Below are 55,474 nucleotides of genomic sequence, written 5' to 3'. Positions count from 1 at the left end.
ACTTTGTTGTAGGGCTTCTCCGCCTTGAAGCCAGGGGTATCGGTGGGCACCAAAATGGTGGAAATTTCCTTCTGCACTGAGCCGTCTCCCCGTTCCTTCCGGCCGGTGACGGCGGTGACGGTGACCAGGCGCGTGATGTCCGTTCCGGAGTTGGTGATGAACTCCTTGTTGCCGTTGATCACCCACTCTGTCCTTCCGCCGTCAGCCTCGCGCCGGGCGTGGGTCTTGGTGCCCCCCGCGTCCGATCCTGCCTCCGGCTCAGTCAGGCCGAAACCTGCCAGCGCCTGGCCGGATGCCAGCATGGGCAGCCACTCCTGCTTCTGCGCGTCCGTCCCGAAACGGTAGATGGGCATGGCGCCCAGCGACACCCCTGCCTCGAGGGTGATTGCCACGGACTGGTCCACCCGGCCCAACTGTTCCAGGGCCAGGGCAAGGGCGAAGTAGTCGCCGCCCATTCCGCCGAACTCCTCGGGGAAAGGCAGGCCGAACAGCCCCATCTCGCCCATCTGCTTCACCACTTCGTAGGGGAAGCTGTGCTCCTCGTCGTGCTTCGCGGAAACGGGTGCCACCACGGTGTCCGCGAAGTCCCGGACGGTGTCGCTGAGGTCCTGGTATTCCTCGCTGAGTTCAAAACCTGCCATGTCTAGGCTCCTTCGCCATTAAGTAAGGCTGCATCTGTGGCTGTATCTGCGGTGCGGGGGTGGACGGTCGCCAGGACCTGGTCCGCCTTCACCAGGTCCCCGGGCCGGACGCTGAGGTGCACTGTCCCGTCGAGCGGAGCCAGCAGCTGGTGCTCCATCTTCATCGCCTCCACCGAGACCAGCACCTGCCCGGCCGTGACGTCCGCACCGTCGGTGACCGGAACGGACACCACGGTTCCCGGCATGGGTGAGCGCACCGCAGGGTCGGCAGCACCCTCCTCCCGCTGAATCGCTGCAAGTACTCGCTCCAGCCGCGACTCACGCGTCAGGACTTCCAGCCGGCAGGACCAGCCCTCGCTGCCAAGGAAGAGCGCTGAAGGTCCCGGCACCACGGCGTACGTGGTGGTACGCCCGTTGAACGTCAGCGCAACGCGTCGGCGGGAAATCATTTCCAGCCGTGCCGGACGGGGCGGCCCGCCGTCCACGGCCACCAGTGCAGTGCCTTCGGGGACAGCCCCGTCCCCGACCGGGCCGGCCGCGTTCCTGCCGCTGATACGCACGGTGGCCACGCCGCCGTCGGACGTTCCCAGGCTGACGCGGCGCGGCGCCGGTGTGCCAAGGCGCCATCCGTTGCGGGCCTGCCAGGGGCCCGGCGGCAGGGGTGTGCTGTCCTGTTCCTCCGCCTGGATGGTGAAGAGCGCCGCCGCCACCAGTTCGGCCTCGCCAACGCGGCGGAAGGCGAGGTGCGGCAGTTTGCGTTCAATCAGCCCCGTGTCCAGATGTCCCGCGCGGACATCGGCATCGTTGATCAGCAGCCTCAGGTATTCGACGTTGGTGTCCAGCCCAAGCGCCGTATACCCCGCGAGCGCCGCGTCCAGGGTGTCCAGGGCAGCTGTACGGTCCTCCCCCCACGCGATCACCTTGGAGATCATGGGGTCGTAGCTGGACGAGACCTCCAGTCCTTCCGCCAGGGACGAATCCACCCGCACCCTGCCGGCCGCCTGCCCGGGCAGTTCATCCAGGAGGAGCACTGTCCCGGTGGAGGGCAGGAAGTTTTTCTCGGGAACCTCCGCGTAGACGCGTGCTTCCACCGCGTGCCCGTTAAGTTCGACGTCGGCCTGCCGGATGGTGAGTTCCCTGCCGGCGGCGATCCGCACCTGCCATTCGACGAGGTCGATGCCGGTGACCATTTCGGTGACGGGATGCTCCACCTGCAGCCTGGTGTTCATCTCCATGAAGTAGAACTGGTCCGGCGCGTCGTCCGAGACGAGGAATTCGACGGTCCCGGCACCGCTGTAGTTAACGCTGCGGGCGGCATTGCAGGCTGCCTCGCCGATGCGGGCGCGAAGGGCGGCGCCGTCCGGGTGCGCTTCGAGCAAGGGCGACGGCGCCTCCTCGATGACCTTTTGGTGGCGCCGCTGCAGCGAGCATTCGCGCTCGCCCAGGTGGATGACGTTGCCGTGGTTGTCCGCGAGCACCTGCACCTCGATGTGCCGCGGGGTGGATACCAGCCGTTCCAGGAAAAGGGTGTCGTCGCCGAAGGCGCCGGCAGCCACCCGCCGGGCGGTGGCCAGCGTCGCGGGGAGGTCTGCCGGGCGTTCCACCACGTGCATGCCCTTGCCGCCCCCGCCTGCGGAAGGCTTGATCAGCAGCGGAAACCCGACGCCGCCGGCCGCCTGCACCAGCTGCTCATCCGTCATGCCGGGCTCCGCTACTCCGGGAACCACGGGGACGCCGTAACCGGCCACGTGGTTCTTGGAGCGGATCTTGTCCCCCATCATTCTCAGCGCATCAATGCCGGGGCCGATGAAGGTGATGCCGGCCCGGTCCAGGGCGCGGGCGAAGTCGGCGTTCTCACTCAGGAAGCCGTAGCCCGGATGCACGGCTTCCGCCCCGGCCTTGCGGCACGCATCGATGATGGCCTCGATCTTCAGGTAGCTCTCCATGGCCGCGGCGGGGCCGATCCGAACGGCCGTGTCAGCCTCGCGCACATGGCGCGCGCCGGCGTCGGCATCGCTGTAAACGGCAACTGACCGGATGCCCATGGCCCGGAGGGTGCGGATCACGCGGCAGGCGATCTCGCCACGGTTGGCCACCAGGACTGTGCTGAACATGGGCCTGCTTGCCGTGGCGGTGCCGGTGAAGGAAGGGGTGGTCATATGCTGGCTCACATCCTGAAGAGGCCGAAGGAGGTTTCCGGCAGCGGCGTGCGGGACACGACGTCCAATGCCAGGCCCAGCACGGTGCGGGTGTCGGCTGGATCAATCACGCCGTCGTCCCAGAGGCGGGCGGTGGAGTAATACGGGCTGCCCTGGTCCTCGTACTGCTGGCGGATGGGCGCCTTGAAGGCCTCTTCGTCCTCGGCGGACCACTCCTGACCGGCAGCCTCGTACTGGTCACGCTTTACGGTGGCCAGCACGCTTGAGGCCTGGTTGCCGCCCATCACCGAGATCCGGGCTGCCGGCCACATCCACAGGAACCTCGGCGAATAGGCGCGGCCGCACATGGAGTAGTTGCCGGCGCCGAAGGAACCGCCGATGACCACCGTCAGTTTGGGCACCCGGGCAGTAGCCACGGCCGTCACCATCTTGGCCCCGTTCTTGGCGATGCCGCCCTGTTCAGAGTCCTTGCCCACCATGAAGCCGGAGATGTTCTGCAGGAAAACGAGCGGGATGCCGCGCTGGTCGCAGAGCTCGATGAAGTGTGCGCCCTTGAGGGACGACTCGCTGAAGAGCACGCCGTTGTTCGCCACGATGCCCACCGGGTGCCCGTTCAGCCGGGCGAAGCCGGTCACCAGGGTGGTGCCGTATTCCCTCTTGAATTCATGGAACCGGCTGCCGTCCACCAGCCGGGCGATCACCTCGTGGACGTCGTACGGGGCGTTGACGTCCGTGGGCACGGCACCGTACAGCCCGTCAGGGTCTGCTGATGGTTCGACGGCGGCCTCCACCTCCCAGGCGGGCGGGGCCGGCGGCGGGAGGGTGGACACGATGTCCCGGATGATCTGCAGTGCGTGTTCGTCGTTTTCGGCCAGGTGGTCAGTCACGCCCGAGATCCTTGAGTGGACCTCTCCGCCGCCAAGCTCCTCCGGAGTGACGATCTCGCCGATCGCGGCCTTCACGAGCGGCGGTCCGCCAAGGAAGATGGTGCCCTGGTTCCGGACGATCACCGTTTCATCGCTCATGGCCGGCACGTAGGCGCCGCCGGCGGTGCAGGAGCCCATGACCGAGGCGATCTGGGGAACCTTGGCCGCGGACAGCCTCGCCTGGTTGTAGAAGATGCGGCCGAAGTGCTCCTTGTCCGGAAAGACCTCGTCCTGCTTCGGCAGGAACGCTCCGCCGGAATCCACCAGGTAGATACAGGGCAGCCGGTTTTCGAGGGCGATCTCCTGGGCCCTCAGGTGCTTCTTGACGGTCAGCGGATAGTACGTTCCGCCCTTGACCGTTGCGTCGTTCGAAATCACCAGCACGTGGCGGCCGTGGACCAGCCCGATGCCGGCGATGACGCCGGCGCCGGGGGCCTCGTCGTTGTACATTCCGTTGGCGGCCAGCGGGGCAATCTCAAGGAACGGGCTGCCCTCATCCAGCAGCTGGTCGATCCGCTCGCGCGGCAGCAGCTTCCCCCGGGCCACGTGGCGCTGCCGGGACTTCTCCGGCCCGCCCAGCGCAGCGTCCGCCAGCCTTTTCCGCAGGTCCTCCGCCAGCTCCAGCTGTGCTTCGCGGTTTGCCGCGAAGGCCCCGCCGGAAGGATCGAGCCGGGTGGCAAGGGTCTCCATTGACGCATCCTGTTCATCTTTGGACCGGCCGGCGAAAAGCCAACTCGGTTAGTACTGAGTAACTGAAATTCAGGTTAGTCTCGATTAACTGTGATGTCCAACACAGGGACTGCCTTGCTAGACTCTCCGGGTCCGAGGAGGAATCGTGCGAAGCACCGACGCGGCGCCGGCCGGCGAGCGCAGCAGTTCAACCCAGCGCGGCAATACTGCGCTGCCCGGCAACACCCAGCAGCGCAGCGCCACCACCCAGCGCGGCAGTACAACGCAGCGGAGCAGGGCGAAGGAGAACCGCCGCCAGGCGCTGCTGTCCGCTGCCGCGTCACTCTTTGCCCTGCACGGCTTCAACCGGGTGTCCCTGGAGGATCTCGGTGCTGCCGCCGGCGTCAGTGGCCCGGCCGTGTACCGCCACTTTCCGGGCAAGCAGGCGGTGCTGGCCGACCTGCTGGTCACTGTCAGCCAGGAACTGCTCGACGGCGGGCGCCGGGTGGTGGCGGACAATGCCGATCCCCTGGCCGCCCTGCGGGGACTGGTGGAGTTCCAGGTGGATTTTGCCCTCGGCAAGCCGGACGTCATCCGCGTCCAGGACAGGGACTTCAGCAGCCTGTCCGAACAGGACCAGGAGGCGGTGCGGATCCTCCAGCGCAGCTACGTGGAGGTCTGGGTGGACGTCCTCGCCAGGCTCCATCCCGCGACGGAGGGTTCAGAGCTCCGGATGAGGGCCCATGCCACGTTTGGCCTGATCAACTCCACCCCGCACTCGGTCCGCAGCCACGGCCGGAAGGTGGCCGCCGGAACCGCCCGTCCGCTGCTCGAGAGCATGGCGCTGGCTGCGCTGCTGGTGGACGCCACGTCCCACGAACGGCCCCGGACCGCATAAGCGGTGCCGGGCAGCAACGCTCAAGCGGGCCAGGGCCGTCCGTGACCTAGACCATCGTGAGGACCATGCCGGGGTCGGCCAGGATGGCACCCACATCGGCGAGGAAACGCGAACCCTGCTCACCATCCACCAGCCGGTGGTCGAAGGACAGGCTCAGGGTCATCACCTGGCGCAGTGCAACTTCCCCGCGATGCTCCCAGGGCATCTTCCGCACGGCTCCGAGTGCCAGGATCGCCGCTTCCCCCGGGTTCAGGATGGGGGTGCCGGCGTCTATACCGAAGACGCCGATATTGGTGATGGAGATGGTGCCTCCGGACAGGTCCGCCGGCGAGGTCTTGCCGGCGCGGGCGGTTTCTGCGAGCGCTGTCAGTGCTTCTGCCAGCCGGGCCAGGGAGAGTGAGTCCGCGTCCTTGATGTTGGGCACCGTGAGGCCCCTCGGCGTGGCGGCCGCTATGCCGAGGTTGACGTAGTTGAAAGTGACGATCTCCTGGTTTTCCTCATCCCAGTGAGAGTTGAGCGACGGATTCCGCCGGAGCGCAATCAGCAGTGCCTTCGCCGCCAGGGTCAGCGGGGTCAGCTTGTATCCCGCGAATTCCCTGCCGTCCCGGAGCCTGGCCAACAGCTCCATGGCGGGAGTGACGTCGATGGTCAGGAATTCCGTGGCGTGCGGTGCAGTGAAAGCACTCTGCACCATGGCGGCGGCCGTGAGCTTCCGGACGCCCTTGATGGGGGTCCGGGATTCCCGTCCACCCGGATACGCCTGCCCTGCGGTCGGAGTGGCAGCCTCCTGGCCCGTGACAGCGCCTGCACCAACACCGGTGGACGTGCCCTCCACAAAGTGGTGCACGTCCTCGCGGGTAATCAGCCCCTGCGGACCGGTGCCGGCCACCGATGCCAGGTCCACCCCGAGGTCTTTCGCCAGCTTCCGGACCGGCGGCGTGGACCGGGGGCGCTCGGCCGCAGGTTCGCTTTGGACAGGGCTTGTTTCGACAGGTTTGGGTTCAACAGGTTTGGGTTCAACAGGTTTGGTTTGGACACGGGTTGCCACATTCCCTGCCACCGGGAAGTTCCGCGGCCGCCGCGCGGGCCGGCCGGTGCTTTCGGGGACGGCGCCGTAGCCCACCAGGTTCGGTTCCCGCTTCGGCGCTTCAGGCGCGGCCTCCCGCGCTCCGCCCGAAGGTGCCTGCCCGGCGTCGTCCGCCACCTCGAAGGAGACGATAGGCTTGCCCACCTCCACGACGGTGCCCGGCTGTTCGTGCAGTTCCTTGACGACCCCGGCAAACGGGGACGGGAGCTCCACCACTGCCTTGGCCGTTTCAACTTCCGCAATCACCTGGTTCAGGCTGACGGTATCGCCCACTCCCACTTTCCAGCTGAGGATCTCCGATTCGGTGAGTCCCTCGCCCAGGTCCGGCAGCCGGAATTCCTTGATCATGGTGGCGCTCATCCTTCCAGCCCGCTGAGGGAGTTCGGCCGGCCAAGGGCACGGTCCACGCCGTCGAGGATTCGGTCCAGGCCTGGCAAATGGTGCATTTCAAGTTTGGAGTAGGGGTAGGGGATGTCGAACCCGGTGACGCGGACCGGCGGGGCTTCCAGGTAGTAGAAGCACCGCTCGGTAATGCTCGCTGCCACTTCTGCGCCCAGGCCGCCCGACTGCCCGGCCTCGTGGGTAATGACCAGGTGCCCGGTCCGGCGCACGGAGGCAACAACCGTGTCATAGTCCACCGGCGCCAGCGAGCGAAGGTCGATGACCTCGATTGAGATCCCTTCGTCGGCGGCCGCGGAAGCTGCATCGAGGGCGGTCTTGACCAGCGGGCCGTAGGCCACCAGCGTGACGTCGGTGCCAGTGGCCAGGACGCTTGCCCGGCCCATGGGCTCCGCGGCGGCAGGGTCCAGGGCCTCGTCAACCTCGCCTTTGTCGTGGTAGCGGCGCTTGGGTTCAAAGTAGAGCACGGGGTCGTCGCAGGAGATCGCCTGCTGGATCACGGTGTAGGCGTCCTGGGGATTGGCAACGGTCACCACGCGGAGGCCTGACGTGTGGGTGAAGTAGGCCTCCGGAGATTCGGAGTGGTGCTCGGGTGAGCCGATGCCCCCGCCGAACGGAATCCTGATGGTGATGGGCATCTTCACGGCCCCGCGGGTGCGGTAGTGGATCTTGGCAACCTGGCTGACGATCTGGTCGAATGCGGGGTAGACGAAACCGTCGAACTGGATTTCCACCACCGGGCGGTAGCCGCGGTAGGCCAGTCCGACGGCGGTGCCCACAATGGCCGATTCAGCCAGTGGCGTGTCAACCACCCGGTGCGTCCCGAAGTCCTTCTGCAGCCCGTCGGTAACCCGGAACACGCCGCCGAGGGTGCCGATGTCCTCGCCCAGGAGAACCACTTTGGGGTCGTTTTCGAGGGACTTCCGCAGGCCGGCATTGATGGCACGGGCAAAGGTCATCTGGGTCATCAGCGTGCACCTTCTTCTGAGACGGCCCCTGCGGGATCACCGAAGGAGGCCAGGTAGCGGGCGTAGTGGTCCTGCTGCCGGTCCAGCCAGGAATTGGGTGTGCTGTAGACGTGCTTGAAGACGTCCAGCGGCTCCGGGTCCGGCATGGTGGTGCATCCCGTGCGCATCTCGTGCGCCACGGCGTCGGCCTTGTCCTTCACCTGCTGCTGCAGTTCTTCGGTGAGCAGGCCCTTCCGGTCCAAGAGGGCGGCAATCCGGCTGATCGGGTCCTTGGCAGCCCAGTCCTCGAGTTCGTTGGCGTCGCGGTAGCGCGTGGGGTCATCCGCCGTGGTGTGCGGGCCCATCCGGTAGCTGACCGCCTCGATGAAGGTTGGGCCGCCGCCGCGCCGTGCCCGGTCCAGGGCCACCCGGGTTGCCGCCATGACCGCCAGGACGTCGTTGCCGTCCACGCGCAGGCTGGGGATGCCGAACCCGGCAGCCCTGTCCGCGAGCTGGATGTGGGACTGGAGCCGGACAGGCTCGGAGATTGCCCAGTGGTTGTTGGTGCAGAAGAACACCACGGGCACCTGGAAGCTTGCGGCAAACACCATTGCCTCGTTGACGTCGCCTTCGCTGGTGGCGCCGTCGCCGAAATAGGTCACGGCCACCGAATCTGCGCCATCGTTCTGGATGCCCATGGCGTAGCCGGTGGCATGCAGGGTCTGGGCGCCGATGATGATCTGCGGGGTGGCCATGTTGACCGTGTAGGGATCCCAGCCCGAGGACGCGTTGCCGCGCCACACCCGCACGAGGTCCGTCAGGTCCACTCCGCGGCAGTATGCCACCCCGTTCTCCCGGTAGCTGGAGAAGACGAAGTCGTCGCTGCGCAGCGCGCGGCCCGAACCGATCTGCGCCGCCTCCTGTCCCAGCAGCGGCGGCCACAACCCTAGCTCGCCCTGCCTCTGCAGGGCCGTTGCCTCGACGTCGATGCGCCGGATGACGGTCATGTCCTCATAAAGGGAACACAATTGCTCGTCAGTGATGTCCCTGACCCAGTAGTCGAACTCCGGATGGCTGACCCGCTCGCCGGAAGGGGTGACCAACTGGACCAGGTCACGTCCCTGTCCATGGGGGTACCGGGCGCTGGTGGAGGCGGTGGAACCGCCCTGGCCCGTTTGGTCTGTAGACACGATAGCCCGCAATCTTCTCACGTGGTTGACCTGCGGTTTTGGGACTTGTGGTCCCGCTCGCCGCCGGCCGCCCGGGCGTCTTTGCCCCGGATATTGTGACCCTACTCACAATGCTCAGGAGGTACAACCACCGGCGCGATCATTGAGCAAAATGCTCTGCGGGGCGGCGCGGGACCGTGCTAACGTTGCGCATTATGCAAGCCCTGGATGGCACCGACACCCGCCTGCTCTCGGCCTTGGCCCAGGATCCCCGGAAGACGGTGGTGGCGCTGGCCCAGAAGCTTGGCCTGTCCCGCAATACCGTGCAGGCGCGCATGGCGCAGCTGGAAAAAAGGCACGTCTTCCTGTCCTTCGAGCGGCGGATAAACCCGGCCGCCCTGGGCTACCCGCTGATGGCTTTCATCTCCGTCCATGTCCAGCAGCAGCGGCTCGCCCAGCTGGCGAAGGAACTTGCAGCCATCCCCGAGATCCTTGAGGGCTACGGCCTGACGGGGTCGGCGGACCTGCTGCTCCGGGTCGTTGCACTGGACGCCGAGGACCTGTTCCGGATCAACGGGAAGATCCTGGCGTGCGCAGGCGTGGACAGGACTGACACGGCCCTGGCCATGGGCGAACTCATTCCCTTCCGCGTGCAGCCCCTGCTTGACCGTGGTTCAGAACGCGGCTAGCAGGCTGTCCCGAATCAACGGGAAGTACGACGGCGGGAGGCGGGCTGGAGTACGACGCCGGCGGCCCGCACTATAGGCTGGTGCCAGTTAATTGGCGGGGCCGGCACAGGATCCCCGCCACCGAGCGGTGCGCAGCACCACTTTTCCCGAAAGGCTCCATTTTGAGCACTCCTCAGGAACCGTACCAGCCGGGCGGCGCCGGCCTTGGGTCCCGGCAACTGCCGCAGCAGCCGCACTTCGGGCAGGACCCGGACGCCGCACCCTTCGGGCTCCCGGGACAGCCGCCGCCCAGGAACCGGCGGAAACTGTGGATCATTTTGGCCGGCGCCGGCGGCGTCCTGTTGCTGGTGGTCCTTGGGATCATCATCCTGGTCAACATAGCGGGCAGCGCCACCAACCAGGCTCGCGGCCTGGCGGACGGCTTCACAAAGCTGGTGATCGCCGGGGACAGCTCCAAAGCGTACGACGAGTACCTCGACCCGGCGCTGAAGGAGCAGCTGTCCAAGGAGGCGTTCATTTCCGGCATCAAAAGCCTGGAGATGGACGAATCCTGCAAACCGGCGTACAACGACCTTAAGGTCGGCACCGAGAACGGGACCAAGTCGGCAGACATCGTCGGACTCATCACCTGCGAGGGCAAAGAGGTGGACCTCGCCTACCGCTTTGAAGGAGCCGACGAGCTCAAGATGACCAACATCAAACTCAGGCCCGCAGGCTAGCGGCTTCGGCAGGAACGGAAGAGCCTCCGTACCGGGAATTAATGTTCCCGGTACGGAGGCTCTTCCGTTCGCTGCTTGTGCCCCACGCCGGCGGCTGATGAAGGCCGGCGGCTGGCGCAGGTCAGTGGCTGGTGGCCTTTTCGGCGCCCACCCCGGTGAGGGAGCGGACTTCCATTTCGGCCTGCTTCGCGGTGTCCTCGCGCTTTTTGTCGAGGACAGTGCCCAGCCAGCCCAGCAGGAACGCCAGCGGAATGGAGACGATGCCGGGGTTGCTCAGCGGGAAGAGCGCAAAGTTCGCGTCCTTGATCATCGACGTGGCCGCACCGGAGACCACCGGCGAGAAGATGATCAGGACGATCGCGGAGCCCAGGCCGCCGTACATGCTCCAGACCGCACCCTGGGTGGTGAACCTGCGCCAGAACAGGGAGTAGATGATCGTGGGCAGGTTGGCGGAGGCGGCGACGGCGAACGCGAGCGCCACGAGGAACGCCACGTTCTGTCCGTTGGCGAGGATGCCGCCCAGAATGGCAAGGACGCCGATGACCACGACGGTGCGCCGGGCCACCTTCACCTCAGTGTCGGCGTCGGCCTTGCCCTTGGAGATGACGCTGGCGTAGATGTCATGGGCAAAGGAAGCCGCAGCCGTGATGGTCAGGCCGGCAACGACGGCGAGGATGGTGGCGAACGCCACGGCCGAGATGAAGCCCAGCAGCAGCGGTCCGCCGAGATAGAAGGCCAGGAGCGGGGCGGCCGAGTTCACGCCGCCCGGTGCGGTCTTGATGGTATCGGCCCCCACCAGGGCGGCTGCACCGTAGCCCAGCACCAGGGTGAAGAGGTAGAAGAGGCCGATCAGCCAGATGGACCAGACCACGGACTTGCGGGCTTCCTTGGCCGTGGGGACCGTGTAGAAGCGCATGAGCACGTGCGGCAGGGCGGCCGTGCCCAGGACCAGGGCAAGTCCGAGTGACATGAAGTCGAGCTTCGAGGTTTCGGTCTTGCCGTACTGCAGGCCGGGGTTGAGGACGGCCGGGTTGTTGGCCGTCTCCACTGCGGCGCCCAGGAGGTTGGAGAGGTTGAAGCCGTAGATGGCCAGGACCCACAGTGTCATGACGGCGGCGCCCGCGATGAGCAGGATCGCCTTGATGATCTGCACCCAGGTGGTGCCCTTCATGCCGCCGATGAGGACGTACATGATCATGAGGGCGCCGACGACGATGATCACCAGGGACTGCCCGCCCCAGTCGCTGATGCCGAGCAGGAGCGAAATCAGGCTTCCGGCGCCTGCCATCTGGGCGAGGAGGTAGAAGAAGCAGACAGCGAGGGTGGAGATGGCGGCGGCGATGCGGACCGGCCGCTGCTTCAGCCGGAAGGACAGGACGTCGGCCATGGTGAACTTGCCGGTGTTGCGGAGGAGTTCGGCGACGAGCAGCAGGGCCACGAGCCAGGCCACGAGGAAGCCGATGGAGTACATGAAGCCGTCGTAGCCGTTGATGGCGATGGCGCCGGTAATACCCAGGAACGAGGCGGCCGAGAGGTAGTCTCCGGCGATGGCGGTTCCGTTTTGCGAGCCGGTGAAGGAACGTCCTGCCGCGTAGTAGTCCGCGGCGGTCTTGTTGTTCCGGCTGGCGCGGAAGACGATCACCATGGTCACGGCCACGAACAGCCCGAAAATCCCCATGTTCAGCAGCGTGGTGTCCTTGAGGGCGGCCACGTCCACCGCGGTGGCGATGCCGATCATTTGTTAACTCCGCTCACTCGGTTCCCGTGCTTGTCGAATTCGTGACCCTCAATCTCGTCCCGGATCTCCTTCGCGATGGGGTCCAGCCGCCGGTTGGAGTAGCTGACGTACCAGCCGGTGATGGCGAACGTTGACACGAACTGGAGCAGGCCAAGGATCAGGCCCACGTTGATGTTGCCCCAGACCTTGGTGGACATGAAGTCCACGGCGTAGTCGGCGAGCAGGACGTATGCGAAGTACCACAGCAGGAATGCGACTGCCATGGGAAAGACAAAGCTGCGGTGACGCTTGCGCAGTTCCTTGAACTGCTCCGTCGACTGGACCTGCTCGAAGTCCACGGACGCCGCTGCGTCCGGAGTGTGGGCATCGTTACCCATCGTTCCTCCTCGTTGAGACTTGCCTGGACACACCCAACGGCAGGCCCCGGAAACGGGGCACCGCAAATGTGACTGCAATCACTCTGCTGCGTGCGGGGTGCCACAATCCAGACTTAGCCCGCAGGCGGTCGCTCAACGGTTGGGATGCTGCGACAAACGGCACCCGCGGCTACGCTGGGCACCATGCCGGACTCCCCCCTCCTGACTGCCGCAGCCGTGGCCGTCATCGCCATGGCCATCGCCGTCGTCGTCGGCGTGGGACTCAAGGTGCTCCGGTCCTTCCGGGACCTGGGCACCGACGCCGAGCGCGCCACCTACCACACGCTGCACGCCGCCTCCCAGGCGGGCCAGCACCTCCGCCGCGGGCTCAACCCCGCGGGCGCAGCCAAGGCCGGCCGCCAGCTGCGTGCCCTGCTGGGTTGCGACGCACTGGCGATCATGGACACCTCCGGCGTGCTGGCATGGGACGGTGCCGGTGAAGACCTCAAACCGCGGCTGATGGACCTTGCCGCCGGTGTCCTGGCGAGCGGCCGGACGGCCGTGCTCCCGGCCGGGGACGCCGGCCCCGCCACGGACACCACCGGGGGCCCGCTCGCTGCCGTGATCGCGCCGGTGCGGGCCGGCTCCCGGGTGGTGGGCGCCGTCGCAGCGTTCGCCCCGACCGCCGGCGCGGGACTTGTCCGGGCCACCAGCGAAGTGGCGGACTGGGTGGCGGTACAGGTGGAGCTCGCGGAGCTGGACGCCTCACGCACCCAGCTGATGGAGGCCGAAGTGCGGGCGCTGCGGGCCCAGATCAGCCCCCACTTCATCTACAACTCGCTCAACGCCATCGCGTCCTTCATCAATACGGATCCCGCCCGGGCCCGGGAGCTCGTGGTGGAGTTCGCCGACTTCACCCGCTATTCCTTCCGGCGGCACGGGGACTTCACCACGCTCGCCGAGGAGCTGCGCTGCATCGACCGGTACCTGCTCCTGGAACGGGCGCGGTTCGGCGAGCGCGTCCAGGTGAGCCTTCGCGTGGCGCCGGAGGTACTCAGCACCGTCATCCCGTTCCTGAGCCTGCAGCCGCTGGTTGAGAACGCCGTCCGGCACGGGCTCGAAGCCAAGGAGGGGCCCGGGCACATCAGCATCACGGCCAACGACGCCGGTGCCTTCGCCGAGGTGACCATTGAGGACGACGGCGTGGGCATGGACCCTGCCCAGCTCCAGTCCATGCTGGCCGGCCACACCGACGGCGAGCATGTGGGCCTGCGGAACGTCGATGCCCGCCTCCGCCAGGTCTACGGCAACGACCACGGGCTGGTGATCGAGACCGCCCCCGGAGAAGGAACCCTGATCACCATGCGGGTACCCAAGTCGCAGCCGGGCCACGATGCGTGACCGGCCCCGGCCCGTGCCGGCCACCTCCGGCGCCAGCCGCAGGCTCCGGAAAGCTACCCTAGGAGCATGATTAACGTCCTCGTCGTTGATGATGAGCTGCCCGCCGTTGAGGAACTGGCGTTCCTGCTGGGCAGGGACGAACGCGTTGGAACGGTCCTCCGGGCCACCTCCGGCAGCGAAGCCCTCCACGCCCTCTCCTCCGCCTCAGTCGACGCCGTCTTCCTGGACATCCACATGCCTGCGATGTCCGGGCTGGATATTGCCCGCGCCATCGCAGGGAGCAGCCGGCCGCCCGCCGTCGTGTTCGTGACGGCGGACGAGGACCACGCGCTCGACGCTTTTGAACTCGCTGCGGTGGATTACCTGCTCAAGCCGGTGCGGGCCGAGCGCCTGGCCCGCTGCGTGGGGCGCATCAGTGAACTGCGCGACGGCGGCGCCGCCCCTGAGATGATCACGGTTGACCAGGGCGGGACCACGCGGATGATCAGGCGCGACGACGTCACCTACGTCCAGGCGCAGGGCGACTATGCGCGCCTCCACACCGCCGAGGCCAGCTACCTGATCAGGGTTCCGCTGGCCGACCTTGAGCAGCAGTGGGCGGACGCCGGATTCATCCGGACGCACCGCTCCTACCTGGTGGCCCTGAAGCACGTGACCTCGATGAAGCTCGCGGCCGACGGTCCCAGCGTCACGGTGGCGGGCGCGGGCCTGCCGATCAGCAGGCGCCACCTGCCCACGGTACGGGAGAAGCTCGAGGCCACCCGGATCAGGCCCAATACATGACCAGGGTGCGCGTAACGGCGCCGCGGACTGCGGTGCGGCCGGCCAAGGAGACGCGGGAAGCCGCCCAGGACTCCGAAGTCGGACAGGTTTTTGTCAGGTCCCTGATCCGGTCCCAGCTGCGGCTGGCCTTGGTGGTGGCCGGAGGCTTCCTGGTGATCCTTGCCGCCTTCCCCCTGCTGCTCACTGCCGTCCCCGGGCTGGCCGAAACCCCGGTGGCCGGCATTCCGTTCGCCTGGCTCCTGCTGGGGGCCGGGATCTACCCGGTGATCGGGCTCAGCGCCTGGCTGTACATCCGGACGGCGGCGCGCAACGAGGCACGGTACCGGGACCTGGCCGAGGACCAGTGAGGGAACCGTGAACCCCGGCATCGCAATAGCTGCCCTGGTGGGTGTCTCCCTGGCCACCGCCGTCATCGGCTTCTACGGCCTGCGCATATCGCGGACCACGGGTGATTTCTACGTCGCCTCCCGCACGGTCCGGCCATGGTGGAACGCGTCCGCGATCGGCGGCGAATATCTGTCCGCTGCCAGCTTCCTGGGTGTCGCCGGGCTCATCCTGCTGTCCGGAACGGACGCGCTGTGGTTCCCTGTCGGGTACACGGCAGGGTACCTGATGCTGCTGCTCTTCGTGGCGGCGCCGCTGAGGCGGTCCGGCGCCTACACCATCCCCGACTTTACCGAGGCCAGGCTTGACTCCAGGCCGGTGCGGCAAGTCACCAGCCTGGTGGTGGTGCTGGTGGGCTGGCTGTACATCGTGCCCCAGCTCCACGGCGCCGCCCTCACCATCCGCATCACCACCGGGCTGCCGTCCTGGGTGGGGTCCGTTGCGGTGGTGATCGTGGTATGCCTCACCGTGGTGGCAGGCGGCATGCGCTCCATTACGTTCGTCCAGGCGTTCCAGTACTGGCTGAAGCTCACCGCGCTGGCCGTTCCCATCCTGTTCATCATCTTCGTGCTCGCGGACACCGGGGCGCCTGCCCTGGCTGCGCCTGCGGTCAATCCCACCGGCGTGGCTCCTGCCGGGCTCTACCAGAACGTGTCGTTGCTGGTGGCCCTCCTCTTTGGAACCCTGGGCCTGCCGCATGTGCTGGTGCGCTTCTACACCAACCCCGACGGCCAGTCCGCCCGCCGCACCACGCTGATCGTCCTGGGCCTGCTGTCCGTGTTCTACCTGTTTCCCACCGCCTACGGGCTCGTGGGGCGGATGTTCGCTCCCGGCCTGGCGCGCGCCGGCCAGGCGGACGCCATGGTGCTGCTGCTGCCGGGAGAACTCGTGGGCGGGACGGCGGGCGACCTGCTGTCCGCGCTGGTGGTGGCGGGGGCCTTCGCGGCCTTCCTTTCCACCACCTCGGGGCTGGTGGTTTCCCTGGCCGGCGTCATCAGCCAGGACGTCCTGGGCGCAGGCGTCGGCAGCTTCCGGCTCGCAGCCGTCATTTCGGCCGTTGTTCCCCTGGGCTTTGCGTTCATGACCGACTCCTCCGCCCTGGCAGGGAGCGTGGGGCTGGTCTTCGCCTTTACCGCCTCAACGGTATGCCCGGTGCTGCTGCTGGGGATCTGGTGGCGGGGACTTACCGACGCCGGTGCCATCGCCGGCATGCTGACCGGCGGAGTCCTGTGCGGCGGGGCAATGGTCATCGGCGCCCTGGCCGGGGCAGCCAACACGCCCGGCTGGCTCGCCCAGCCGGCAGCGTGGACTGTTCCCGCGGCCTTCGCCGTGATGGTCATCGTGTCCCGCGCAACGGTGCAGCGGATCCCGGGAACCATGGCCCGGGTGATGACCCGGCTGCACACCCCGGAGCGCCCGCTCGCCACCGAGCGCTGAGCTCCCCTGCAGGCCGGCGGCTGGCCGGTGCGGCTCAGTCGATGGCAGCCATCAGCTCCACGACGCGGTCCAGGAACGCGTCCACCTGCGATTCCTCGTACCCGTCCCTGCCCACGGCCGGGCGGAATACTGCCCGGCGCACGCTGTCCACGCTGAGGGGCTTGTCCTGCTCAAGGTAGGCAATCAGCTCGCGGCACAGCCGGTCGACGTCGGCCGTGTTGTAGCTTCGTGCTTTCTTCTTGGCGGGGCGGCGGAAGCGGTCGCCGTCGGGGCGGTGCAGCCGGCCGCGGAGGATGCCGGAAAGGTTTCCGATCTCGCGCAGCCAGGCCTCTTCGCCGCGGGCTGCGATCAGCTCGTCCCGCTCCCGGCGGGCGAAGGCGTCCTCGAGCCGGTCCAGCGCGGCATCCACCACCGCGGCCGAATACCCGCCTTTGACGGGATCGAAGGAGACAGCCCTGACGTCTGAACTGTTGATGGGCTGGGCCGCTGATTCCGGGGTCTCCAATGATACCCGGGCACGCTGCAGGAACTGGTCCACCTGTTTGGCGTTGTAGCCATACTCACCGCGCTTCACGCGTTCAAAGGATGCAGGGATCTGCCGATGAATGTCCAATGCCACTTTTGCTTCCTTCAATGCTCTTCAGCCGTAGTACTTCCGCACCAGCTTATTTGTGCCGGGGGTGATCTGCCGTTCCGGCGGTGTTTGTGTCAGGCACCGGCCACCAGCCCGTAGAGGATGAACGCTGCCGGCGACGCAAAGACGATCGAGTCCAGCCTGTCCATGACTCCCCCGTGTCCGGGCAGGATGCTGCTCATGTCCTTGATGCCCAGTTCGCGCTTGACCATCGATTCAGCGAGGTCTCCGGCGGTGGAAGCGGCAACCAGGCCAACCGCCAGGACGATGCCCACCCACCAGGGTTTGTCGAGGACAAACAGGCAGGCAAGGGTGCCGATGAGCATGGCCCCGCCGATGGACCCGGCGAATCCTTCCCAGGACTTCTTGGGGCTGATTTTGGGCGCCATGGGGTGCTTGCCCAGCGACGCCCCCACCAGGTAGCCGAAGGTGTCGTTGGAAACCACCAGCAGGAGCATCACTGCCACCTGCCAGGCGCCCTGGGGGATCGTCCCGCCCGGCCACAGCCCCAGCGGGGTGGCACCGCCGGCGGCGTGCAGCGGCAGCACGGCGAAGCTGATGAAGAACGGCACCCAGCCCAGTGTGAAGACGCCCGCGAAGATGCTGTTGGCCGAGCCCGCGGCGCTTTCGACGGATCGCCAGAGCAGCACTGCCACAGAGCTCAGCAGCATGGCGAACAGGAGGCTTTCTATGCCCCCGAGGTAGGCGGCAAAAGGCATGGCCACCGTACCGGTCATGACCGGCACGATGGGCATCCTGGTCCCGTTTGCCTCCAGGGCGCGGTAGATTTCCCAGACGCCGAAGATAGCGAAGGTGGTGGTTACCGCAACGAAGCCGAGCGGGAGCAGCAACAGGCCACCCAGCACGGCAAACAACATGGCCAGACCCACCACGACGGCGGCCGGAAGGTTACGTCCGGCCTTTGGCGTCGGGTTGCTCCTAGGCTGCTTCCCCCGTATGCGCGCCCTGGCTGCCGGGGCCTGATCTGCCTGGCCCATCAGACTTCGAGCAGCTCTGCTTCCTTGCGCTTGAGCAGCTCATCGATGCCGTCGACGTGGGCTTTGGTGAGGCTGTCCAGCTCCCTCTCGGCGCGGGTGCCCTCGTCCTCCCCTGCCTCGCCGTCCTTGACCAGCCTGTCCAGGGTTTCCTTGGCCTTGCGGCGGATGTTGCGGATGGACACCTTGGCGTCCTCGCCCTTGGTCTTGACGATCTTGACGTATTCCTTGCGGCGTTCCTTGGTCAGCTCCGGGATGGTGATCCGGATGACGTTGCCGTCGTTGGAGGGGTTGGCGCCCACCTCGGAATCGCTGAGGGCACGCTCGATATCGCGCAGGGCCGTCTTGTCAAAGGGGGTGATGAGGATGGTGCGGGCGTCCGGGATGGCGAACGAGGCAAGCTGCTGCAGCGGCGTGGGCGAGCCGTAGTACTCCACCAGCACCTTGTTGTACAGGCCCGGGTTGGCGCGGCCGGTGCGGACGGAAGCGAAGTCTTCCTTGGCTACCTCTACTGCCTTGTCCATCTTCTCTTCGGCTTCGAGCAAGGTTTCTTCGATCACGGTCTCTCCTGAAGGTCCTGGTGCAGGCCGGGTGGCCGGGTCGCTGCACACAACGTGGTTCTCTGTTGCTGGTCCGTCCGTGCCCCTAAGGGCACGGACGGAACTGTCCTGAAAACATCCTAGCCGCAGCTAGGCGGTCACCAGGGTGCCCAGCTTTTCGCCGAGGATGGCGCGGGTGACGTTGCCTTCGCCTTCCATCCCAAAGACCACCATGGAAAGGTTGTTGTCCTTGCACATGGTCATGGCCGTTTGGTCCATGACCCGGATGTCCCGGCGGAGCGCATCGTCGTAGCTGAGGGTTTCCAGCCGCTCTGCCGTGGGGTCCTTCTTGGGGTCGGCGGTGTAGACGGCGTCCACACCGCTCTTGGCCATCAGGACGACGTCGGCGTGGACCTCGAGGGCCCGCTGCGCCGCGACGGTGTCGGTGGAGAAGTACGGCAGCCCGGCGCCGGCACCGAAAATGACCACGCGGCCCTTTTCCATGTGGCGGATGGCGCGGCGGGGAATGTAGGCCTCGGCGACCTGGCCCATGGTGATGGCGCTCTGGACGCGGGTTTCGACGCCGGCCTGTTCCAGGAAGTCCTGGAGGGCAAGGCAGTTCATCACGGTGCCGAGCATGCCCATGTAGTCGGCGCGGGAGCGGTCCATGCCGCTCTGGGAAAGTTCGGCGCCGCGGAAGAAGTTGCCGCCGCCCACGACGATGGCCACCTCCACCTGGGGCACGGCTGCGGCGATCTGCTTTGCGACGTCGCGGACGGTCTCCGGGTCAACGCCCAGCTTCCCGCCGCCAAAGACCTCGCCGGAGAGCTTCAGGAGGACCCGGCGTCGACTTTTCTCTGGCTGGATTACAGTGTTGACGGCTTCCATGATGCCTTCCCGTTGGTGAACTCTAAAAAGGTTATCCTGCTGCGCGGCCAAAGGTCCCATGCGGGCCTGTCCCGGACGGTGCCTTCCCCGCGCATGCAAAAGGGGCGGCCACCGAAGTGGCCACCCCCTTGCAGCTTCGGCTAGGAGCCGACGCGGAAACGCGTGAACGCGGTTCCCTTGACACCGGCCTCAGCGAGGACCTGTGCCACGGACTTCTTGGCGTCCTTGGCGAATGCCTGGTCAACCAGGACCTCACCCTTGTAGAAGCCGGTAACGCGGCCTTCCACGATCTTGGTGAGGGCGGCTTCGGGCTTGCCCTCGGCCTTGGCGGTTTCTTCGGCGATGCGGCGCTCGGACTCCACCAGGTCGGACGGAACGTCCTCGCGGGTCAGGTAGTTCGGGGCCATGGCAGCAATGTGGACTGCGACATCGTGGGCTGCGGTGGCAGCAGCTTCGCCTTCACCGTCAACAGCGAACAGCACGCCGACCTGGGCCGGCAGGTCCTTGGAGGTCTTGTGCAGGTAAGCGTCGACCGTTGCACCCTCGATGCGGGAGATGCGGCGGACAACAACCTTTTCGCCCAGGACGGCGCCTTCTTCGACGACGACCTCGGAGAGGGGCTTGCCGTCAACATCAGCGGCGAGCAGGGTCTCGAGGTCGGCAGCGCCGGACTCGACGGCAACAGCCAGGACCTTGTCCGCCAGCTGGATGAACTTGTCAGCCTTGGCAACGAAGTCGGTCTCGCAGTTGACCTCGATCATGACGCCGACGCCGTTGCTGACCTTTGCGGCCACCAGGCCTTCAGCGGTGGAGCGGCCTTCGCGCTTGGTGGCGCCCTTCAGGCCCTTGATGCGGATGATCTCGATGGCCTTCTCGGCGTCGCCGTTGGCCTCGTCAAGAGCCTTCTTGACGTCCATCATGCCGGCGCCGGTGCGCTCGCGCAGGGCCTTGATGTCCGCGGCAGTGTAGTTCGCCATGTGAACCCCTCTGTCTAGAAATTTGTTGTGGTGTACGGACCGACAGGACGGCAGCCCGTGGCGGGCCGCCATCCTGTCAGCAGCTCCGGCTGCCGCAGGACGGCGCCGGAAAATCCGGATCTACTTGTGTTACTTGGCTTCTTCGGAAGGAGCCGCAGCTTCCTCCGCCGGAGCAGCAGCTTCAGCGGCAGCGGGTGCGGCAGCTTCAGCGGCGGCGGGTGCGGCAGCTTCTTCTGCCGGAGCTGCAGCTTCGGCCTTGCTGCCTTCGAGGAGCTCGCGCTCCCACTCGGCCAGCGGCTCTTCCGGAGCTTCAGTAGCGCCCGTGCCACGGCTGTTGCGCGCGATGAGGCCTTCGGCAACGGCGTCTGCAACAACGCGGGTGAGGAGGTTGACGGAGCGGATGGCGTCGTCGTTGCCCGGGATCGGGAAGTCGACCTCGTCCGGATCGCAGTTGGTGTCCAGGATGGCAACAACCGGGATGTTCAGCTTCTTGGCCTCGTCGACGGCGAGGTGTTCCTTCTTGGTGTCCACGATCCAGAGCACGGACGGTGCCTTGGTCAGGTTGCGGATACCGCCGAGGTTGGACTCCAGCTTGGTGAGTTCGCGCTTCAGGAGCAGCAGCTCCTTCTTGGTGTACGCGGAACCGGCGACGTCGTCGAAGTCGATCTCTTCGAGTTCCTTCATGCGCTGGATGCGCTTGGCGACCGTCTGGAAGTTGGTCAGCATGCCGCCGAGCCAGCGCTGGTTGACGTAGGGCTGGCCAACGCGGGTTGCCTGCTCGGCAATCGCTTCCTGGGCCTGCTTCTTGGTGCCGACGAAGAGGACGGTGCCGCCGTGGGCAACGGTGGCCTTCACGAACTCGTAGGCGCGGTCGATGTAGGACAGCGACTGCTGAAGGTCGATGATGTAGATGCCGTTGCGCTCGGTGAAGATGAAGCGCTTCATCTTCGGGTTCCAACGGCGGGTCTGGTGTCCAAAGTGGACGCCGCTGTCAAGCAGCTGGCGCATGGTTACGACGGGCATTCCGACGCTCCTTATTTTCCGGCAGGTCATTCATGAGAAAACCCGGAGGCTTCTTACCCTGCCAATAGTTGACGGTTGATTAGCGTGGCCCGGACGGGCCGTGCTCCTGGCATCCATCAGGCTCCCCATCGGGACCGGAGTCCCGACCGCAAGAGGCCTGATCCTCCGCCAGCTTGGCCTGGGCGTTGCTGATGGAGGGCTGGATGCGCGTAGTCAGCTGCCGCTCCCCCACACTCCTGAATGAGATGTGCCGACGCCGCCCGGACAGGAACATATACCGTTGGAAGAACCACTGGATAGCCGCTGGACGGAAGGCGTTGAGGGCGCAGCAAACTGCTCCATCAAGTGTACTACAGGCACCCTCGGCCAGAGGACACTGACGAGGACAGGAACGGCGCCGGCCCGCGCCTTATCCACATAGCCGCACCCGCCACTCGCCGCACGATTCAGGGCCGGCGCACGCTGGTGGCATGAGACCACCATTGCTGCTCGCGGCGTTCCTCCTGGTGCCCGCCTCGCTGTCCCCGGCCGGGGAGCCACTCGCCGCGGCGCCGGCCTACGTTGAACCCCCGGTAGCCATGGTGAAGGCGGCTCCGGACCCCACCGCCGGCCTGGCCACACCCTCCTGGCAATGGCCCCTCAGCCCCCGCCCCCTGGTGTTGCGGGATTTTGACCCGCCCCCGAAGCCCTGGCTCAGCGGCCACCGGGGCGTGGACCTGGGAGCAGCGTCCGACGGCGCACACGTCACGTCGCCGGCCGCGGGCTCCGTCAGCTTCGTGGGAGTGGTGGTGGACCGCCCGGTAATCACCATCGACCATGGCAACGGGCTGCGGAGCAGCTTTGAGCCGGTTGCTAGCACCTTGGCGCCAGGCAGCGCGGTTGCAGCCGGGCAGCCTGTCGGCACGGTACTTCCGGGGCATTGCCCGGCAGCGCCCTGCCTGCACTGGGGTGTGCGGCGCGGGGACGACTACGTCAATCCGCTGCAGTTCGTCATGGATCTGCGGCCGTCCATCCTCCTGCCGCTCGAAGCGCCGCCCTGATGCCCGGCCCGGGGGCGCCGCGGCAGGCCGGCAAGGCTAGACGATCGCGGAGATGCCGGTGATGGCGCGGCCGGTGACCAGGGTGTTGATCTCGTGGGTGCCTTCATAGGAGTAAATGGCTTCAGCGTCGGCGAAGATCTTGGCCATCTCGAAGTCCGTCACAATGCCGTTGCCGCCCAGGATGCTCCGGCCGATCGCCACGCTCTCGCGCATCCTCGCCGTGGTGAAGGCCTTGGCGAGGGCGGACTGCTCGTCGCGCGCCTGACCTGCGTCCTCCAGCTGCGAGAGCCGGACCATCATGCCCATGGAGCTGACGGCATTGCCCAGGATCTGCACCAGCTGGCTTTGGACCAGCTGGAAGGATGCGAGCGGCCGGCCGAACTGGTGGCGTTCAACGGCGTAGCGCCGGGCCACATCGAAGGCGGCCAGCTGCTGGCCCACGGCCTGCCAGGCGACGCCCAGCCGGGTGACCTTCAGGACCTTGTTGACATCGCGGAAGCTGTTGGCGTGTGCCAGCTTGAAGAAGTCCGGGACCAGCACGTTGTCCAGGGTGATGTCGGCGTTTTGGACAGTCCGCAGTGCGATCTTGTTCTCGATCTTGGTGGCGCTGAAGCCCTCCAGCGTGGTGTCCACGAGAAAGCCCTTGACCTGGTTGTCGTCCACATCCCTGGCGTAGATGACCACCCAGTCGGAGAACGTTGCGTTGCCGATCCAGCGCTTTGCTCCGTTGAGGATCCAGCTGCCACCCTCCCGGCGGGCGGTGGTGCGGGTGCCGCCGGCAACGTCGCTGCCGCCCAGCGGTTCCGTCAGCCCGAAGGCGCCGATCTTCTTCAGGGCGTAAATGTCAGGAAGCCAGGCGTCCTTTTGTTCCTGGGATGCAAGGGCTTCGATGGAGCCGGTGAACAGGCCGTCGTGGACGCCCATGAAGGTGGAGATGGAGGCGTCGGCCCGGGTCACCTCTGCGTGGACCAGGCCCGCGAAGAGGTTGGAATAGCCCTGCCGGCGTACCGGGCTGACCAGGTCGATGTTGGCCAGCTTGGGGATGAGGTCCATCGGGAATTCGCCACGGTTCCAGAAGTCCACGGCGATGGGCTTGACCTCCCGCGCCAGGAACTCCCTGACCTCTGCCAGCCGGTCCTGTTCCTTTCCGTTGAGCAGCTGCTCGAAGGCGAAGAAGTCGCCGTCAGCGTAGGGAAGGTCATTGAGGCCTGCAGCGGCTGTTGACATGGTTACCTCACAAGTGATCAGCGGTGACCCGTGCTCCGTGGAAGAAGTCCGGTAAGTTACTGATGAGTAACATACCGCACATTGTGGCCTTAAAGGAAGAAAACCGCGGCCGACGATGGTCGTCGGCCGCGGTTTTCCGCAGATGTAGGGCTACTCGGACTTGAACCGAGGACCTTAGGATTATGAGTCCCGCGCTCTAACCAGCTGAGCTATAGCCCCGAATCCCCGCGGCGGCCCGCCTCAAACCGAGGCGTACCTGCAGGGCAAAAACACTCTAGCAAACCCGGGAAAGCGTTCAGACCACTTTGTCCTCGAAGGCCGCACCCCGGTAAAGGTCCTCAAAGGTTTGCAGCGTTCCCTGGATGCTGTGCGGCTCCACCATCTGCCGGCTGGCATGGCCCATGGCAGCGCGCTCAGCGGCCGGCAGCTCCAGGATCCGCGTGATCTTCTTGGCGAGGTCGTCGCTGTCGTTGGGGGTAAAGAGGTACCCGTTCTCGCCGTCACGCACCAGATGCGGCAGCGCCATGGCATCCGCCAACACCACCGGGGTGGAAGCAGACATCGCCTCCAGCGTCACCAGCGACTGCAGCTCGGCAGTTCCCGGCATGCAGAAGAGGTCCGCCTGGATATAGGCCTTCCGCAGCTCCTCGTCGGTGGCGAGCCCGAGGAACTTTACCCGGTCCCGCAGCCCGAGCCGATCGACGAGCTCCTCCAGGGCGGAGCGCACCTCGCCGCCGCCAACAACCTCCAGGTGCACGTTCAGTTCCGGCGGGGTCTTGCTGATGGCCTCGATCAGCACGTCCACGTGCTTCTCCTCGGCCAGCCGGCCGGCGAACATCACCGTTGGGTACGGGTGGGGATCGATCTGCTCCCCCGGCTGCAGTTCGTAGGCTGCGGAGTCGATGCCGTTGGACAGCGGCAACACCTTGCGCAGGAAGGCGTGCTGGTGCATGGCCTTTGCCGCCAGCGGGGTGGGCGTGGTGACTACGTCCGCCTTACCCATGACCTTCCCCATGTCCTTCCACGAGATACGGCCGATGATGTCCTTGAACCACTGCGGAAACGGCAGGAACGGGTTGAGGTTTTCCGGCATGAAGTGGTTGGTGGCAACGATCCGCACACCGCGCTTCACGGCCTCGTACAGGACATGCTCGCCGATCATGTAGTGGCTCTGGATGTGCACCACGTCCGGCTGCACGCGGTCGAAAAGAAGGCTGATTTCCTTCTTGATTTCCCAGGGGAGGCAGATCCGGAAGTATTCGTGTGTGGGAACCCCATGGGAACGGAGCCTGTGGACCGTTCCTTCCGGGCGGAACTCGGTGAAGCTCTTTCCGTTGTCCGCGCGGCAGGCCAGGACGTGCACGTCGTGTCCCCGGCCGGTCATTCCCTTGGCCAGGCGGTAGCCGAACTGGGCTGCTCCGTTGATATGGGGCGGATACGTGTCCGCGGCAATCAGTATGGTCAGGGGACGCTGGTCGGCGGGCGTGGTCACGTGGAGAGCTCCTGATGGTCACGGTGCGGACAGCATGAACTGGCAGCACGGCTGGCCGATGCACATGGTGCCTGGCCTCGTGGTGAATTTGGGTTGACGGGATCTGGATCTGGGGTGGAAATCTGCTGGACAGTATTTGCTGGACAAGATGTGTTGGACAGCCGGCTAACGCACCGCCCGGCCCACGGCTTTCCGCGCGTCCTTCTTGCGCTTCGTGACCTCGGGGTGGTGCCTGGAAAGGGCGATCACCCCAACGATAGCAAGGGAGGCCGCGGTTCCCATCGCAATGGCCATCACGGCGTGGACATCCGGGCGCAGTTCACCGAGGATCACAATGCCGATCGCGATGCCCACCAGGGGGTCAATCACCGTGAGTCCGGCGATCACGAGGTCCGGCGGGCCGGAGGAATAGGCGTTTTGGACAAACCAGGACCCCAGCCCGCCGGCGGCGATTAGGGCCACCACGGAGTACCACTGAACGTTCAGCAGGAACAGCCCGTTCGGGTCGAGCAGATGCTTGCCGATGATCCGGGTGAGGACGGCTACGAAGCCAAAGAGCACCCCGGCGCCCAGGATGTAGACGAAGGCATTGATCCGGTGTTTGAACATGACGGCGAGCGTGCCGAAAACTCCAACGGCGAGGGCAAGCAGCAGCACGATCGTGAGCTCGTCCTCCACGCTCACGTGGTGGTTTTCCTGGGTGACGTTGACCGCCAGGAGGACAAAGAGCGCGGAGCCCGTCACGCAGGCGGCGATGGCCACTACCGTTGCCCGGTTGATGGTGAGGTCCTGGTCCCGTGCATTGATGATGGTGGTGATCACCAGGGCGATGGCGCCGATGGGCTGGACGACCGTGAGCGGGGCGGATACGAGTGCCACGGCATTCATGGCCATGCCGGCGCACAGCAGCAGGAGGCCGAACACCCAGCGGGGATTCCGAAGCAGTCGCAGGAAGCCGTTGGAGCTCAGGGCAAGGCCGCCGGTGTCCGCCTTGACGGCGCTTCCCTGGCGCTGTGCGCCGAGGGCCAGGCAGAAGGCGCCCAGCAGCGCAAGCACCACCGCCATCCACACCATCAGGTGGTCCCGTCGTCGTGTTGTGCCTGCATTCTGCCCTTTCGCAGGATGGCCCAGAAATAGTTGTAGGCGGCAATCCAGTGGCCAACCAGGCCAAGCCCGAGCACTATCCAGGCGGCGACGAACAGCTCGCCGGAGAATCCCGTATCCAGCCGTGAAAGGACCAGCATCGGCGTCCCGAGCAGCAGCAGGCCGGTGCGCACCTTGCCCACCACGCTGACGGGGAGGTCCGGGTGCCCCCGGAAGAAGGACAGCGTCAGGGCGAGCAGGACGGCGTCCGGGACTACCAGCGCGGCCAGGTACAGCCAGTGGACGACGCCGGCGATCACCAGCGTGACAGCCACGGCGATCAGGGCGAGGCGGTCGGCGATGGGGTCCAGGACCCGGCCGAGCTTGGAGGTCTGGTCGAAGCGGCGGGCGATGTAGCCGTCAATCCAGTCCGTGCCGGCCATCACCGCCAGGACCACTACGCCGGCACCGTATTCCTTCTGCGCCAGGACAAGCCAGATGAAGAGCGGGACGCCCATGAAGCGCACCACGGTGAGCAGGTTGGGAATGGTGAACACCCGGTCATGGTCCACCTGGGGGCGTCCGGGACGGGAGCCGGCACCAATGAACTTCACCCCGTGCCCCTTTCCTTCCTGCCGCCCCCTGCGAGCGCCTTGCCGTTCCAGCGATGGACCTTCTGCGGGTTACCGGGACGGGCCCGCCACCTGCCCTAGTACGTTCGCAGGAGCTTCCGGACCAGCACCAGGAAGACAGTCCCCGCGGCGATGAAGGCCGCCAGCGGCTTCCAGCGCTTGTCAAGGTCGGCGGACCCGGACAGGGCGGCGAACTTCCGCCCTGCAACATCCCGGCCGTGGCCGGCCAAGGCCTGCCCTTCGCGCAGCTTGTCCTGGGCGGAGGCCAGCAGGTACCGGGCTTGGGTCTTGACATCCAGTTCAGTGCCGAGTTCGTCGCGCACTTCGGTGAGGTGGTGGCGGCGCTGGTTAAGGCGGCGGGCCAGCTCCGGCTCGGATGCGTGCGGGAATTCCTTGTCGTGCTCAGCCGCTTTGGCCGCTTTCTCGGCCTTGGCCTTTGCCGCGGCTTCATCCTTCGCGGCTTTGGCGGCCTTGCCTTCCGGACTCTGCGGATCCAGGACTGCGGCGTTGAAGGCGGAACCTTCCTTGGCCACACCGATATCGTGCTTGACGCCGCGGATGGTCTCCTCCGGGAGGAGCGGCATGGCCTTCTTGAATTTCCTTGCACCGATCAGGCCGCCGATAAGTGCTATCAGCAGGAAGGCCGCCGACACCAGGAGCGCGGCCAGCCAGGCGGGCATGATGGTTGCCAGGCCCATGATGGCCGCAACGATAAGGCCCACCACCAGGAACAAAAGGAAGACGAGGGCTACGGCGAAGAACGCAGCGGCTACTCCGACCTGGATTCCCTTGCGCTTGAGCTCGATCTTCGCGAAGGCGATTTCGTCATTGAGCTGGCGCGGCGCCAACCGGAAAAGGAGTTTTAGCGTCCCTGGGAGCGCTGTGATGCGCAATCCCTGGCTGGTACGCCCGCTGTGACGTCCGCTCATCGGTTCCGCCTTACTGGTCATGGGTCGAATCGGCTTCCGTGTGCTGCGGGAAAGTGCAGCCGCACAGTCCCCGCACCAAAACTATCATTCAGGTTAAGGACGAACTTCGGGGCTTGCCGGGCGGCACCTCCTACAACGCTGCAAAGTTGGCCGCTGCGGGCCTAGGATTGATCTCCGTGACCATCCCCAGCAATCCGGGCGATCTGTTGAGCCGCCGCCGGAAACTCCTGTACATCCTCCTCCTCGGTGCCCTGACCGCCCTGGGTCCGTTCACGATCGACCTTTACCTTCCTGCGTTCCCCGCCCTGGAGGCGAGCCTGGGAGTGAGCGAGGCACAGGTCCAGCTGACCCTGGCGGGAACCACCGTGGGCTTTGCGATCGGACAGCTCGTGGTGGGCCCGTTCAGCGACAAGTTCGGCCGCCGGACGCCCCTCATCCTGGCCACGGCGCTGCACATCGCGGCGTCCCTGGGGGCTGCCCTCTCCACGGACATCACTGCCCTGGGCATATTCCGCGTCCTGATGGGCGTGGGTGCTGCCGGCGGCGGTGTCGTGGCCATGGCGATGGTCCGGGACCTTTTCTCCGGCTACGCGATGGTGAAGATGTTTTCCCGCATGTCCCTGGTCAACGGCCTGGCGCCGATCCTGGCCCCCGTGATCGGCTCACAGCTGCTCCTGGTAATGGCATGGCCCGGGATCTTCGTGTTCCTTGCCGCCTACGGCACGCTGGTGATCATCGCCTCGCTGTTCCTGGTGCGGGAGACCCTTCCCCCGGAAAATCGCCGGCATGGCGGCATGACGGTCCGCCAGCGTTACCGGATCCTTTTCGGCGACCGCGTGTTTGTCGGCCTGCTGCTGGTGGCCGGCCTGAATTTCGGCGGCCTGTTCACGTACCTTTCAGCCTCGCCGTTCCTGTTCCAGGACATCTTCGGCTTCTCGCCCCAGGAGTACGGCCTGCTCTTTGGCATCAACTCGCTGGGCATTGTTGCCGGCATCCAAACGAGTTCCCGCCTCATTCGTCGGGTGCCGCCGCAGTGGATCCTTGCCGGCGCCACAGCCTGGATGTTCCTGATGGCCATGCTGATCGTGGTGTTCGACCAGCTGGGGTTTGGCCTGTGGGGAGTCATGGTTCCGCTGTGGTTCTACATCATGGGTACGGGCTTCATGTTCCCCTGCGTCCAGGTGCTCGCCCTGGCCGGCCATGCTGCCCAGGCGGGTACTGCAGCCTCCCTGCTGGGCTTCTCGACCTTTATGATGGCCGGCCTCATCTCCCCCGTGGTTGGCTGGCTGGGCATCACCAGCGCTGCTCCCATGGGAGCGGTGCAGGCAGTGTGCATCCTGCTGGCCATCGCGGCGCTCTGGCTGGTAGTCCGGCCGCGCACCGTCCCATCGATCCACTGACGCCATGAAGAACACCGCCGGACGAAAGCCGCACCGCAACCGCAGGGGACTCTTCCTCGGGGCGGTGATCGGCGCCGTCGCGGGCTATTTCGCCGGCCGCGCCCTGGGGAATCCTGCCATGGGAATTGTGCTGGGAATGGTGGCCGGATCGGCCCTGCTGTACCGGGTCAACCCCGGCCCCTGGAACCGTCCCTGACCCTGCCGCGCCCGGGCTTGCGACCTGTGCCGGCGCCGGCCCCTGCCGCCGAACCCCGCCTGCGCGATAAAATGTTGTCCGTGCCCAACTGGCAGGATCAACCGCCGCTTCCGGCCACGTGGCAACGGTGCGATAACCGGATACTGCCACTGTGGTGGGAGCGGTTGTGTGCCCAGGGCGGCAGCCAGTCCGCCGCCCTCTACGCGGCAGGCCTGTTCACCGAGGACCGCCGCCGTCCCATCGCCCAGTGGTACAACCCCGCCTTCAAGGCCGCGTTGCTGGTGGCTCCGGAAACATCCCCCGAATGGCCCGTGCAGCGCTTTGGAATCTTTTACGCCCCGCCGGAAACCGGCTTCGTCCGGATCCATTCGGCGCCGCATGAGTGGAACCCCCGCCAGCCACGGAAGTCCCCCACCGAGCAGGAGGCGTTCATCGCTGCCATCGCCGAAGCGGAGCGCTTCCTGCAGGTGGAAATGGACTTCGTCTAGGAAGGCAAAAATCCCCGTCCCTCCACACCGGAGGAACGGGGATTTCTTGGTGGCTCCTCCTGCTGGACTTGAACCAGCAACCCTTCGATTAACAGTCGAATGCTCTGCCAATTGAGCTAAGGAGGAATGAAGCAGGTATGACATTAGCAAAGGTTTCCAGCCAAAGTGAAATCGGCGTTCCCGGCCGCCCGGGACGCCTTTCGGGGGCATAAAAAATCCCCGCTCCGGAGGACCGGAACGGGGATTGTGCGCTCCTCCTGCTGGACTTGAACCAGCAACCCTTCGATTAACAGTCGAATGCTCTGCCAATTGAGCTAAGGAGGAATGAAGCGGGTATCAGCCTAGCAAAGACCCCGGCTGGAAACGAAATCGAGGGAGCGGCCGGGGGTCCGGAGCTAGGTTTCCGCCCGCAGGGACCGGCGTTCCATCTCCAGCATCATCAGTTCCCGGTTAAGGCGCTGGTACGCTTCCGGATCCGCTGCAGGGTCCAGCCGCTGGAGCTGGCCCATCTTATCCGCTTTGACGCGTGTGATCTGAAGCTCGAACAGCCGTGACAGGATGTCGCGGCAGTACTTCCGGACGGCTTCCTCAGTGCTCGCGGGCAGCGGCACCACGGCCAGTTCGGACACTAGGGGCCGCAACGGTTCGGGGACCTCGTGCATCACCTGCTCCACCCATCGGACGGGGTCGCCGGTCAGCGCAGGGTCCGTGGCACGCATGGCATCATGGACAGCCTGGAAGGCAGGGGTGGCGAAACGCGCGGCCGAAAACCGCTCCCAGATCCCGCCGGCCAGCAGCGATGGTTCCTGCAGGGCAACCTCAAGGGCCTGCCGCTCCATGGACGCCACGGGGTCCCGGGGGTCCGGACGGTGGTAGGAAGGAACAGCGCCCGACGGCGGCCCTGCAGCCACGCCGGGTCCGCCTGGTTGGGCGGTGGGGGCGGAGGTCCGCGGCCCCGGCCCGGGAGCCCCGCCCTGGTCGCCGCGCTTGCCGGCGTTTTTGACTTCGGCATTGACCAGCCGCAGCACCTCGTTGGGGTCCGGCATGCCCAGCCAGCCGGTCAGTGCCTGGCAGTAACCCGTACGGGTGGAGGCGTCGCGGATGGCGGCCACCACGGGCACGGAGGCCTTCAGTCCCTGCACCCGGCCCTCCACCGTGTCCAGGTTGAACTGCTTCAGGGTGGTGCGGATGGCAAACTCGAACAGCGGCCTGCGGGACTGGACCAGGGCGTGCACGGCTTCGTCGCCCCTGCTTTGGCGCAGGTCGCAGGGATCGGCGCCGGAGGGCTCCACGGCCACATACGTCTGGGCGGTAAAGCGCTGGTCCTCTTCGAAGGCGCGCAGCGCGGCCTTCTGCCCGGCGGCGTCGCCGTCAAAGGTGAAGACGACCTCTCCCCCGGTGCCGTCGTCGGACAGCAGCCGGCGGGCGATCTTGATGTGCTCGGTGCCGAACGCTGTGCCGCAGGTGGCCACCGCCGTCGTAATTCCCGCGAGGTGGCACGCCATGACGTCCGTGTAGCCCTCCACCACCACCAGCTGGCGGTCCTTGGCGATGCTGCGCTTGGCGAGGTCGATCCCGTACAGCACCTGCGATTTCTTGTAGAGCGTCGTCTCCGGGGTATTGAGGTACTTGGGGCCCTGGTCGTCCTCGTAGAGCCTGCGCGCGCCGAAGCCGATGGTGTCCCCCGCGATGTCCTTGATGGGCCAGATGAGGCGGCCGCGGAAACGGTCATAGATTCTCTGCTGGTTTCCGGGTCCCCCGGCGGAGAACATGCCTGTGAGCTTCAGCTCGGCGTCCGTGAAGCCACGCCCGCGCAGGTGCTTGAGCAGGGCGTCCCAACCCTGCGGGGCGTAGCCCACGCCGAAGTGTTCCGCTGCCGCCCGGTCAAAGCCCCGGCCGTGCAGGAAGGTCCGCGCCTCCGCAGCCCCGGGTGTCAGCAGCTGGGCGCGAAAGAACTCGTCCGCGATCTTGTGGGCATCCAGCAGCCGTTGCCGGCGGCCCACTTCCTCCCGGTTGGGGCCGGTGCCGCCGTCCTCGTACCGGAGCTCGTAGCCGATCCGGGCGGCCAGCTTCTCAACAGCCTCCTGGAACGAGCTATGGTCCTGTTTCTGCACAAACGCGATGACGTCGCCGTCTTCACCGCAGCCGAAGCAGTGGTAGCGGCCCACCTGCGGCCGGACAGTGAAGGAGGGGGAACGTTCGTCGTGGAAGGGACACAGGCCCTTGAAGGTGCCCAGGCCGGCGCCCTTGAGTGTGACGTAGCCGTCAACCACTTCCTTGATGTCCGTGCGCTGGCGTACTTCGTCGATATCTTCGCGTTTGATCAGCCCAGGCACAGAGCCATCCTAGCCCCGGGCACTGACCTTCCAGTTCTGCACCTGATTCCGGTCACCACAATGACGGCAGGCTGCCCACCAGGCGTTCGTACATGGCGAGCGCGGAGCCGTCGGTCAGCGACGCCACCTGGTCGATCACCACGCGAAGGCGGGCGCCGTCGTCGGCCGCATCCCGCCAATCGGCGGCAAACATTGGTTCCAGGTGCCGGTCGCCCGTGGCGCTCAGCGCCGTGACCAGGGCGTGGAGCACCTCGCGCTGGCGCTCGTAGATGGGCTGGCGGTGCTCGGTGGTCATCACGAAGGTGGTGGCCAGGCCCTTCATGACGGCGATTTCCATCACTGTTTCGTCCGGCACCATCAGCTGGGCGCTGTACCGGGTCAGGTTCTCCGGGCCGTAGACGGCACGGGTGGTTTCCAGGGCACTTTGGCAGAACCGGCCAATGAGCTGGCTGGTCATGTTCTTCAATGCAGCCATGGATTTGCGGCTGCCGTCGGCCTCGCGGACCCACACGTCCGTGGCCTCGAGCCGGGCCAGGGCGGCGTCGATGGCGGCTGGATCGTTGTGCGGCAGGTACCACTGCTTGGCGTATCCGACCACGCGGGCGCGGTGGTCCGGGTTGTCCATCCAGCGCAGCTGGAAGTGGCCCGCGACGATGGCGTCCTCAACGTCGTGCACCGAATAGGAGATGTCGTCGGCGAGGTCCATGACCTGGGCTTCGAGGCAGGACCGGCGCTCCGGGGCACCCTCCCGGATCCAGTTGAAGATGGGGAGGTCGTCCTCGTAGGCGCCGAACTTGCTGGTCCGCTGGCCGTGGATCACCGGGGCTTCCAGCGCGGACCACGGGTACTTTGCGGCCGCGTCGAGGCTGGCCCTGGTGAGGTTCAGCCCCGCGGGCTGGCCGTCCGGGGTCAGCACCTTGGGTTCCAGCCTGGTCAGCAGCCGCAGGGTCTGGGCGTTGCCTTCGAACCCGCCGATGGCGTGGGCCACTTCGTTCAGCGCGGACTCACCGTTGTGGCCGAACGGCGGATGGCCGAGGTCGTGGCTCAGGCAGGCAGTGTCCACGACATCCGGATCGCAGCCGAGCGCACGGCCCAGTTCGCGTCCCACCTGGGCCACTTCCAGGCTGTGCGTGAGGCGCGTCCGCACGAAGTCGTCCGTGTCCGGGGCCACCACCTGGGTCTTGGCACCCAGCCGGCGGAGCGCCGAGGAATGCAGCACGCGGGCGCGGTCCCGCTCAAAATCCGAGCGATAGACGTTCTTGGGCGGTTCCTCCACCCACCGGGCGGAGTCATGGGTGTCGTAGCCCGGCAGGACGGGGGCGGCAGTGCGCGTTTCAGCCACCGGAAACATCCAGTTCCGCCGCCGAGATATCCCGCGACTGGTCGGCGTTGAGGGCACGGGACTCCAGCCAGTCCTTCGGCAGCGCAGGCCTCTTGGGTGAGCCGGCGCGGCCGCGCGGGCCTTCGGCGTCGCCTCCCGGGTAGGGCGAGTCGACGTCCAGCTCGTCCAGCGCGGCGCGCAGCTCTTCGAGGCTGTTCACCAGCGCCATCCGCGTCCTGAGTTCACCACCCACCACATAGCCCTTGAAGTACCAGGCAATATGTTTCCGGATCTCCCGCAGCGCCTTGCCTTCGTCGCCGAAAGTCTCCACCATCAGTTCCGCGTGCCGGTAGACGCCCTGCGCAACCTGGCCCAGGTTGGGCCTGTGCCGGGTGTCGCTTCCCTCGAACGCCGCCTGCAGGTCCCCGAAAAGCCAGGGCCTGCCCTGGCAGCCGCGGCCCACCACCACGCCGTCCACGCCGGTTTCGCGGACCATCCGGACCGCGTCCTCGGCGGACCAGATATCGCCGTTGCCCAGCACCGGGATGTCCGGAAGCGCCTCGCGGAGGCGGGCGATGGCGGACCAGTCGGCCTGTCCGGAGTAGAACTGCGCGGCTGTCCTGCCGTGAAGGGCGACGGCGGCAACGCCGGCATCGCGCGCAATGCGGCCTGCGTCGAGGTACGTGAGATGGTCGTCATCGATGCCCTTGCGCATCTTAATGGTCAGCGGGACGTTGCCCTTGGAGGCTTCCTTGACGGCCGTCTGCACGATCGAAGTAAAGAGGTCGATCTTCCAGGGCAAGGCCGAGCCGCCGCCCCGGCGGGTGACTTTGGGAACGGGGCAGCCGAAGTTGAGGTCGATATGGTCGGCGCGGTCCTCCTCGACGAGCATGCGTACGGCGGCCCCTACTGTTACCGGGTCCACGCCGTACAGCTGGACGGACCGGACCTTTTCGTCGTCGTCGTGGGAAATGATCCGCAGTGACTCCGGCGTCCGCTCCACCAGCGCGCGGGAGGTGACCATTTCCGCCACGTACATGCCGCCGCCGTACTCCCGGCACAAACGGCGGAACGCTGAGTTGGTGATGCCGGCCATGGGTGCCAGGATCACCGGCGTGTCCACGGTAATGGGACCCAGCTTCAGGGGCGGGAGTTCCAGCTTGGGGGCAGGAGTAGTTGCTGCAACAGTCACCTGTCTATTGTTGCAAAGCCGGGCAAATCGGGAGGCCGTGCCCGTGTGGGACCGGTCAGCCCCGTTCCGCCCGGCGTCCCCGCCGGGTGGGAAACCCGCCGTCCTCCCCTGCAGCCGACCGCCTGGAGCGCCCCTCCAGTGCGGCGGCTGCGAGGGCGCCTGTGTCCTCGACGTCGTCCACGATGGTGTGGCTGCCGTTGCCGTTGGCTGAGTCCGCCGGTGTCCGGCCCGGCCTCTTCGATTCCACGGCAGGGGCAGCGGCCTCTGCGCCGGCCCGGACGCCGGTGGCCTTGACCACCAGAACCGCGATCAGCGTGGTGACGGGGATGGCCAGCACCAGTCCGATGGAGCCGACGAGGGTCCGGATGACTTCCTCTGAAAGTTCCGCGCTGGTGAGCGTGTCCGCGAGCGGGCGGTCGTACAGCATCACGATGATGAGGATGGGCAGGGCCGCGCCGGCGTACGCGAAGGCGATGGTGTACACCGTGGAGGCGATGTGGTCGCGGCCGATCCGCATGGCTGAGGTGAACAGCTTCCGGGCACTGCTCCCCGGCGCCAGTTCATAGAGTTCCCAGACGGCGGAGGACTGGGTGATGGTCACGTCGTTGAGGACACCCAGCCCGGAGATGATGAGCCCGCACAGGATGACGCCGGAGATGGAGATATTGGCAGAGGTGTTCACCAGGGTAGTGGCGTCGTGGCTGCCCACCCCGGCGAGATTGGCGGCGCCCGTGGCCCAGGCGGCCAGGAGCGCCGTAATCCCCAGCCCGAACATGGTGCCCAGGAGTGCAGTGGAGGTCCGTGCCGAGAATCCGTGGGCGAAGTACAGGACGCCGATCATGATCACCGTGGACCCAACCAGGGCCAGCAGCAGCGGCGGTTTCCCCTCCACCAGTCCCGGGAGCATAAAGCTGGCCAGCACGAAGTAGGCGCCGACGAGCCCGACCAGGGCACGCAGGCCCCGCCAGCGGGCCACGGCGATCACCACCGCCGCATACAGCAGTGCGAGCAGGACGATGGGCAGGGTCCGGACGAAGTCCACAAAAATGAAGGCCGGCGAGCCCTGGGCCGCTGAGGCGCCCGGGGCGTTGGACAGGTTCAGGTACCGGATCTGGTCCCCGGGCTTCACCCCATGGGACTTCGCGACGTCCGGGTTGATGACCACTTTGACCGGGCTGCCGCCCTTGTCCGGCTCCGTGAACGCGAAAGTGCAGTCCGATCCCTGTTGGGATTGCCGGCCCTGGGCCTGGTCGCCCGAACCCTGCTGGTTTTGGCCCTGCTGGCTTTGGCCCTGCTGCGACGCGCCCTGCATGCAGTTTTCCGTCACCACGCTTTGGATGGTTCCGGTGTCGAAGGTGACCCCGGGGGCGGCAGCGTAGGGGTTGGCCAGGGAAATGCCCTCTTTGCTGCCCGAGGGCCAGAGCATCGCCATTCCCGCCAGCGTGAGCAGCGTCAGCGGGATCAGCACCGCCGCCAGGATGCGGTTGGCTTTCCGTCGGGCGGCCATCGCTTCCGGCGTCGGCTCCGAATGGCCTGTGGAAGCGTGGGAGTGACCGGACCCCATCAGCAGTAGCACCTCATACATTGAACTCTACTTCCGGCGCCGTAGGGTTGATAAATGGATCATCGGGGACTCGGAGGTACCAGGCATGGCCAGCAGCAGTACTGAGGAAAACGGCGAATCCCGTCCTGCCGAAGCACCCGGCGCTGCGCGGCAGGCAGTGCTCAGCGTCCGGAATTCGTCAGGGCCCACCCGCGGAGTTGCCCTGGTCCTGCACGGGGGCAAATCCCGGAGCCATGAGCCGGTGGAGGCCAGGCACCTGAGTCCGGCAAGGATGGTGCCCTTCGCCTGGCACCTGCACCGCGCCGGGCGGAAGCACGGGCTGGCCGTGTGGTCGCTCCGCAACAGCGTTCGCGGCTGGAATGGCCATGACATGTCTCCGCTGCAGGACGCCCGCTGGGCACTAGCCAAGATCCGGGAACAGCACCCGGACGTGCCTGTGTTCCTGGTAGGCCATTCCATGGGCGGGCTCACCGCTGTGATCGCCGCGGACCACCCAAGTGTGGAGGCCGTCGTCGCCCTTGCCCCCTGGCTCAACCCCGCAACTCCCACATCCGGGGTGGCCAACCGCAAGGTTCTTATTGTGCACGGAACCACGGACAGGTGGACCAGCGCCTCGGCGTCCCTGCTGTTCGCCCGGCGTGCCTCTGCCGAGGCAGCCAGCATGCAGTATGTTGCCCTCAAGGGGGCCGGCCACTTCATGCTCCGCAAAATCAGGGTGTGGCAGACGCTGACTACCGGCTTTGTGATGAATGCCTTCTCCGAAAGCATCGGGACTGAGCTTCCCCTGCCTGCGGATTACAGCAGGCTGCTGCCGGAATCGGCCGTCCAGGTGACCCTGTAGGACGTTCGATGGCATGGAGCCCGCCACCCAATGACCTCTTCTACCGCGTCATCGTCCGCTGCGGACTGCTGCTTCGGCGGATCTTCCGGATCCGGATCATCAGCAGCGGAACAGAGCACCTGCCGCCTGCAGGCCCTCGGACGGGGGCGTCCAGGTCTGTGGTTCCGGGCAGCGGCGTCGTTTTCGCCGTGACGCACTTCGGCTATGTCGATTTTGCCGCCGCCGAACTGCTGCTGTGGGAACAGTCCCGCGGGGAGCTGCGGTTCCTGGTCCACCAGGGTGCAGCCGATCATTGGCTTGCCGGGCCCGCCATCAGCGCCGCCGGGCACGTGGTGGTCGGGTACACCGGCCGGGCGGACGCCTATGACGCAGCGGTGGCCAAGCTGCGCGCCGGCGAATACCTTGGCGTGTTCCCGGAGGCGGGCGTGAGCCGCAGCTTCACCGTGCGCGAGTGCAGGACCGGGGCAGTCCGGATGGCGGCCGAAGCCGGCGTTCCGGTCATCCCCGTTGCGGTCTGGGGCGCCCACCGGATCCTCACCCGCGGCCGCGGCTTCTCGGCCGGAAGGACATGGCGCGCACCGGTCCGGATCCACGTGGGTGAGCCGCTGGTATTCGCGCCGGGTGACGATGCTGGCGCCGGCACTGCGGAACTCCGGGCCAGGCTCCAGGACGGGATCGGGAAGTGCATCGCCGATTTTCCACTGCGGCCGGAACCCGCCGCCTGGTGGATGCCCGCGCACCTGGGCGGCAGCGCCCCGACTGAACCCGAGCGGCAGCTGCTGGACGCCGAAGACGTGCTGACGCGCCGCCGTCGTACTTTCCGCAGAACGTAGCCCAAGTAAGTAGCGGCCAGTGTCGGGTTTGGGGGGGCAAAAGAAACAAGGCGGGGCGCACGTGGGGGCGTAGCGCCAAGTGTCGTTTTGGGCGGTCAAAACGACACTTGGCGCTACTCAGTTGCGGCCGGGCTGCTTAGTCCGACACGATGAGGGTTTCCGGCCCGGCCAGCCGCGCCTTGCCGCTTTCGAGCAGGGGTTCGACGGCGGCGCGGAGGGCAGTCATGGAGTCGTCCAGTTCCAGCATCACCGGGTGCTGGTACGCGATCAGCGCGAGCATGTCGCGGACCGCTTCTGCAGCATCATCCGCAGCGAGGGCGGGTTCATGGCCGACGAAAACGTCCGTGGGCGTTTCCGGTCCGGCGGCTTCCTGGCCGGGTGCCGCGTCCGAGTTGGCGGGCGCTGCGTAGCTCACGGCGAAGGCCCGGATCCTGCCCTTCCTGCTGGGTGCAACGCCTGCCCCGAAAGCCGATTCAGGCTCGGCCCGCAGCACGATTGCGCCGTGGGCGCCGGTGAGGTCGTCCAGGAAGAGCTTCTGCACCTGGCCCATTGACAGTACGCCCGGTGAATCCCAGCCGTGGATGGCGGTGTAGTACCTGCCCACGACGTCGGTCAGTTCCACGGAACCCGTGGCCAGGTCCATCACGATGTCGGAGCCCGCATTTTCATCGTTCGATGGCCCGCCGCCGTCGTCCTTGGCAGGAAACACGGGAAGCCGCAGGGCGCCAGGCTCTATGACCACCAGCCGGGAACGCTGGATGGGGGCCAGCTCGAAGGCCTCCGCAAAAGCGGCCCCCGGAGTGCCCGGCTCCACTTTGGCACGGAGTTTGGACACGCCCGACGGCGACTGGCCGGCTTCGCGGCGCAGCATCGTCAGGAGGGTGGCACCGATGCCGGAGCGCCGGTGGTCGCGCGCCACTTCGATGTAGGCCCAGAGCCGTTCAGGGTGCAGCGACGCCTCGTAGACCACGCCCGCCGCCACGGGGATGCCGACGCCGTCGATCACGTCCTCGGCAACGATGCAGCGGCGCCACGGCGTGCCGCCGCCCCCGTCGGAGGACAGGGTCAACGCGCCCCGGAACTGGCGGGCCTGCTGGGTCTCCGGGTCGCCCCAGATCTCCAGCAGGGCCAGGTCGTCACCTTCCCGCCATTCGCGGTATTCGATGGCCATGGCTAGGCGCCGATCAGGCGTGCGGCCAGGTAGCCCTCCACCTTGTCCAGGGAGACGCGTTCCTGGCTCATGGTGTCCCGCTCGCGGATGGTCACGGCCTGGTCCTCAAGGGTGTCGAAGTCCACTGTGATGCAGAACGGGGTGCCGATTTCATCCTGGCGGCGGTAGCGGCGGCCAATGGCGCCGGCGTCGTCGAAGTCGATGTTCCAGTTCTTGCGCAGCTGCGCGCCCAGGGCCTTGGCCTTCGGGGACAGGTCCTCGTTGCGGCTCAGCGGCAGCACGGCAGCCTTGACCGGGGCCAGCCGCGGATCCAGCCTCAGGACGGTGCGGACGTCCACGCCGCCCTTGGCGTTGGGGGCCTCGTCCTCGGTGTAGGCATCCACCAGGAAGGCCATGAAGGAACGGGTCAGGCCCGCCGCGGGCTCGATCACGTACGGGATGTAGCGCTCATTGGTGGCCTGGTTGAAGTAGCTCAGGTCCGTGCCGGAGGCCTTGGCGTGCGTGGAGAGGTCGAAGTCGGTGCGGTTGGCGATGCCTTCGAGCTCGCCCCACTCGGAGCCCTGGAAACCGAAGCGGTATTCGATGTCCGTGGTGCCCTTGGAGTAGTGGCTCAGCTTCTCCTGCGGGTGCTCGAAGAAGCGCAGGTTTTCCTCGCGGATGCCCAGGCCGGTGTACCAGGCCATGCGCTCGTTCATCCAGTACTTGTGCCATTCCTCATCGGTGCCGGGCTCAACGAAGAACTCCATCTCCATCTGCTCGAACTCGCGGGTGCGGAAGATGAAGTTGCCCGGGGTGATCTCGTTGCGGAAGGACTTGCCGATCTGGCCGATGCCGAACGGCGGCTTCTTCCGCGAGGTGGTGAGGACGTTGTTGAAGTTCACGAAAATCCCCTGCGCAGTCTCCGGACGCAGGTAGTGCAGGCCCTCTTCGCTGGCTACGGGACCGAGGTAGGTCTTGAGCAGGCCGGAGAATTCCTGCGGTTCGGTCCACTGGCCGCGGGTGCCGCAGTTGGCGCAGGCGATGTCCTTGAGGCCGTTTTCGGCGGGGCGGCCCTTCTTTTCCTCGTACTCTTCCTCGAGGTGGTCGGCCCGGTAGCGCTTGTGGCAGGAGAGGCACTCCACCAGGGGGTCGGAGAAGACCTCCACGTGGCCGGAGGCTTCCCACACCTGGCGGGGCAGGATGACGGAGGAGTCCAGGCCCACCACGTCCTCGCGGCCGCGGACCATGGACTGCCACCACTGGCGCTTGATGTTTTCCTTCAGTTCGGCGCCGAGGGGCCCGTAGTCCCAGGCAGAGCGCGAACCTCCGTAGATCTCACCGGCCTGGAACACGAATCCCCTGCGCTTGGAGAGGGAAATGACCTGGTCGAGAACGGATTTTGCTGCCATGGGGTAACTCCAATTTCTACAGGGCCGCTGGGTGCGGTCCGCGGTTTGCTGGCCCGGTGGAACCAGCGGTGGGATACCTCTGGCTGCCGGGCGGGGCGGATGAAGGGAAAGCGAAAAAGCTGCGTGCCCTAGCCTACCGGCCGCTACCTGCGCAGCGCGCCCCGCGGCCACGGCAGGGTGGCCAGGATGATGGCGGCGAGGGTGAGGATGGTGCCCAGTACCGTGGCCGGCGCCACGACCGTTCCCGGAGTTGGCAGCACAACATCCAGGGCGAGCGAGCCGAGCAGCTGCCCGGCAATCATGCCCAGCCCGGTAACCAGGACCCCCAGGCTGCGGACCAGCAGCGCGCCCAGGCCGATGAACACGCAGCCCATGGGACCGCCTGCGTAGTACCACCACTCCGGCGGCAGCGGGTTGCCCCATCCGGCCACCGAGACTTTGATGGCGTACGCGGCCCACAGCACGGCGGAGCCGGCCACGAAGTTGACCAGGGTTGCAGCGATCGGCGTCCCGTAGTGGACGGTGGCTGTTCCGTTCATGGCCTGCTGGAAGCTCATCAGGAACCCTGCCGCCACGGGCAGCAGGAGCGGAACCAGGAGGGCCTCCGCGCCGCCGTCCGGTCCTGCGCCGGCGGAGGCCATCCCCGACGATCCAGTGAAGCGGGGCGACACGGCCCAGGCCACTGCGGCGATGGTCAGCAGGCAGCCAATGATCCGGATCCCCGTGACGGATTTCTTGCCCGCCGGCCCAATGCCCAGCCGGTCCACCAGCAGACCGCTGACTGTCTGGCCGGTGACCGTGGCGACGGTGAACAGGGCAACGCCAAGGATGCCCACGGTGAAGGACTGGGCGAAGACGAAGAGCGCGCCGATGCCGCCGGCCAGGACATACACGCGCGGAAAGGCCCTGGTGCGGACCGCGGGCAGGATCCGGGCAAGTCCGGCACGTCCGCGCGGCAGGATCAGCGAGATCAGGACCATCAGCACCAGGCCTGTGCTGAAACTCACCACTGCAGCGGCGATGCCGTCGTTGAGGCGGGCTCCGAGGGCCCCGTTGATTCGGCCCTGGACGGGAATGGCGAGGCCAGCGCCCACCGCCAGGGGAAGGCCTGCGATCAGCGGCAGGCGGGGGCTGGGGGTCATTGAATCCACCTTACGTCAGGCATCATTGCTTCTATGAGCAATGTTGAAGAGATCACCATCCGCGACAGCATGATCCGCCTCGGCCAGCTCCTGAAGCTCGCCAACCTGGTGGAGGACGGGGTGGAAGCGGCAGAGCTCATCAAGAACGGGCTCGTCAAGGTCAATGGAGAGATCGACGACCGCCGCGGCCGGCAGCTGCACAACGGGGACACCGTGACGGTCAACGGGCAGACCGTGCGCGTGGTAGCGCCCGCGGCCTGACGCCGCAGGGCGGCACTGGCCCGCCGGCCGCCGTCGTACTTCCTACTTCTTCAGCACCTCGTGGGTGAGGAACTCGCCCACGTGCCCGATTTCCTGCTGGTTGATCCCGTGCCACATGCCCGTGTAGAGCACCTTGGTGAGCTTGACGTGCTTGCGCACCCATCCCATGGTGAAGTCGATTTTGTCCGGAGTAATCACGGGATCCTGCTGGTCACGGCCCCAGAACATCGGGATGCTCCCGTCCAGTTCGTCATCCCGGAAGCTGGGATCGTCGCCGGCGTCCACCACGAAGCCTGAGAGTCCGACGACGGCCGCGAAGTCCGTGGGGCGCTGCCGCAGGAGCGTGGTGGCCATGGCCATGCCCATGGAGAAGCCGAGCAGGGACACGGACGGGTGCCCCACCCTGATGGCGTCGATCCACTCGAGCACGTAGGAGGACGCGGCTTTGACGCGCTCGAGCGAGTAGTCGATGGACGCGGTAAGCGGGAACCAGGTGAACCCGGGGCCCATGGCGATGGGCGCCCGGACCGAGGCGACCGCGAAGTCGCCGGGCAGCAGGTCGGCCAGGCTGAGCAGGTCCTGCTCGTTGGCTCCGTAGCCGTGCAGCAGCACCAGCAGCGGCTTGCCGTCGCGCTGGTCCTCCGGATGGGACCACAAAACGACAGGGGCAGGAAATACTTCAGCTTCAGTCATGGTTTCCATTCTTACCAGTTACTTTGTGGTAACAACCTACGTTCGCGTAGCCAGTGAAGCGAAAGGCAGGATAGGGACCGTGACTGAAGAAAGTGCCATCCAGACCCCGCCCGCGCATTCCGGATCCCACCCCTGGACCCGCTACGTGGCGATGGGCGATTCCTTCACCGAGGGCATCGGAGACCCCGAGCCGTCGAGCCCGGGCGCGTTCCGCGGCTGGGCAGACAGGGTGGCGGAGGAGCTCAGCCGCACCAAGCCGGACTTCGCCTACGCAAACCTGGCCGTCCGCGGCCGGCTGCTGCAGCAGATCGTGGACCAGCAGCTCGCACCGTGCCTTGCGCTGAAGCCCGATCTTGTCACCCTCTCCGCGGGCGGCAATGACCTGCTGCGTCCGGGCGGAGACCCCGACACCCTCGCCGAGAAGCTCGACTCGGTGGTCCAGATCCTGGCCATGGGCGGCGCCACAGTGGTGCTCTTCAATGGCCCGGACACCGGCACTTCCGTGCTCGGCAGGATCCGCAGCAAGGTGGCCATCTACAACGAAAACCTGCGGACCGTCGCCGCGAGGCACGACGCCGTGATCGCGGACATGTGGTCCCTCCGCCAGCTCAGCGATCCCCAGATGTGGGACCAGGACCGGCTGCACTTCTCCCCCCTGGGCCACCACACCATCGCCGCCATGGTGCTGGACTCGTTGAACGTGGAGCACACGCTGGAGCCACTGCAGCCCAAGCCGTTTCCGCCCCGCACATGGCGCGAGGCGCGCTCGGGGGACCTGGTGTGGGCCCGGCAGTACTTCGTGCCGTGGGTGCTTCGGCGGCTGCGCAACCAGTCCTCCGGTGACGGCATTACCGCGAAACGGCCGACGCCGGGCCCCGTCTTCGGGCCGGGCGTTCCGTTGGGTTCGGGCGAGGGCCCGCTGGGCAGCACCGAGGCTGCCCGGCGCTAGCGCGGGCAGGCGTCCGGGATATGGAACCCGACGCGGCAGTGCGGCTGCGGCTTCACGCCCAAATGCTGCGGGAACCCGTCGCTTGCCTCCGAAGCCGGGCCACGGATCGACCTGATCCAGTGCAACGACGAATACATCATGGGCTCCTCCGCCACGCGGCATTACATCGGCGGCGGCGCTCCGGCCTTCCTTTTCCAGGGCCAACCCATGCACGTGGTTTTGCTGGATGGGCGGATGGTGGGGTCCTGGCGGCATACGCTGCATCCGGACGGGTGCGACCTGGATATCCGGCTTCCTGGTTCCGGTGATTCCCCGCGCCCGCCATTGTCAGCGGCAGTGTTGTCAGCGGCAGTCCGGGAAGCCGTGGACCGGTACGCCGCCTTCCTCGCGCTCCCGGCCGTCCGTATCCACCACGGGGCTAAGCTGGAAGGACACACATGAGAGGCACGGCACCGTGAGCAACTTGTTTTTCTGGATCATCATTTTGTCATTCCTGATCCCGATGGCCATGCGGATGTACCGGAAGTCCGTGGCCCGCCGCAACCAGGATCAAAGCTTCTCCGGACGGTACCCCGAGCAGTTCCCGGGCGGCGGAATCTTCCCCGGCTCCAACGGCCCGCAGAGCAAGCAGCCCCGGGACGGCTTCACCCAGCAGGACTACTTCAGCGGCGGATTCCGCCAGCTTGGCCGGCCCGCGCCGCTCCCGCCCGGCCAGCCCCTGCCGCCCGTACAGCCGGTCCCGCCCATGGACCAGCAGTTTCCGCCGTACGGGCAGCCGCACCCGGGCCACGACCGGCAGGCCCCCCACGCTGAAGCCCCGCAGCAGCCCGCAGCACCCGCAACTCCCCCGCCGCCGTCTGCCCCGCAGGGCTACCGCGCCCGCAAGCTTGCCGAACTGGATGAAAAGTACAGCAACGGGGAACTTTCCATGGAGGAGTACATGACCCGCCGCAGCGAAATCATGAACGGCTAGTCCTTCCCGCAAAAGCAGCGCGGGGTCACTTAATGCCCGATATCCCGTTACGGTCGGGCATGAAGTGACCCCGCGTTGCTCTTTTAGGAGGCCAAATTCTATGAACAGCCCTCCCCCAGGCGGATACTGGGCCCTAAAGTCTCGGCCCTGAAGCTTGACGCGACCGTTCCCCGTTTTTGGGGCCCGCATCCGTCCCGGAATTCGGCACGGATGCCCTAACTGGATTCCTTCCAAAAGCACAAGGTTCGAAAGGTCGTGGAGCATGGCCGCCGTCAGGAGATTGGCCGTCGCAGTGCTAACCATCGGGGCTATCGCCCTCGGCACCGGATCCGCGCGGGCGGACGTTCCGGAATTCGCCAAAAACGTTTGCCGCCGATAATGGCACATCCGGGAAACTGGTGATCCTGATCAAAACCGTCTACACCTGCGACGACGGGACCTGCATGTTCAATGCCTTGAAGCATGTTTTCATCACCTTTGCAGACGATGGCACCTCCACGAACTCCGGACACATTAGCCTGCAGGGCGGTACGGGCGACTACGCCGGGCTGGCGGGGCATGGAGTCGACGAGGGTGAAGCAGCGGGTGGAACTGGTGTAGGCCGGATCTCGGGTGTTCTGGTCCGATAACTGAACGGAAAGCAACGCGAGGTCACGTCCGGCCCAAGATCCGGCAGCGGATGGGCGCGAAGTGACCCCGCGTTGCTGTTACGGGGTGCCGCTGGTTTCAGTCCACCTGCGGGAAGCCCAGGTCAATCACCGACGTTGCGGGGTCCGGCCACCGTGTGGTGACCACTTTGCCCCTGGTGTAGAACCGGATGCTCTCCGGCCCGTACATGTGCGTGTCCCCGAACAGCGAGTTCTTCCAGCCGCCGAAGGAAAAAGTGCCCACCGGCACCGGGATGGGCACGTTGACGCCCACCATGCCCGCCTCGACGTCGAACTCGAATTGCCGCGCGGCGCCGCCGTCGCGGGTGAAGATGGCAACCCCGTTGCCGAACTCGTTGTCGTTGACCAGGCGGACTGCGTCACTGTAGGTGTCCACGCGGACCACGGACAGGACGGGGCCGAAGATTTCGTCGTCGTACACCTTCATTCCCGGCTTCACGTGGTCCACCAGGCTGACGCCGATGAAGAACCCGTTTGAATCGAACTGCTGCGAGCGCCCGTCAACAACCACCGTGGCGCCCTCGTTTTCCGCGCCCGCCACATAGGACGCCACTTTGTCGCGGTGTTCTGCAGTGATCAGCGGGCCCATCTGCGAAGCAGGATCGGTGCCCGGACCGATCTTCAGGGTGGCCATCCGGGTTTTGATGGCCCCGACGAGGTCGTCGGCGATATTGCCGACGGCGACGAGCACGCTGACCGCCATGCAGCGCTCACCCGCGGAGCCGTAGGCAGCCGAAATGGCCGCGTCCGCCGCCATGTCCAGGTCAGCGTCAGGCAGGACCACCATGTGGTTCTTGGCGCCGCCCAGGGCCTGGACCCGCTTGCCATGGTCCGCTGCACGCTTGTAGATCGACTGCGCGATGGGCGTTGATCCCACGAAGCTGACGGCTTTGACGTCCGGGTGCTCGAGCAGGACGTCCACCGCCTCCTTGTCGCCCTGGACCACGTTCAGCACGCCGGCAGGCAGGCCCGCCTCCGCGAAGGCCTCCGCAATGAACACGGCTGACGACGGATCCTTTTCGCTGGGCTTTAGGAGCACTGTGTTGCCGCAGGCCAAGGCGCTGCCGATCATCCAGAGCGGGACCATGGCTGGAAAATTGAACGGGGTGATGCAGGCAACGACGCCCACGGGCTGCCGGACCGAGTGGACGTCCACGCCGCTGGACACCTGCTCTGAGCGTTCGCCCTTGAGCATGTGGGACAGCCCGGTGGCGAACTCGATGTTCTCGAGGCCGCGGGAGATCTCCCCTTCGGCGTCGGAGAGTACCTTGCCGTGCTCGCTGGTCAGGATGGCAGCCAGCTCAGGCTTCCGCTGGGTCAGGATTTCGCGGACGCGGAAGAAGATGTTGGTCCGCTTGGCGAGGCTCGTTGCCCTCCATGCGGGCAGCGCGGCTTTGGCGGCGGCAATGGCTTCCTCCACCCGGGCCGCGGAGGCCAGGGCCACCTGCTTGTCCTGCTCTCCGGTGGCGGGGTTGAAGACGGGGCCGAAGCGCTCGGCATCGGTGACGAGGCTGCCGTTGATGTAATGCGGGATGGTCTGCATGGTGTCTCTCTTCTACTTTGTTGAATCCAGTGAGCCGTCAACGAGCTTGATGATCATGGAGCAGTCCTTGCCGGACTCGCCCGCATCAATGAGGCGCTGGTACAGCTGCTGGACGTGCTTGCCGATTTCGAGCGGTGTGCCGGTGTCCTCGGCAGCGCTGATGGCCAGGCCGATGTCCTTGTTCGCCAGTTCGGCCGTAAACGTCGGTTCGAAATCGTTGTTGGAGGCCGCGGTGGGGACCACGCCGGGAACGGGGTACCAGGTCCTCAGGGCCCAGCTGTCCCCTGAGGAAACGGAGGCGATGTCCCAGAACACCTTCTTGTCCAGGCCGAGCCGGTCCGCCAGGACGGCTCCCTCGGCCGTGGAGGCCAGGTTGATCAGGAGCATCAGGTTGTTGCAGATCTTGGCCGCCTGGCCGGTGGTGGCTCCCCCGGTAGGGATGATGTTGGCGGCCATCGGTCCGATGTAGGTGGTCGCGTCGGCCACGGCGCCCGGTTCACCGCCCACCATGAAGGTCAGCGTCCCTGCCTTGGCGCCGCTCATCCCGCCCGAAACAGGGGCGTCCACGAAGCGGAAGCCGGCGGCAGCAGCGGCGTCGTGCAGTTCCTTCGCTGCGGCGATGTCGATGGTGGAGGAATCCACCAGCAGTGTGCGGGTGTCGGCATGCGCCAGCACCCCGTCCCCGCCCAGGTAGACAGCCTTGGCGTGCTCGCCCTTCGGAAGCATGGTGAACACCACGTCCGCTCCGGCCACGGCCTCGGCGATGCTCCCTACCGGCTTCACCCCGCCGGCCTCGGCTGCGGCAAGCGCCGCAGGGTTGAGGTCAAACCCCCGAACGTCGTGCCCCGCCTTTGCGAGGTTTCCGGACATGGAACCGCCCATGTTTCCCAACCCGATCCAACCGACAACTGCCATGGCATAAGCTCCTTTGCTGTGCATCCGGCCGAAGGCGGCCGGGAGGTCCGTGTCCACCATCACACCCTGCTACAGTGCAATCAAGGGGAAAAATCACAGATGGTATGTGCACTGATGCACACGAACGAAAGGCACGCGGTGGCGCGGCTTCCAAGTCCGGACGACCTGCTGATTCTCTTGACCGTGGCCCGGCTGGGGCGTTTCAACGCCGTCGCTGAAACGCTGGGCACCACGCACACCACCATCTCGCGCCGGATCCTCGCCCTGGACAAGCAGTTGGGCGGCCGGACCCTGGAGCGCAGCCCGCACGGCTGGGAGCTGACGGAACTCGGGGCTTCGGCCGTCGCCGCGGCGGAAGCCATTGAGGAAACACTGGGGTCGCTGGCCGCCGTCACGGGCCAGGACCGGGATGCCCTGTCCGGCATGGTGCGCATCAGCACCTCCGACGGTTTCGGCGCCGAATTCGTCACGCCAGCGCTGGTCCGGCTCCAGCAGCGGCACCCGATGCTGGATGTGGAGATGCTGAGCGCCACGCGCAAGGTCAGCCAGAACCGCTCCGGCGTGGACCTGGAGGTGGTGGTGGGCCGCACCGACGTAAGCAACGCCCAGGCCATCTTCCTGACCAACTACTTCCTCAGGCTCTACGCCAGCCCCGCCTACGCGGCCGCGCGCGGCCTGCCGGAGACGCCCGACGGCGTGGGGCAGCACGGCTTCGTCTCCTACGTCGAGTCGGCCCTCCAGGTTGCCGAACTGGGCCACCGGTCCTCGCAGCTGCCGATGCCGAAGTCCAGCTTCCAGGCAACGAGTATCTTTGCCCAGGTTGAGGCGGTGCGCCGCGGCGCAGGCATCGGGCTGCTTCCGAACTTCATGGTGGCGCACAACCCGGAGTTCGTTCCGGTGCTCCCCGAAGCGTTCCAGCGCCAGGTCCCCATCTGGGCGGTGGCCCGGCCGGAATCGCTGCGGTCCGCCCGGGTGCAGGCCGTGATCGGTGCACTTCAGCATGAGGTGGCGGAACGCCAGGACCTGCTGGCAGCCTAGGCTGTTGGCAGCCTGGCCTGAAGGCAGCCAGGCCGGCCTCACGCTTGGAAAAGCCGCCTGACCACCTGCCCGGCGGCGAGCGCATCGAGGCCTTCGTTGATCTCCGCCAGTGGCCTGGTGTCGGTGTGCAGCAGCTCAACGGGGAGCCTGCCCTCGCGCCAATACTCGAGGTACAGGGGAATGTCCCGGCCGGGCACGGCGTCGCCCATGTAGGAACCGAGCAGCCGCTTGCCCGCCCCCGCAAACTGGAGCGCGGGGACCGTCAATTCTGCGGTGGGGTGCGGCAGCCCTACGGAGACCACGGCGCCGCCGCGCGTCACGTGCTCCAGGCACGAGGCGATGACCCGCGCTGATCCCACGGCTTCGACGGCGGTGTCCACGCCGTCACCGGTGGCTTCGGCAATCAGCCGAGGGGCGTCATCGGGGGTCCCCACGGCGGTTGCGCCGCATTTCAGGGCGAGCCCGTGCTTGCCCACGTTGGGATCGATGGCGATCACGGCGGACGCTCCGGCGAGCGACGCGGCCATGACGGCCGAAAGTCCCACGGCTCCGAGGCCAAAAACAGCCACGGCCTGGCCCGGCTGGACGGCCGCGGTGTTCAGGACAGCTCCCATCCCGGTGAGCACGGCGCAACCGAACATCGCCGCCACGGTGTCCGGGACGTCGTCGGCGATGACCACCACTGACTCCCGCGCCACCACGGCGTAATCGGCGAAAGCCGAAACCCCCAGGTGGTGGTTGATCCGCTCCCCCGCGGGCGTGCGCAGCAGCGCCTCGCCGTGCAAAAGGTCACCGGAGCCGTTGACCTCGGCGGCCCGGTGGCAGAGCGCGGGCCGCCCCGCCCGGCAGGCACGGCAGGCACCGCAGCTGGGGACGAAGACGAGGACCACATGGTCGCCGGGGGAAACGTCCGTGACGCCCTCACCAACCGTGGCAACCCGTCCCACCGCCTCATGCCCCAACGCCATGGGAAGCGGCCTGACGCGGGATCCGTCCACCACGGACAGGTCCGAGTGGCACAGGCTTGAGTAGGTGATGGTGACGCCCAATTCACCGGCCCGGGGCTCGGGCCGGTCGAGGTCCTGCACCACCAGGGGCTGCGCTTCGGCATAGCTGGTGCCAGGAGGAACTGTGGAATAGAGGACTGCTGCTCGCATGGTGTTCCTGACTTTATGTTGGTGGACAGGCAGCTGCCCGGGCCTGCGTGGCCGCAGGTCCGGGCAGTCGGGTTGCTCTGTTTGTCGTTTGGCCGTGCCTACTTCTTGGCGGCGGCCAGAAGGTCGGCGGTGCCCTGGGCGTCGGCGGCGTCGACATCATGAAGCGAGATGCCGCGGGTTTCCTTGAGGAAGTACACCGAAATAGCGGTCACCACACAGGCGCCCAGGAGGTAGAAAGCCACCGGAACGGACGAGCCGAAGCTGCCCAGCAGCGAGCTGGCGATGATGGGCGCCAGCGAGCCGGCCACGATGGAGGTCACCTGGTAGCCGAGGGAAACGCCCGAATACCGCATCCGGGTGGGGAACATTTCCGCCATGATGGACGGCTGCCCGGCGTACATGAGGGCGTGGAACAGCAGGCCGATGGTGATGGCCGCCAGGATAACCATGTCATTGCCGGTGTCCATCATGGGGAACGCGAAGAAGCCCCAGGTTCCGGCGAGGATTGCACCGGCCATGTACACCGGGCGGCGTCCCAGGGCATCGGACATCTTGCCCACCAGCGGGACTGAGCAGAAGTGGATGAAGTGCGCCACCAGGAGGAGGAGCAGGATACGGGAGGTGTCCGTCTGCACAACCACCTTCAGGTAGGTGATGGAGAACGTGACCACAAGGTAGTAGAGGATGTTCTCCGCGAAGCGCAGGCCCATGGCGGTGAAGACGCCGCGCGGGTACCGACGGAAGACTTCGGCAACACCGTAGCCCTTGTTCTCGACCGTGACTTCCTTGCGGGCCTCGAGGAAGATCGGAGCGTCCTGGACCTTGGTGCGGATGTAGTAGCCGATGATCACGATCACTGCGGAGAGCCAGAAGGCTACGCGCCAGCCCCAGCCGAGGAAGGCTTCCTGGGAGAGGGTGGAGGACAGGGTGAACAGCACGGCGGTGGCGAGCAGGTTGCCCATGGGGACAGCGGACTGCGGCCAGCTTGACCAGAAACCGCGGGACTTGTTCGGGCTGTGCTCGGCGACGAGGAGCACGGCGCCGCCCCATTCGCCGCCCACCGCGAAGCCCTGGACGAAGCGCAGGAACACCAGCAGCGCCGGTGCCCAGTAGCCGATCTGCGCAAACGTCGGCAGGCAGCCCATGAGGAAGGTGGCAACACCCACCAGGATGATGCTCAGCTGCAGCAACTGCTTGCGGCCGAATTTGTCGCCGAAGTGGCCGAAGACGATGCCGCCGATGGGTCGGGCAACGAAGCCGACGGCGTAGGTGACGAAGGCTGCGATGATGCCGTCAAGCTCGGTTCCGGAGTTGGGGAAGAACATCTTGCCGAACACCAGCGTGGCGGCGGAGGCGTAGAGAAAGAACTCGTACCACTCAACCACGGTGCCGGCCATGGAGGCCGTGACGACTTTCTTCAGGCCTGTGGCCTTGACGTCGGTTTCCTCTGGCCGCCGCGCGGCGGACTTTTCCGTACTCATTGATGAACTCCTTCGGCGTCTTCTTCGACACCACTGGGACAGTCTGTGGCGGAGACGTGTGATTTTGGCCACGAACCGCCGGGTCCCAACGAGTATGGTCCGCCTGAACGCCAAGCTCAACGGCGAATCATGCAGAGGCTATCTGCATAAATGCACAAAAGTGTGCCTGCGAGGGCGGCCTTAGGCCGAGAGGTGCACCCGAAGCTGATGGCCCAGCTGGCCTATTTCCGTCAGGAAGCCGTCATGGCCGATCGGCGCCTCAATGACATGCACGTCCACTTCTCCCGGCAGGGCCGCGGCAAGTTCGCGGGACTGGGACGGGAAATACAGCCGGTCCGAATCCACGGCGGCCACGAAGAACCTGGCGGTGGATCTCGCCAGGGTCTCGGTCAGGGTCCCCCGGTCCCGGCAGATGTCATGGCTCATCAGCGCCTCGGTGAGGGCGATATAGCTGTTTGCGTCGAAGCGCTTCACGAGCTTGCTGCCCTGGTGATCCAGGTAGCTTTCCACCTGGTAACGGCCGCGGGCGGCCAGCGCCTCGCCCTTCAGGGGCGACTCCGGCGCCTGGGGTTCCCGGCCGAAGCGGCCCTCCAGTTCAGCGGCGGACCGGTAGGTGATGTGGGCGATGCGCCGGGCAAGTGCCAGCCCGGCTTCGGGGCAGGGCCCGCCGTAGTAGTCGCCGCCGTTGAAGTGGGGGTCCTGCCGGATGGCCAGGGTCTGGGCCTGCGCGAAGGCGATCTGTTCTGCCGTGCTCGCGGCGCCCACCGAGATGACGGCGCAGCGCTGCACCCTCTCGGGGTAGGTCACGGCCCACTCAAGGGCGCGGGCGCCGCCCATGGATCCGCCCAGGACCGCGAACCAGCTGTTGATGCCCAGCTGGTCAGCCAGCCGGGCCTCCGCCACCGTACTGTCACGCAGGGTAACCAGGGGGAAGCGGGAGCCCCAAGGGGTTCCATCCGGGGCGGCCGACGACGGCCCCGTGGAGCCGTAGCAGCCGCCCACGATGTTGACGGACACCACGAAGAACTTGTCCGTGTCCACGGGAGCGCCGGGACCGGCCAGCTGTTCCCACCAGCCTTCTTCGTCCGTGTCGCCGCGGGTCACGTGGGTGCTGCCGGTCAGGGCGTGCTCGATCAGGATGGCATTGCTGGCATCGGCGTTGAGCGTGCCCCAGGTTTCGTAGGCCAGAGTGACGTCCGGGAGGTATCCCCCGGCTTCAAGTTCCAGCCCCCCAATGGAGGCATAGCGGACAATTCCGTGCTCGGGGACGGTGGTTCGGGTGACGGTAACCGTCATGGCAAGACCTCTTCTACGCGCTTGCCCGCCGTCGAATGACCGGCAGGCCAGGTCTTCACCCGGGGCACCCCACCGCGGAAGGAGGGTTGCCGGCCAGCAAGCCGGGGCTGTCACTGGCACTCATGACCTGGTACGAGTGTACGAAACAGCCCCGCCCTGCTGCCAAGAGTGTGACTGGTTGTGACTTCCCCGGCGTGCCGCCGTCTCGGGTTCTATGTGTGTCCGGCTAGGCCCCGGTCGCGTCCTTTGCTGCCCGAAAGCCCGCTTCGAGGTCCGCCAGGATGTCATCGATGTGTTCGATTCCCACCGACAACCGGACCAGGCCGGGGGTCACGCCGGCGACGGCCTGCTGCTCCGGGGAAAGCTGGCTGTGGGTGGTCGACGCCGGGTGGATGACAAGGGATCGGACGTCGCCGATGTTTGCCACGTGGGAGTGCAGCTCCAGCGCGTCAACGAAGCGCTTGCCGGCCTCGGCCCCGCCAGCCAGGTTGAAGGAGACAATCGCGCCCGTGCCCTTGGGCCCGTACTTGCGGCCCCGCTCGTACCACGGACTTGAGGGCAGCCCCGCGTAGGCGACGGATTCGACGTCGTCCCTTCCTTGCAGCCAGCGCGCCACTTCCGTGGCGTTGGCAACATGGCGTTCCACCCGCAGGCTCAACGTTTCCAGGCCCTGGGCGATCAGGAACGCGTTGAACGGGGAGACGGCGGAGCCCAGGTCCCGGAGCAGCTGGACGCGGGCCTTGAGGATGTAGGACAGGTTGGCGCCCAGGGCACCGTCCTTGCCGAGGTCCCGGGCGTACACCAGCCCGTTGTAGGTGGGATCCGGGGTGTTGAAGCCCGGGAACCTCGCTGGGTCCTTGCCGAAGTCGAACTTTCCGGAGTCCACGATCACCCCGGCAATCGCGGATCCGTGGCCGCCCAGGTACTTGGTTGCGGAATGGACAACGATGTCCGCTCCCCATTCCAGCGGCCGGATCAGGTACGGGGTGGACAGGGTGTTGTCCACGATCAGGGGCACGCCGGCATCATGGGCGATGCCTGACACGCCCTCGATGTCCAGGACGTCCTGGCGGGGGTTGGACACCACTTCGGCGAAGAAGAGCTTGGTGTTTGGCTGGACCGCGTCACGCCACTGGTCCAGGTTGTCCGGGTCCGCCACGAAGGTCACGGAAATGCCGAACTTCTTCAAGGTGTGTGCGAACAGGTTGTAAGTCCCGCCGTACAGGCTGGGGCTGGCAACGATATGGTCCCCCGCCTCGGCGATATTGAGGACAGCGAAAGTCTCTGCTGCCTGTCCTGAACTCAGCAGGAGTGCTCCCAATCCGCCCTCAAGGCTGGCGATCCGCTGTTCCACGGCATCCTGGGTGGGATTGCCGATGCGGGTGTAGATCGGCGCCAGTTCAGCGAGGGCAAAACGGTTGGCGGCGCTTTCCGCGCTGGGGAATACGAAGGACGTGGTCTGGTAGATAGGGAGTGCACGGGCGCCGGTGGCACTGTCCGGCTCCTGTCCTGCGTGGATCTGGCGGGTTTCAAAAGACCATCCGTTGGACAACTAAGGCTCCTCTGACATGGGCCCGGCATGCTGTAGGCACCGCGGGCCGCGCTTGCCATCCGGCCGTTGCCGGACAGCCAGGTCCTCATCCGGGGCACCCCACCGCGGATGGAGGGTTGCCGGCCAGCGAGCCGGGGCTTGGCGCTGGCACTCATGACCTGAGCCCAGTGTAGGAACATGAAACCGGCGCGGGACAGGATTGTGACGAACATAGTCCCCCTGATCTCCGCCCGGGAATAGGTTGAAATCAGGGGTCCCGGATGGAAAATCCTGGTAAGGGTACCCTTAGCTGAGAGGCCGATCACAAAGTGCCAAGATGTTGGCATGCGCATGGATCACGTCTCTTACGCCTGTGAACACGATGGCCTGGCTGCCACCACCGAACGTATTTCCTCTGCCCTCGGCGTTGAGGCAGTGAAGGGCGGGGTGCACCCGCGGTTCGGAACCCGGAATATGATCATCCCGCTCGCGGGGCACAAATACGTCGAGGTGGTGGAGGTCCTGGACCACCCCGCTTCCGACAAGGCCCCTTTCGGGCAGGCTGTGCGTGCACGGTCTGCCGCGGGCGGCGGCTGGATGGGCTGGTGCGTCGAGGTGGACGACCTGGCTCCCTTTGAGGAGCGGCTGGGCCGCTCCGCCGTCAACGGAAACCGCAAGTTCCCTGATGGCCGCGAATTGGTCTGGAAGCAGATTGGCATCCTGGGCCTGATTGCCGACCCCCAGGTTCCCTACATGCTCAAGTGGGAGGGGGATCCGTCCCTGCACCCGTCCAACGCCTACGAGAGCAACGTCAAGATGAGCTGCCTCACCATTGCCGGTTCCGCAGCCCGGGTTACGGAGTGGCTGGGCGAACCCGTCGAGAAGCCGCTGGAGGACGTCGCTGTGGAGTGGGTGGCTCCGCACGGAACCCCCGGAATCCTCTCGGTAACTTTCGAGACCGGCAACGGGGCCGTCACCATCTGACCCTTACCTTGGTTACCGTGCCGGCAAGCCCGGCACGGTGTGGGCCCCGTGCCCTCCTCGTCTTCGGCCGCCATCAGCAGGTGACAACGGCGTCACCTGCCGATGGCGGCCGAATCCATTTCCGAAGCAGACTCTCCAAACCCGGCCCCCAATAAAGTCGTACCCTCCCGCGATGATGTTGGTATGGGAAAAGCGGCGGTGGCGAAGGCGTTTGCGGACATGAATGCCGCTCTTGCCGTGCTCATTGCCGAG

General features: G+C 66.4%; 53 protein-coding genes, 3 tRNA genes and 2 riboswitches (1 of these 58 cut by a window edge). Of the genes, 20 read left to right on the top strand and 36 right to left on the bottom strand.

All coding sequences use genetic code 11. From position 1 onward, the window contains the following. The 3 genes in view from ACQ3DC_RS16980 to ACQ3DC_RS16970 are tightly spaced (at most 8 nt apart) and all read right to left on the bottom strand, a layout consistent with a single transcriptional unit that may run on beyond the window. Positions 1 to 641, bottom strand: partial view of an acyl-CoA dehydrogenase family protein gene (locus ACQ3DC_RS16980; protein ID WP_157238614.1) — the 5' portion only. It extends 535 nt beyond the left edge of the window; the window shows 641 of its 1,176 coding nt (coding positions 1-641); it begins with the start codon at positions 639 to 641; its stop codon lies off the left edge, out of view. 2 nt (positions 642 to 643) lie between these two features. After that, a complete protein-coding gene (locus ACQ3DC_RS16975; protein WP_430752795.1) occupies positions 644 to 2,800 on the bottom strand; it encodes an acetyl/propionyl/methylcrotonyl-CoA carboxylase subunit alpha in 2,157 nt (718 codons plus the stop codon). A gap of 8 nt (positions 2,801 to 2,808) precedes the next feature. After that, positions 2,809 to 4,416 (bottom strand): carboxyl transferase domain-containing protein, encoded by a 1,608-nt coding sequence (locus tag ACQ3DC_RS16970; RefSeq protein ID WP_430752794.1) that lies wholly within the window; start codon positions 4,414 to 4,416, stop codon positions 2,809 to 2,811. Between the two features lie 211 nt (positions 4,417 to 4,627). Between ACQ3DC_RS16970 and ACQ3DC_RS16965 the strand changes: the two genes are divergently transcribed. Beyond that, positions 4,628 to 5,293 (top strand): SACE_7040 family transcriptional regulator, encoded by a 666-nt coding sequence (locus ACQ3DC_RS16965; RefSeq protein WP_430752815.1) that lies wholly within the window; start codon positions 4,628 to 4,630, stop codon positions 5,291 to 5,293. A 46-nt stretch (positions 5,294 to 5,339) separates the two neighbouring features. Here ACQ3DC_RS16965 and ACQ3DC_RS16960 read toward each other — a convergent pair whose 3' ends face one another. Genes ACQ3DC_RS16960 through pdhA form a run of 3 tightly spaced genes read right to left on the bottom strand, consistent with a single transcriptional unit; the run spans position 5,340 to position 8,916 of the window. After that, a complete protein-coding gene (locus tag ACQ3DC_RS16960) occupies positions 5,340 to 6,728 on the bottom strand; it encodes a dihydrolipoamide acetyltransferase family protein (protein ID WP_430752793.1) in 1,389 nt (462 codons plus the stop codon). 8 nt (positions 6,729 to 6,736) lie between these two features. Continuing rightward, entirely contained in the window at positions 6,737 to 7,747 is a 1,011-nt protein-coding gene (locus ACQ3DC_RS16955) for an alpha-ketoacid dehydrogenase subunit beta (protein WP_157238618.1), read from the bottom strand. Continuing rightward, positions 7,747 to 8,916 (bottom strand): pyruvate dehydrogenase (acetyl-transferring) E1 component subunit alpha, encoded by a 1,170-nt coding sequence (pdhA, locus tag ACQ3DC_RS16950; protein ID WP_321215828.1) that lies wholly within the window; start codon positions 8,914 to 8,916, stop codon positions 7,747 to 7,749. Before pdhA ends, ACQ3DC_RS16955 begins: the two co-directional genes overlap by 1 nt. Positions 8,917 to 9,110: 194 nt before the next feature. Here pdhA and ACQ3DC_RS16945 point away from each other — a divergent pair, with 194 nt between their 5' ends. After that, positions 9,111 to 9,584 carry an Lrp/AsnC family transcriptional regulator gene (locus ACQ3DC_RS16945; protein WP_157238619.1) on the top strand — a complete coding sequence of 158 codons (474 nt, stop codon included), beginning with the start codon at positions 9,111 to 9,113 and terminating at the stop codon, positions 9,582 to 9,584. Positions 9,585 to 9,745: 161 nt separating this feature from the next. Then, a complete protein-coding gene (locus ACQ3DC_RS16940; protein ID WP_197432392.1) occupies positions 9,746 to 10,303 on the top strand; it encodes a hypothetical protein in 558 nt (185 codons plus the stop codon). A gap of 121 nt (positions 10,304 to 10,424) precedes the next feature. On the opposite strand, the gene ACQ3DC_RS16935 is transcribed toward ACQ3DC_RS16940, so the two are convergent. Together ACQ3DC_RS16935 and ACQ3DC_RS16930 are read right to left on the bottom strand one after the other, a co-directional pair. Beyond that, a complete protein-coding gene (locus tag ACQ3DC_RS16935) occupies positions 10,425 to 12,041 on the bottom strand; it encodes a solute symporter family protein (RefSeq protein ID WP_430752792.1) in 1,617 nt (538 codons plus the stop codon). Further along, on the bottom strand, positions 12,038 to 12,418 hold the full coding sequence (locus ACQ3DC_RS16930) for a DUF485 domain-containing protein (RefSeq protein ID WP_321215826.1): 381 nt from the start codon (positions 12,416 to 12,418) through the stop codon (positions 12,038 to 12,040). The genes ACQ3DC_RS16935 and ACQ3DC_RS16930 overlap by 4 nt, the downstream gene beginning before the upstream one ends. Positions 12,419 to 12,601: 183 nt before the next feature. Here ACQ3DC_RS16930 and ACQ3DC_RS16925 point away from each other — a divergent pair, with 183 nt between their 5' ends. The 4 genes from ACQ3DC_RS16925 (at position 12,602) to ACQ3DC_RS16910 (ending at position 16,402) form a co-directional block, all read left to right on the top strand. Next, on the top strand, positions 12,602 to 13,798 hold the full coding sequence (locus ACQ3DC_RS16925) for a sensor histidine kinase (protein ID WP_323057633.1): 1,197 nt from the start codon (positions 12,602 to 12,604) through the stop codon (positions 13,796 to 13,798). A gap of 66 nt (positions 13,799 to 13,864) precedes the next feature. Beyond that, entirely contained in the window at positions 13,865 to 14,581 is a 717-nt protein-coding gene (locus ACQ3DC_RS16920) for a LytR/AlgR family response regulator transcription factor (RefSeq protein WP_157238623.1), read from the top strand. After that, positions 14,578 to 14,928 carry a DUF485 domain-containing protein gene (locus ACQ3DC_RS16915; protein ID WP_157238624.1) on the top strand — a complete coding sequence of 117 codons (351 nt, stop codon included), beginning with the start codon at positions 14,578 to 14,580 and terminating at the stop codon, positions 14,926 to 14,928. The genes ACQ3DC_RS16920 and ACQ3DC_RS16915 overlap by 4 nt, the downstream gene beginning before the upstream one ends. Positions 14,929 to 14,935: 7 nt before the next feature. Then, complete coding sequence (locus ACQ3DC_RS16910; RefSeq protein ID WP_321215823.1) at positions 14,936 to 16,402, top strand: cation acetate symporter; 1,467 nt, start codon at positions 14,936 to 14,938, stop codon at positions 16,400 to 16,402. Positions 16,403 to 16,436: 34 nt separating this feature from the next. Here ACQ3DC_RS16910 and ACQ3DC_RS16905 read toward each other — a convergent pair whose 3' ends face one another. The 6 genes from ACQ3DC_RS16905 to rpsB form a co-directional block, all read right to left on the bottom strand. Further along, positions 16,437 to 17,021, bottom strand: coding sequence for a DivIVA domain-containing protein (locus tag ACQ3DC_RS16905; protein ID WP_323057635.1), 585 nt, complete (start codon positions 17,019 to 17,021; stop codon positions 16,437 to 16,439). 89 nt (positions 17,022 to 17,110) lie between these two features. Continuing rightward, a complete protein-coding gene (locus ACQ3DC_RS16900; protein WP_430752791.1) occupies positions 17,111 to 18,034 on the bottom strand; it encodes a phosphatidate cytidylyltransferase in 924 nt (307 codons plus the stop codon). Continuing rightward, positions 18,034 to 18,591 carry a ribosome recycling factor gene (frr, locus tag ACQ3DC_RS16895; protein ID WP_321215821.1) on the bottom strand — a complete coding sequence of 186 codons (558 nt, stop codon included), beginning with the start codon at positions 18,589 to 18,591 and terminating at the stop codon, positions 18,034 to 18,036. Before frr ends, ACQ3DC_RS16900 begins: the two co-directional genes overlap by 1 nt. A 129-nt stretch (positions 18,592 to 18,720) precedes the next feature. Continuing rightward, positions 18,721 to 19,458: a UMP kinase gene (gene pyrH / locus ACQ3DC_RS16890; protein WP_013600472.1), complete on the bottom strand. Its 738-nt coding sequence runs from the start codon at positions 19,456 to 19,458 to the stop codon at positions 18,721 to 18,723. Positions 19,459 to 19,598: 140 nt separating this feature from the next. Further along, positions 19,599 to 20,435: a translation elongation factor Ts gene (gene tsf / locus ACQ3DC_RS16885; protein ID WP_157238626.1), complete on the bottom strand. Its 837-nt coding sequence runs from the start codon at positions 20,433 to 20,435 to the stop codon at positions 19,599 to 19,601. Between the two features lie 129 nt (positions 20,436 to 20,564). Continuing rightward, the gene (gene rpsB / locus ACQ3DC_RS16880; RefSeq protein WP_157238627.1) at positions 20,565 to 21,458 is read right to left on the bottom strand and encodes a 30S ribosomal protein S2; all 894 of its coding nucleotides are present in this window, start codon (positions 21,456 to 21,458) and stop codon (positions 20,565 to 20,567) included. A 470-nt stretch (positions 21,459 to 21,928) separates the two neighbouring features. Between rpsB and ACQ3DC_RS16875 the strand changes: the two genes are divergently transcribed. After that, on the top strand, positions 21,929 to 22,498 hold the full coding sequence (locus tag ACQ3DC_RS16875) for a M23 family metallopeptidase (RefSeq protein ID WP_430752790.1): 570 nt from the start codon (positions 21,929 to 21,931) through the stop codon (positions 22,496 to 22,498). Positions 22,499 to 22,534: 36 nt separating this feature from the next. On the opposite strand, the gene ACQ3DC_RS16870 is transcribed toward ACQ3DC_RS16875, so the two are convergent. The 6 genes from ACQ3DC_RS16870 to ACQ3DC_RS16845 all read right to left on the bottom strand — a co-directional run bounded on the left by ACQ3DC_RS16870 (position 22,535) and on the right by ACQ3DC_RS16845 (position 27,861). Beyond that, positions 22,535 to 23,725 (bottom strand): acyl-CoA dehydrogenase family protein, encoded by a 1,191-nt coding sequence (locus tag ACQ3DC_RS16870; protein WP_421092778.1) that lies wholly within the window; start codon positions 23,723 to 23,725, stop codon positions 22,535 to 22,537. A 145-nt stretch (positions 23,726 to 23,870) separates the two neighbouring features. Further along, a tRNA-Ile gene (locus ACQ3DC_RS16865) sits at positions 23,871 to 23,944 on the bottom strand. Positions 23,945 to 24,020: 76 nt separating this feature from the next. Then, positions 24,021 to 25,217, bottom strand: coding sequence for a glycosyltransferase (locus tag ACQ3DC_RS16860; RefSeq protein ID WP_323057637.1), 1,197 nt, complete (start codon positions 25,215 to 25,217; stop codon positions 24,021 to 24,023). A 165-nt stretch (positions 25,218 to 25,382) separates the two neighbouring features. Next, on the bottom strand, positions 25,383 to 26,291 hold the full coding sequence (locus ACQ3DC_RS16855) for a DMT family transporter (protein WP_157238629.1): 909 nt from the start codon (positions 26,289 to 26,291) through the stop codon (positions 25,383 to 25,385). Further along, positions 26,291 to 26,914, bottom strand: a complete 624-nt coding sequence (locus tag ACQ3DC_RS16850) for a CDP-alcohol phosphatidyltransferase family protein (protein WP_321215816.1) — start codon at positions 26,912 to 26,914, stop codon at positions 26,291 to 26,293. The genes ACQ3DC_RS16855 and ACQ3DC_RS16850 overlap by 1 nt, the downstream gene beginning before the upstream one ends. 95 nt (positions 26,915 to 27,009) lie before the next feature. Next, complete coding sequence (locus tag ACQ3DC_RS16845) at positions 27,010 to 27,861, bottom strand: phage holin family protein (RefSeq protein ID WP_430752814.1); 852 nt, start codon at positions 27,859 to 27,861, stop codon at positions 27,010 to 27,012. A gap of 170 nt (positions 27,862 to 28,031) precedes the next feature. Between ACQ3DC_RS16845 and ACQ3DC_RS16840 the strand changes: the two genes are divergently transcribed. From ACQ3DC_RS16840 to ACQ3DC_RS16830, 3 genes are all read left to right on the top strand, one after another. After that, positions 28,032 to 29,261, top strand: coding sequence for a multidrug effflux MFS transporter (locus ACQ3DC_RS16840; protein ID WP_370460766.1), 1,230 nt, complete (start codon positions 28,032 to 28,034; stop codon positions 29,259 to 29,261). Between the two features lie 4 nt (positions 29,262 to 29,265). After that, entirely contained in the window at positions 29,266 to 29,457 is a 192-nt protein-coding gene (locus ACQ3DC_RS16835; RefSeq protein WP_421092776.1) for a hypothetical protein, read from the top strand. Positions 29,458 to 29,537: 80 nt separating this feature from the next. Then, the gene (locus ACQ3DC_RS16830; protein ID WP_321215813.1) at positions 29,538 to 29,945 is read left to right on the top strand and encodes a hypothetical protein; all 408 of its coding nucleotides are present in this window, start codon (positions 29,538 to 29,540) and stop codon (positions 29,943 to 29,945) included. 50 nt (positions 29,946 to 29,995) lie between these two features. Here ACQ3DC_RS16830 and ACQ3DC_RS16825 read toward each other — a convergent pair. From ACQ3DC_RS16825 to ACQ3DC_RS16800, 6 genes are all read right to left on the bottom strand, one after another. Beyond that, a tRNA-Asn gene (locus ACQ3DC_RS16825) sits at positions 29,996 to 30,071 on the bottom strand. Positions 30,072 to 30,196: 125 nt separating this feature from the next. Further along, positions 30,197 to 30,269, bottom strand: a tRNA-Asn gene (locus ACQ3DC_RS16820). 71 nt (positions 30,270 to 30,340) lie between these two features. Next, positions 30,341 to 32,281, bottom strand: a complete 1,941-nt coding sequence (dnaG, locus tag ACQ3DC_RS16815; RefSeq protein WP_430752789.1) for a DNA primase — start codon at positions 32,279 to 32,281, stop codon at positions 30,341 to 30,343. A gap of 52 nt (positions 32,282 to 32,333) precedes the next feature. After that, on the bottom strand, positions 32,334 to 33,632 hold the full coding sequence (locus ACQ3DC_RS16810; RefSeq protein ID WP_157238634.1) for a deoxyguanosinetriphosphate triphosphohydrolase: 1,299 nt from the start codon (positions 33,630 to 33,632) through the stop codon (positions 32,334 to 32,336). Further along, positions 33,616 to 34,794 carry a tRNA dihydrouridine synthase DusB gene (dusB, locus tag ACQ3DC_RS16805; RefSeq protein ID WP_321215811.1) on the bottom strand — a complete coding sequence of 393 codons (1,179 nt, stop codon included), beginning with the start codon at positions 34,792 to 34,794 and terminating at the stop codon, positions 33,616 to 33,618. The genes ACQ3DC_RS16810 and dusB overlap by 17 nt, the downstream gene beginning before the upstream one ends. 55 nt (positions 34,795 to 34,849) lie before the next feature. Beyond that, positions 34,850 to 36,301: a YibE/F family protein gene (locus tag ACQ3DC_RS16800; protein WP_430752813.1), complete on the bottom strand. Its 1,452-nt coding sequence runs from the start codon at positions 36,299 to 36,301 to the stop codon at positions 34,850 to 34,852. A gap of 142 nt (positions 36,302 to 36,443) precedes the next feature. Here ACQ3DC_RS16800 and ACQ3DC_RS16795 point away from each other — a divergent pair, with 142 nt between their 5' ends. Then, positions 36,444 to 37,199 carry an alpha/beta hydrolase gene (locus ACQ3DC_RS16795; RefSeq protein ID WP_157238635.1) on the top strand — a complete coding sequence of 252 codons (756 nt, stop codon included), beginning with the start codon at positions 36,444 to 36,446 and terminating at the stop codon, positions 37,197 to 37,199. An 8-nt stretch (positions 37,200 to 37,207) separates the two neighbouring features. Continuing rightward, positions 37,208 to 38,032: a lysophospholipid acyltransferase family protein gene (locus ACQ3DC_RS16790; RefSeq protein WP_430752788.1), complete on the top strand. Its 825-nt coding sequence runs from the start codon at positions 37,208 to 37,210 to the stop codon at positions 38,030 to 38,032. Between the two features lie 136 nt (positions 38,033 to 38,168). Here ACQ3DC_RS16790 and ACQ3DC_RS16785 read toward each other — a convergent pair whose 3' ends face one another. From ACQ3DC_RS16785 to ACQ3DC_RS16775, 3 genes are all read right to left on the bottom strand, one after another. Further along, entirely contained in the window at positions 38,169 to 39,203 is a 1,035-nt protein-coding gene (locus tag ACQ3DC_RS16785) for a GNAT family N-acetyltransferase (protein WP_430752787.1), read from the bottom strand. A 2-nt stretch (positions 39,204 to 39,205) separates the two neighbouring features. Further along, complete coding sequence (locus ACQ3DC_RS16780; protein ID WP_323057641.1) at positions 39,206 to 40,591, bottom strand: glycine--tRNA ligase; 1,386 nt, start codon at positions 40,589 to 40,591, stop codon at positions 39,206 to 39,208. Between the two features lie 143 nt (positions 40,592 to 40,734). After that, positions 40,735 to 41,733, bottom strand: a complete 999-nt coding sequence (locus ACQ3DC_RS16775; protein WP_323057642.1) for a DMT family transporter — start codon at positions 41,731 to 41,733, stop codon at positions 40,735 to 40,737. Positions 41,734 to 41,766: 33 nt separating this feature from the next. On the opposite strand from ACQ3DC_RS16775, the gene ACQ3DC_RS16770 reads away from it, so the two are divergent. Continuing rightward, positions 41,767 to 41,994 (top strand): RNA-binding S4 domain-containing protein, encoded by a 228-nt coding sequence (locus tag ACQ3DC_RS16770; RefSeq protein WP_139028643.1) that lies wholly within the window; start codon positions 41,767 to 41,769, stop codon positions 41,992 to 41,994. Between the two features lie 42 nt (positions 41,995 to 42,036). Here the strand turns inward: ACQ3DC_RS16770 and ACQ3DC_RS16765 are convergent, their stop codons facing one another. Further along, on the bottom strand, positions 42,037 to 42,687 hold the full coding sequence (locus ACQ3DC_RS16765) for an alpha/beta hydrolase (RefSeq protein ID WP_321215808.1): 651 nt from the start codon (positions 42,685 to 42,687) through the stop codon (positions 42,037 to 42,039). A gap of 151 nt (positions 42,688 to 42,838) precedes the next feature. On the opposite strand from ACQ3DC_RS16765, the gene ACQ3DC_RS16760 reads away from it, so the two are divergent. The 4 genes from ACQ3DC_RS16760 (at position 42,839) to ACQ3DC_RS16745 (ending at position 45,238) form a co-directional block, all read left to right on the top strand. Then, a complete protein-coding gene (locus ACQ3DC_RS16760; RefSeq protein WP_231754950.1) occupies positions 42,839 to 43,636 on the top strand; it encodes an SGNH/GDSL hydrolase family protein in 798 nt (265 codons plus the stop codon). A gap of 18 nt (positions 43,637 to 43,654) precedes the next feature. Beyond that, on the top strand, positions 43,655 to 44,077 hold the full coding sequence (locus tag ACQ3DC_RS16755) for a DNA glycosylase AlkZ-like family protein (protein WP_430752812.1): 423 nt from the start codon (positions 43,655 to 43,657) through the stop codon (positions 44,075 to 44,077). Between the two features lie 13 nt (positions 44,078 to 44,090). Beyond that, complete coding sequence (locus ACQ3DC_RS16750; protein WP_321215805.1) at positions 44,091 to 44,609, top strand: hypothetical protein; 519 nt, start codon at positions 44,091 to 44,093, stop codon at positions 44,607 to 44,609. 398 nt (positions 44,610 to 45,007) lie between these two features. Further along, positions 45,008 to 45,238, top strand: a complete 231-nt coding sequence (locus ACQ3DC_RS16745; protein ID WP_430752786.1) for a hypothetical protein — start codon at positions 45,008 to 45,010, stop codon at positions 45,236 to 45,238. Positions 45,239 to 45,335: 97 nt separating this feature from the next. On the opposite strand, the gene ACQ3DC_RS16740 is transcribed toward ACQ3DC_RS16745, so the two are convergent. Together ACQ3DC_RS16740 and mmsB are read right to left on the bottom strand one after the other, a co-directional pair. Next, positions 45,336 to 46,820 carry a CoA-acylating methylmalonate-semialdehyde dehydrogenase gene (locus ACQ3DC_RS16740; RefSeq protein ID WP_157238642.1) on the bottom strand — a complete coding sequence of 495 codons (1,485 nt, stop codon included), beginning with the start codon at positions 46,818 to 46,820 and terminating at the stop codon, positions 45,336 to 45,338. A 12-nt stretch (positions 46,821 to 46,832) separates the two neighbouring features. Then, the gene (gene mmsB, locus ACQ3DC_RS16735; RefSeq protein ID WP_157238643.1) at positions 46,833 to 47,735 is read right to left on the bottom strand and encodes a 3-hydroxyisobutyrate dehydrogenase; all 903 of its coding nucleotides are present in this window, start codon (positions 47,733 to 47,735) and stop codon (positions 46,833 to 46,835) included. A gap of 114 nt (positions 47,736 to 47,849) precedes the next feature. On the opposite strand from mmsB, the gene ACQ3DC_RS16730 reads away from it, so the two are divergent. Next, positions 47,850 to 48,773, top strand: a complete 924-nt coding sequence (locus tag ACQ3DC_RS16730; protein ID WP_157238644.1) for a LysR family transcriptional regulator — start codon at positions 47,850 to 47,852, stop codon at positions 48,771 to 48,773. Between the two features lie 38 nt (positions 48,774 to 48,811). Here the strand turns inward: ACQ3DC_RS16730 and ACQ3DC_RS16725 are convergent, their stop codons facing one another. From ACQ3DC_RS16725 to ACQ3DC_RS16710, 4 genes are all read right to left on the bottom strand, one after another. Beyond that, a complete protein-coding gene (locus ACQ3DC_RS16725) occupies positions 48,812 to 49,930 on the bottom strand; it encodes a zinc-dependent alcohol dehydrogenase family protein (protein WP_323057645.1) in 1,119 nt (372 codons plus the stop codon). Between the two features lie 98 nt (positions 49,931 to 50,028). Then, a complete protein-coding gene (locus tag ACQ3DC_RS16720; RefSeq protein WP_157238646.1) occupies positions 50,029 to 51,411 on the bottom strand; it encodes an MFS transporter in 1,383 nt (460 codons plus the stop codon). Between the two features lie 180 nt (positions 51,412 to 51,591). Further along, a complete protein-coding gene (metX, locus tag ACQ3DC_RS16715; RefSeq protein WP_157238647.1) occupies positions 51,592 to 52,707 on the bottom strand; it encodes a homoserine O-acetyltransferase MetX in 1,116 nt (371 codons plus the stop codon). 12 nt (positions 52,708 to 52,719) lie between these two features. Then, a riboswitch (SAM riboswitch) is annotated at positions 52,720 to 52,835 on the bottom strand. Positions 52,836 to 52,933: 98 nt separating this feature from the next. Continuing rightward, a complete protein-coding gene (locus ACQ3DC_RS16710) occupies positions 52,934 to 54,259 on the bottom strand; it encodes a bifunctional o-acetylhomoserine/o-acetylserine sulfhydrylase (RefSeq protein ID WP_430752785.1) in 1,326 nt (441 codons plus the stop codon). A 43-nt stretch (positions 54,260 to 54,302) separates the two neighbouring features. Beyond that, positions 54,303 to 54,418, bottom strand: a riboswitch (SAM riboswitch). 165 nt (positions 54,419 to 54,583) lie between these two features. Between ACQ3DC_RS16710 and ACQ3DC_RS16705 the strand changes: the two genes are divergently transcribed. Then, positions 54,584 to 55,222: a VOC family protein gene (locus ACQ3DC_RS16705; protein ID WP_157238649.1), complete on the top strand. Its 639-nt coding sequence runs from the start codon at positions 54,584 to 54,586 to the stop codon at positions 55,220 to 55,222. Positions 55,223 to 55,474: the final 252 nt, after the last annotated feature.

The organism is Paenarthrobacter sp. NEAU-H11, assembly GCF_050573415.1.
In the GTDB taxonomy this organism is placed as follows: Bacteria; Actinomycetota; Actinomycetes; order Actinomycetales; family Micrococcaceae; genus Arthrobacter.
This window is presented reverse-complemented; position numbering and strand designations above follow the sequence as displayed.

Bases quoted from the DNA above. Each gene is read 5' to 3' on its own strand.
- ACQ3DC_RS16975 (WP_430752795.1), bottom strand. From the start codon at position 2,800: ATGACCACCCCTTCCTTCACCGGCACCGCCACGGCAAGCAGGCCCATG.
- ACQ3DC_RS16970 (WP_430752794.1), bottom strand. From the start codon at position 4,416: ATGGAGACCCTTGCCACCCGGCTCGATCCTTCCGGCGGGGCCTTCGCG.
- ACQ3DC_RS16960 (WP_430752793.1), bottom strand. From the start codon at position 6,728: ATGATCAAGGAATTCCGGCTGCCGGACCTGGGCGAGGGACTCACCGAA.
- ACQ3DC_RS16955 (WP_157238618.1), bottom strand. From the start codon at position 7,747: ATGACCCAGATGACCTTTGCCCGTGCCATCAATGCCGGCCTGCGGAAG.
- ACQ3DC_RS16945 (WP_157238619.1), top strand. From the start codon at position 9,111: ATGCAAGCCCTGGATGGCACCGACACCCGCCTGCTCTCGGCCTTGGCC.
- ACQ3DC_RS16935 (WP_430752792.1), bottom strand. From the start codon at position 12,041: ATGATCGGCATCGCCACCGCGGTGGACGTGGCCGCCCTCAAGGACACC.
- ACQ3DC_RS16930 (WP_321215826.1), bottom strand. From the start codon at position 12,418: ATGGGTAACGATGCCCACACTCCGGACGCAGCGGCGTCCGTGGACTTC.
- ACQ3DC_RS16925 (WP_323057633.1), top strand. From the start codon at position 12,602: ATGCCGGACTCCCCCCTCCTGACTGCCGCAGCCGTGGCCGTCATCGCC.
- ACQ3DC_RS16920 (WP_157238623.1), top strand. From the start codon at position 13,865: ATGATTAACGTCCTCGTCGTTGATGATGAGCTGCCCGCCGTTGAGGAA.
- ACQ3DC_RS16915 (WP_157238624.1), top strand. From the start codon at position 14,578: ATGACCAGGGTGCGCGTAACGGCGCCGCGGACTGCGGTGCGGCCGGCC.
- ACQ3DC_RS16900 (WP_430752791.1), bottom strand. From the start codon at position 18,034: ATGGGCCAGGCAGATCAGGCCCCGGCAGCCAGGGCGCGCATACGGGGG.
- pyrH (WP_013600472.1), bottom strand. From the start codon at position 19,458: ATGGAAGCCGTCAACACTGTAATCCAGCCAGAGAAAAGTCGACGCCGG.
- tsf (WP_157238626.1), bottom strand. From the start codon at position 20,435: ATGGCGAACTACACTGCCGCGGACATCAAGGCCCTGCGCGAGCGCACC.
- rpsB (WP_157238627.1), bottom strand. From the start codon at position 21,458: ATGCCCGTCGTAACCATGCGCCAGCTGCTTGACAGCGGCGTCCACTTT.
- ACQ3DC_RS16875 (WP_430752790.1), top strand. From the start codon at position 21,929: ATGAGACCACCATTGCTGCTCGCGGCGTTCCTCCTGGTGCCCGCCTCG.
- ACQ3DC_RS16870 (WP_421092778.1), bottom strand. From the start codon at position 23,725: ATGTCAACAGCCGCTGCAGGCCTCAATGACCTTCCCTACGCTGACGGC.
- ACQ3DC_RS16855 (WP_157238629.1), bottom strand. From the start codon at position 26,291: ATGGTGTGGATGGCGGTGGTGCTTGCGCTGCTGGGCGCCTTCTGCCTG.
- ACQ3DC_RS16845 (WP_430752814.1), bottom strand. From the start codon at position 27,861: ATGAGCGGACGTCACAGCGGGCGTACCAGCCAGGGATTGCGCATCACA.
- ACQ3DC_RS16835 (WP_421092776.1), top strand. From the start codon at position 29,266: ATGAAGAACACCGCCGGACGAAAGCCGCACCGCAACCGCAGGGGACTC.
- ACQ3DC_RS16810 (WP_157238634.1), bottom strand. From the start codon at position 33,632: ATGTTTCCGGTGGCTGAAACGCGCACTGCCGCCCCCGTCCTGCCGGGC.
- ACQ3DC_RS16800 (WP_430752813.1), bottom strand. From the start codon at position 36,301: ATGGCCGCCCGACGGAAAGCCAACCGCATCCTGGCGGCGGTGCTGATC.
- ACQ3DC_RS16795 (WP_157238635.1), top strand. From the start codon at position 36,444: ATGGCCAGCAGCAGTACTGAGGAAAACGGCGAATCCCGTCCTGCCGAA.
- ACQ3DC_RS16790 (WP_430752788.1), top strand. From the start codon at position 37,208: ATGGCATGGAGCCCGCCACCCAATGACCTCTTCTACCGCGTCATCGTC.
- ACQ3DC_RS16785 (WP_430752787.1), bottom strand. From the start codon at position 39,203: ATGGCCATCGAATACCGCGAATGGCGGGAAGGTGACGACCTGGCCCTG.
- ACQ3DC_RS16780 (WP_323057641.1), bottom strand. From the start codon at position 40,591: ATGGCAGCAAAATCCGTTCTCGACCAGGTCATTTCCCTCTCCAAGCGC.
- ACQ3DC_RS16775 (WP_323057642.1), bottom strand. From the start codon at position 41,733: ATGACCCCCAGCCCCCGCCTGCCGCTGATCGCAGGCCTTCCCCTGGCG.
- ACQ3DC_RS16770 (WP_139028643.1), top strand. From the start codon at position 41,767: ATGAGCAATGTTGAAGAGATCACCATCCGCGACAGCATGATCCGCCTC.
- ACQ3DC_RS16765 (WP_321215808.1), bottom strand. From the start codon at position 42,687: ATGACTGAAGCTGAAGTATTTCCTGCCCCTGTCGTTTTGTGGTCCCAT.
- ACQ3DC_RS16760 (WP_231754950.1), top strand. From the start codon at position 42,839: ATGGGCGATTCCTTCACCGAGGGCATCGGAGACCCCGAGCCGTCGAGC.
- ACQ3DC_RS16740 (WP_157238642.1), bottom strand. From the start codon at position 46,820: ATGCAGACCATCCCGCATTACATCAACGGCAGCCTCGTCACCGATGCC.
- mmsB (WP_157238643.1), bottom strand. From the start codon at position 47,735: ATGGCAGTTGTCGGTTGGATCGGGTTGGGAAACATGGGCGGTTCCATG.
- ACQ3DC_RS16730 (WP_157238644.1), top strand. From the start codon at position 47,850: ATGCACACGAACGAAAGGCACGCGGTGGCGCGGCTTCCAAGTCCGGAC.
- ACQ3DC_RS16725 (WP_323057645.1), bottom strand. From the start codon at position 49,930: ATGCGAGCAGCAGTCCTCTATTCCACAGTTCCTCCTGGCACCAGCTAT.
- ACQ3DC_RS16720 (WP_157238646.1), bottom strand. From the start codon at position 51,411: ATGAGTACGGAAAAGTCCGCCGCGCGGCGGCCAGAGGAAACCGACGTC.
- metX (WP_157238647.1), bottom strand. From the start codon at position 52,707: ATGACGGTTACCGTCACCCGAACCACCGTCCCCGAGCACGGAATTGTC.
- ACQ3DC_RS16705 (WP_157238649.1), top strand. From the start codon at position 54,584: ATGCGCATGGATCACGTCTCTTACGCCTGTGAACACGATGGCCTGGCT.